Here is a 57671-nt window from a genome sequence, read left to right as displayed (position 1 = left end):
TGCTTCGGAGGAGGATGAGCTTCTTTTTCTTGACGAAGACGATATCCTGGATGAAGATCTTACGGCCGAGGAACTTTCCGGTGAACAGGTTGCTGATCTGTCTTTCGAATCGACCGATGATCTTCTTGCTTCCGATGCCGATCTTCAACCGTCGGCCTTTATGGATCAACCCGAACCCGCTGAGCCGGTAGCCGAACCGGTCGCTGAGCCGGTAGCCGAGCCGGTCGCTGAACCGGTCGCTGAACCGGTCGCCGAACCGGTAGCCGAACCGGTCGCCGAACCGGTCGCTGAACCGGTCGCTGAACCGGTCGCTGAACCGGTCGCTGAACCGGTCGCTGAACCGGTCGCTGAACCGGTAGCCGAACCGGTAGTCGAACCGGTAGTCGAACCGGTAGCCGAACCGGTAGCCGAACCGGTAGCCGAACCGGTAGCCGAACCGGTAGCCGAACCGGTAGCCGAACCGGTAGCCGAACCGGTAGCCGAACCGGTAGCCGAACCGGTAGCCGAACCGGTAGCCGAGCTGCCTAAACGTGATGGCTTGGGATTTTTTCAAAACTCCGGTTTGGTTGCGCGTTTGGCAAAACCTGCGGTTGAGCCGGTCGAGGCAGATGAGCCTGTTTTGCCTGAGCCATCCGAGGTTGCACCCTCTGTCGAGGAAGTTGCCGAAGTCTCCCCGGCACAGCTTGAACAGCGCGTTCAGGGGATTTCCGAAGAGGATCTGACCCGCATTGTCGAGAAGGTCGCCACCGGCGTGGTCGAGCGTTTGGCCGACACCATACTTGAGCGTATCGCCTGGGAGGTTGTACCGGATATGGCCGAAGCTATGATCCGCGACGAAATACGGCGTATAACCGAAAAAGTTTGATGCCGTTAGCGGTTGCTGTCTTGCCGGGGTGATAATGGCCCACGCATTTTGGACCTGGCCTGGGTTTGGCGGAGTTCGATGAAATTACCAGGCACAGGTTTCGGCAAGGGGATCAAAGGCCCGCTGTAAACCTGCACAGGCAGGGTGAATAGTTGACGTACCGAACGGGGATTGCTAAAATCCCCGTTTGTTTTTTATCGGCATGCATAGATGTCCCAGTCATGCATGTTTTGCCCAAAGGATGAACTGCCCATGGAACCGAAACTTCCCAAAGGATATGAGCCTCACGATGTCGAGGCCAAATGGTATGAATTCTGGACTGAAAATGGCTTGTTTCATGCGGATGAGAATTCTCCCAAGAACCCTTTTTCCATTGTAATCCCTCCTCCCAATGTTACCGGCGTGCTGCATATGGGGCATGCTCTTAACAATACCCTGCAGGATATTCTGGCGCGCTGGAAGCGTATGGATGGTCACGAAGTGTTGTGGCAACCCGGAACGGATCATGCCGGCATCGCCACACAGAATGTGGTGGAAAAACAATTGGCGGCGGAAGGCAGCAGCCGGCATGACTTAGGCCGGGAAGGGTTCGTCGACCGGGTATGGCAATGGCGCACCGAGTCCGGCGGGCAGATCATCAATCAGCTCAAGCGGTTGGGGGCTTCCTGTGATTGGGAGCGCGAACGGTTTACGATGGATGAGGGACTGTCCCGAGCCGTGCGGGAAGTGTTTGTCACCCTCTACGAAGAGGGGCTGATCTATCGCGACAACCGGTTGATCAACTGGTGTCCGCGCTGCCATACGGCCCTCTCCGATCTCGAAGTGGAGCATCAGGATCAGAAGGGTAACCTCTGGCACCTGCGTTACCCCGTGGTGGGCACCGATCGCCACCTGGTGGTTGCCACCACGCGTCCGGAGACCATGCTCGGCGATACCGCCGTTGCCGTGCATCCGGAAGACGAACGGTATGCCGACCTGATCGGGAAGTTCATCATGCTGCCGTTGATGGATCGCCAGATTCCCATCATCGCTGACGAATATGTCGATAAGGAATTCGGCAGCGGCGCGGTCAAGATTACGCCGGCCCACGATTTCAACGATTTTGAAATCGGTAAACGGCACGATCTTGAATTTATCAACATCTTCGACGAGTCCGGTGTCGTCAACGGCAACGGCGGTCGCTACCAGGGACTCGAACGGTTTGAAGCACGCACCCGGGTCCTTGCCGATCTGGATGCCGCCGGTTTGCTTGAACAGACCGAAGAGCATCTCAATGCCGTCGGCGAATGTTACCGCTGTAAAACCGTTATCGAGCCTTATATGAGTCTGCAATGGTATGTCAATGTGCAGCCTTTGGCGGAAAAAGCCATTGAAGCGGTACAGACCGGGCAGACCCGGATCATTCCCCAGCAATGGGAAAAAACCTATTTCGAGTGGATGTTCAATATCCGCGACTGGTGTATCAGCCGTCAGATCTGGTGGGGACACCGTATCCCCGCATGGTTCTGCGCAGCATGCAACGAAGTGACCGTTTCCCGTGAGGATCCCACCGCCTGCAGCCATTGCGGCGCGACAGAACTGCGGCAGGAAACCGATGTCCTCGATACCTGGTTCAGTTCCGCTTTATGGCCGTTCTCCACCATGGGGTGGCCGGATAAGACTGTGGCCCTGGAGAAATTCTATCCGACCTCCTGCCTGGTCACCGGCTTCGATATTCTGTTTTTCTGGGTGGCCAGGATGATGATGATGGGCCTCAAGTTCATGGGGCAGGTGCCTTTCAAGGATGTCTATATTCATGCCTTGGTGCGGGATGCCCAGGGGCAGAAGATGAGTAAGAGCAAGGGCAACGTCATCGATCCCCTGACCGTCATCGACGAATACGGTACCGATGCGTTCCGTTTTACTCTCGCGGCTTTTGCCGCACAGGGCAGAGACGTAAAACTGTCCGTCGATCGCATTGCGGGGTATCGCAACTTTGTCAATAAACTCTGGAATGCCAGCCGTTTCGCTCTCATGAATCTGGAGGATTTCGATCCTTCCGGAATCGATCTGGACGACTGCCAGTTGACCCTTGCCGAGCGCTGGATATTGACACGCTTGATCGATGTCGCCGCCGAAACCGGGAAGGCACTGGAAGAATACAAGTTCAATGAAGCCGCCAGCGTTTTGTATGCCTTTACCTGGCATGAGTTCTGCGACTGGTATATCGAACTGAGCAAGGACGATTTGTACGGCGAAGATGCGGCTCGCAAGGCGACCTCGCAGGCCGTATTGTACACCGTGCTCGAACAGCTGCTGCGCCTGCTGCATCCTCTTATGCCGTTTGTCACGGAAGAAATCTGGCAGGCTCTGCCCGGCGAACGTCCGGCCGTATCGATTATGTCGGCCGCCTTTTCCACTGTATCGGAGTTGCCCGAAGATCGACAGGGAGCGTCCCACATGGAACGGATCATGGACGTCATCAAGGGGGTGCGCAATATTCGCGGCGAGATGAACGTTCCGCCCGGCAAGCGTATTGCCGCCGTGCTCGATTGCAAAACAAGCAAGGCTGCCGAGGTGATGGCCGCCGGCGAAGGCTATATTAAAAGTCTGGCACGGATCGACGACCTTGCTTTCGGGGTGGCCGTCGAGCGTCCCGCCCAGGCAGCCACGCAGGTTGCCGGGGATATCGAGATTCTGTTGCCCCTTGCCGGTTTGATCGATCTGGACGAGGAGCAGAAGCGTCTCAACAAAGAGATCGCCAAGGTGGAGAAGGACGTACTCATGTTCAGTAAAAAACTCTCCAACGAATCGTTCCTGGCCAAAGCTCCGGCCGCAGTCCTCGAGAAAGATCGCCAGAAATTGGCCGATGCCGAGGAGAAACTGTCCATTTTGAAGCAGGGTCTGGAGAAACTCGCAGCGTTGCAATAGCAGTACGTTTTAGAGCTACATCATTTCCAAATATCGGCCGTTGTGATTTTCAACGGATTTATCAGGGAAAAGCCCGTCAGCCATCAGGTTGACGGGCTTTTCCCGTTGATGTCGATTTTTTCGGGAGTGCAAAAGCCTTGACAATTTAGCCGTGTCTCATAATCTTTAGCTAAGGACAAATGAAAAACATTAATCTTTACATGGCTTGGTCGCGAGAGCCTTAGGCAAGATGCCCTGTATCGAGGAGATAGCAACCGTGAAGTGGTCTTGGAAACGATTTTTAGGTATGGGGCTGGTGATTCTTTTTTTGAATGGCACCCTGCTGATGCTTAATCGTGGTGTCTTTCTCAAAAGCTTTACGCGTTTGGAAAATGATCGTGCCTATGAAACCCTGCATCGTGTGGTTGGCGTTTATCAGGAAAACCTGGCATTTCTTGAACGCATGACCAAGGATTGGGCCAACTGGGATGATGCTTATGCGTTTATGCAGACCCGCGATCCATCATTTATAACAAGCAATGTGGTGGACAGCACTTTTTCAACGCTGAACGTCAATGTCATTCTTTTTCTGGATGAACAAGGGCTGCCGGTTGCCGGCAAGGCTTATGACTTAATCAGGCATGGGGCTGTCCCCATGTATGTGGGGCTGCAAGATCATTTTACCACGGAGAGTTTCGCAACCCTTGTCGAACATCAACGACGGGGAGTAACGGGTTTGCTGCGTTTGCCTCAGGGACTTCTGATGCTGTCCTGGCAGCCGATACTGACCGGCGAAGGCCAGGGGCCATCGCGGGGAGCGTTGCTCATGGGGCGTTTACTGGATAGCAGGGAATTGGACAGGCTCGGTGCCAAGGCAGAACAGTCTCTGGAGTTCGGCCGGCTTCATTCCGGTCCATCGTGGCCTTCCTGGTCGGAGCAAAGCACCGCCGCCCCTGAGATCCTATTGCGGGTTGTCGATGCAACACGCATACGAGCACGGGTATTGTTCCGGGATATATTCGGCGTACCCGCGGCCGTGATTGGCACCAATCTTTCCAGGGATATCTATGCGCAGGGGCTGCAATCCATTATTTACTTTCATATCTGGTTGCTCGTGGTCAGTCTTATGGCTGGAGTCTGTATCCTGGTTATCTGGGACAGACTGGCAGGGTCCCGGCAGAGACAGCGCGATAGCGAACATCTCTTTCAGCATTTGTTTCAATTCTCGGCCGATGCCTTTTTCCTATGTGAAGAGCAGGGCCGGTTTGTCGATGTCAATCACCAGTCCTGTGCAGTTCTTGGTTTTGACCGTCAAAAACTTTTATCCCTGAGCTGGTCGGATATTACCGATGCCGCCATCGGCAACCTTCTGTCACGCACCCAGCGACTGAGTACGGCGGCCCCCGTCCCCATGGAGGCCACGTTTACAGGTAATCGTGGGCGCACCTTTGTGGGCGATGTCAGCGTTACGCATCTGGAAATCCAAGACCAGGTATTGTTTTTCGTTCTGGTGCGGGATATCACCGAACGCAAGGCAGCCGATACCATGCTGCGAAAACAAAAGGCGCGACTGAATTACCTCGCTTATCATGACGTATTAACCGGTTTGCCCAATCGACTCAAGGCCATAGAGCTTTTGCAAACCTATATCGGGCGGGCCAACCAGCGCGATACCATGGTTGCGGTGTTGATTTTCGATCTGGATCGGTTCAAGAATCTCAACGAGTCCCTGGGGCATGAGACGGGTGACGAAATTCTCATGGAGGTGGCCCGGCGAATTCAGGAAATGCTGCGTGACACGGATGTGGTGGCGCGGTTCGGCGGGGATGAGTTTCTGGTTTTGCTGGAGCATGTGGCGGATAGCACCGGCGTTAAACATGTGGCCGAAAAACTGTTGGAAGCCATTGCCCAGCCACTGCGGATCGGCGAACAGCAATTCTATCTCACCGGTAGCATCGGCATAAGCTTGTACCCCAAGCATGGCGAAAATGCGCAGACCATTCTGAAGGCGGCGGACAGTGCCATGTATTTTGCGAAAGAGCAGGGCCGTAATACCTACCGGTTTTTTATCCCTTCGATTAATGTCGAGGTGGAGGAACGGCTCTATCTGGAGACGGACCTGCGCCAGGCGCTCAACCTGGAACAGTTCATGCTGTTCTATCAACCGGAATTCAATTTGCACACTGGCAAGGTGGAATGCCTTGAAACCCTGTTGCGCTGGCAGCATCCGAAGCGGGGGATCGTGGGACCCGGTGAATTTATCCCCCTGGCCGAGGATACGGGGCTGATTGTACCTATCGGTGAGTGGGTATTGCAGGAGGCTTGCAGGCAGGTCATAGCCTGGAGAGAACAGGGCCTGCCATCGATACGCGTGGCGGTCAATATATCCGCACGCCAGTTCCGGCAATCAGGATTTATCGAAATGGTTTTCCGGGTCCTTAAGCAGTATGGTCTGGCTGCCGAGTGGCTCGAGTTGGAGATTACCGAAAGTTTCGTAATTCAGAGCGCCGAGCATGCACTTAATATGTTCAAGGTCTTGCGGCAGTCCGGGATCAGCCTGGCTGTGGACGATTTCGGGCAGGGCTATTCTTCCTTAAGTTACCTGAGAAAGTTTCCCTTCACCAAGTTAAAGATGGATCGCGCTTTTGTGAAAAACGTGGTGAACGATCCCCATGACGAAGCGATCGCCGCAGCCATTATCGCCATGGGGGATTCGCTGGGACAGGAGGTGGTTGCCGAGGGGATCGAAACCCGCGAACAACTCGATACCCTGCGCACACTCGGTTGCCCCTGCGGGCAGGGCTATTATCTGGCCTTGCCCATGGAAGGCCCCAAGATGGCGGAATTTCTGCAACGCGTCACGGGCGATAGCCCGGCGGTGCTGAGGGCCTTTCGTAAATAACGCCGCCAGTCAGAAAGAGCTGTCGGTGGTTTTAAGCAGTTTTGTCAAGCTGGCGCGAATTTCACTGCTTTCTGTCATCTCCAGCACCTGCTTTGCGACATCCTCGGCTTCGAGGCTCGATATGCGGCTGAGCATCATTTTCATGCGGGGGATAAAAGGCGCCGCCATGGAAAATTCCCTGATCCCCATGCCGATCAGCGCCAGCAGATTAAGAGGGTCGTTGGCCATTTCACCGCACAGGCACAGGCCCTTGTTCTGCCGTTTGGCAATGCTCGCGATATTATGCAGAACCTGCAACACTGCCGGATGCAGAGGATCGTAATAACGATTGACCAGGGCGTTATTCCGATCGGCTGCCAGCAGGTACTGGATCAGATCGTTGGTTCCCAGGGCGAAAAAGTCGACTTCCCGGGCCAGTCGCTCCGCCAATTGAACGGCCGCCGGAACTTCCACCATCATGCCCAGCGGTACATCGGCCTGAAAAGCTATTCCCTGGCTGCTCAGATTCTGGCGGGCTTCCTCCACAACGGCTTTGCAGGCCCGGATTTCTTCAATCCCCGAAATCATCGGAAACAGCATCTTGACCGGACCATGGCAGGCGGCCATGAGTATGGCTTCGATCTGGGTGCGGAAAATATCCCGGTTGTCCAGGGACACTCTGACGGAGCGCCAGCCCATAAACGGATTGTCTTCGTGAGGAGGCTTGAAATAGGGCAACGCCTTGTCGCCGCCGATATCGAGGGTGCGGATGGTCACCGGCAGACCGTTGAATTCCTTTACCACCCTTGAATAGAGCTGGTATTGTTCGTCTCGGCTGGGAAAGTCGGGGCGGATCATATAGGGGAATTCGGTACGATAAAGTCCAACGCCCTCGGCACCGTTGCGGCGGGCGATGTCGATGTCGCTGACAAGGCCGACATTGGCGCGAAGCACCACCTTGACCCCGTCCCGGGTCTGGGCGGGTAGGTCGCGGAATTTTTCGATCTGATGCAGTTGCCGGCCGGCATCTTCCTCAAGTCTGTGATATTCATCCGCAACCTGGGAACCGGGGCTGATGTGCAGCAGGCCCGAGTTGGCATCGAGAATCACATGTTCCTCGGGGGCCACTTTTTTCAGGATGCCGCGCACGCCGACCAGCGCCGGGATCCCCAGCGACTTTGCCATGATGACAGCGTGGGAATTGCGCTCCCCGGCCTCCGTGACAATACCGCGAATCTGTTCATGATCGAGGGCGGCCATGTCCGAAGGCAGGATTTCCCGGGCGATGAGAATGCCCGGGTGTTTTAAGTGCAGCGTGTGCGGAGATTGCCCGGCCAGGTTGGCCAGTAGGCGGCGGCCGATATCGCGCATATCGGCTGCGCGCTCTCGCAGGTAGGGATCCTCCATCCGCTCGAAGGCTTCCACGTAATTACCGATGACCTTTTCAATTGCGTAGCGCGCACCGTGTCCCTCTTCGATCTCCTCCTGGAGACGTTGCTGCATGGCCCGGTCCTCGAGAATCATCAGGTGGGTGTGAAAAATGCTGGCATCGGCCTGGGACAGTCTTTCGGCCATGCGTTTTTCCAGGTAGATGGTCTGGATGCAGGTTTTTTCGAGGGCCTCTTCAAGCAGCGCTTTTTCCTGTTCCGGTGCGAGCACCTCCTCGTCAAGAATGTCGGTCAGTCCGTGTTCTGCAGACATCACATGGGCGGGGCCGGATGCCAGGCCGGGATAGGCCACCACCCCTCGTAGTGCGCTTTCCCTGGTGGTTTCGGCGGTCTCCTCCGGCTGCGAAGGACGCGGTGCACCGGCGGCCTGCCGTAAGGCTTCGACGTAGCGGTTCGCCTGGGCCTCCTTATGCTGGATGGAGTCAAGCAGGCGGGCGTTCACCACGATGGAGGCCACCTGAAAGGCGATGGTCGACAATCCGCTGATGTCTTCGTCGCTGAACCGTCGCGGTGCGCGACTTTGAATGACGAGCACTCCGATCGGGATGTTGCGGTCGAACAGCGGAATCCCCAGAAAACTGTGATACCTCTCTTCGCCGGTTTCCTTGAAATAGCGATAACGTGGATGATTCTGCGGTTCCTGCAGGGCGACGACCTGGCGCTTTTCCACCACCAGGCCGGTCAAGCCTTCGCTGACCTTCATGGTGACGCGACCGACGGCGCGCCGGGACAAACCCTTGGTAGCGAGCAGGCGCAAGGTTTGGCGATCGTCATCCAGCAGGTAGATGGAACAGACGTCCGACAAAGTGCGGCGGGCAACGACCGATACGATATTTTGCAGGGTTTCGTGCAGGTCATGGGACTTGAGAATCAGGGTACTGATATCTTCAAGGGTGCGTAGTCCTATGTGGTTTTTGGTTTTCGGCGTCATGGCGTGAGGCCTTTCTGGGCCATTGGGAGGCGGTCAGGGCTTTGGTTCGGAGCGCCTACGGTTTACAAATTGCCGGCGTTTGATGCCGTAACGTTCCATTAAGCGGTAAAAGCTGCGTCGCGGCAAGTTAGCGCGACGCGCCGCGGCGGATACATTGCCGCATGCTTCTCGCAGATAACGTTCCAGCAGGTCCCGCTCGATCATTTCCATTTGATGGCCACGACGGGCCCGAAATCCACTGGTTGTCTCGGTGCTTGACGAGGGTGGCTCCGTTGCCGCAGGCGTCAAGGACAGATTCAGATGTTCCTGGTGCAAAACGTCTTCTTCACTCAATGCGACGGCCCGTTCGATCACCGATGCCAGTTCCCGGAGGTTGCCCGGCCAGTGGTAACGGTTTAAGGTTTCCTGGGCCAACGGGTCGATGGACACCATTTTTTTGTTGTAGCGTCGACTCGCACGTTGCAACTGTTGCCGTGCCAATTCGGGTAGGGCATCCAGACGGTTGCGCAATGGCGGTAAGGTCAGAGTGCAGAGGCTGAGACGAAAAAACAGTTCGCTGTTGAACCAACCCTCCCTGATGCCCTGTTCCAGGTCCCGGTGGCTGGTGACGATCAGACGCACATCGGCCCAAGGGGCTTTTTCCCGGTTCAACCAATCGAGCAGCGCTTGTTGCACCTCCAAACTCGCATCGCCGATTTCATCCAGTAGCAAGCTGCTACCGGCGGCGAGTTCCAGCAGGCCTTGGGGCTTTTTTGCATCCGGCCGGCCTCCGAACAATTCTTCCTTCAGTTGGCGGTTGCCAAGCGCGGTACAATTAACGGTCGCCAGTGGCTGTTCGCTTCGATGGCTGCGACGGTGGATGATGCGCGCCAGGGTTTCCTTGCCCGTGCCTGCCTCGCCGCGCAGCAGGATGGGTTTATCACCGGGGGCCAACTCCTGCGCCAGTTCCAGGATCTGGCGCATGGGAGCATCCGAACCGATCAGGGTATCGTCCGGCACGTGACGTGCCAGTTGCAGCGCGCGTTCAAGGCGTAGTTTTTCAGCCTCGAGGCGTTTGACGAAATAAGGCAGGCACATATCTTCCAGTGCCAGGTTACGGCAGACGGCGGTTGCGTGTTCCCGACAGGTGTCGTAACCGCACGCACCGCAGTTCAGTTCGTCACGCTGGGCGAATTTATCCGTGGAATGAAGAACCCGGCGGATATTTTCACCGCTGGGATGTTCCTGAAGAGGTTGTCGATTACTGAAGGTTCGTTCCAAAGACAGGCCCGAAGCCGTTCCCAGATAAGCGCCGTCGGATAGATGCTTTTGGGGCTGACGGGCAAATTCCTGCACCAGGTTGCTCCTGGCGAAGGGCGATAGCCGGCTGGCAGAATCGCAAGGGCCTGTGCAGCCGCCTCGACATAATCGCAAGTCGACCACGGACGGTCTGATACGACCTGCAGCCAGATCGCGTAATATGTCCAAAGCGTTGTGGGGGCCTTCCGCGGAAAGGACGACTCCAGTGTCGCCGGAAAAATCCGGCAGCAGTGTGGCCAGGGCGCCTCCCGTTACTGGAAACAGCCGTTTGTCAGCAGCGCCGGTACCATCGAAGGGGGCATCGCTTAACAAAGTCGGGGTAATGCCCGATTCCTCGAATAGCTCGGAAAGCTCTGAGAAGGTCAAGGCCGCATCGACGGTATCCTGAAATTGATCGTCCACGGCTTCCAGTTTTGCCGCAAAACAGGAACTTATGGTGACAACACGCAGCGGTCCTGCGTGGGCAGCGCGTAAGGCCCGGGCTGCTGCCGGCAGGGGCGAAACCTGCGGTGCCATGTTGCGCAACAATTGGGGAAAGTGGCGCTCCACCAGCGCGATGACTGCCGGGCAGTGGCTGAGGATGGTCGGTGTTTGGGGGCGGGTGGACGGTTCGATTTTTAATCTCCCGGCCAGCAGTTCCACCCCCCAGGCGCCCTCGATCACCATGCCGAAACCAAGCTGGCGCAATCCGGCGATCATCTGCCCCGGGCGCATGTCGCCAAGGTAGGCCGGAAAGGATGGCGCCAGAAGCGCCGCCATCGGCTCTCTGCGTTTAAGCAGCCGGCGGCAACGTTCCAGATCTTTGACAGCATGGCGGGCTTGCTGGGTGCAGATTTGCAGACAGCGTCCGCAACCGATGCAGCGACCGGGACTCAGATCGGTGCCCTGCCGAGTGACGCGGATGGCTTTGACGGGACAATGGCGAACGCAGGCATAGCATCTGCGGCAGCGCTGGGTATCGGTCTGGATATGGCCCATCGATGATTCCGATCGAAACGGAGGGAACTTAGGTCACGTAAAGGATAGCTGACGATGGCCAAAGTGTGCCATTGTTGCCACAGGCAAGTCAAACACTTTGTGAGAGTTGTCTCAGCCTTTTCGGGTGGGGACGCACTCCGCAAAACCGGCGATATGTTGTGTCCTAGGAATCAACTTCGGGCAGGGCAAAAACCGGTTCTTCGATCGTCTGGCTTCGACATACTGGGCATTTACCCGGTTTTTTCAGACGCGTGCGTTTGGCGAAAGTGAAACCGCACTTTTTGCAAAATGGCGGCGTGATCTGCAGGGACCGGTTTTGTCGGCGCAAACTCTGCTGCAGATGTTCCAGGTGCGGGTATACCTGTTTTTCCCCGATGCCGATGGCCATGGAAATCTCTTTGGCCGTCATAGGCTGTCGTGTCAGCAGTTCCATGATCTGCCGGCGCAGGGTAGCACCCCTCTCGGCAGGTATCGGCGGGATTTTGTCTTTCACTCGGAGTCTCTCCTTTGCCATGGGGAGATAACGGAGATTCAATCCATATAGTTTCGTCCGAACTGACGGCCCACATACAAACCGGTGGCCGAGCCAGCCACGGAAAGAAAATAGGCTGCCATGAAGCCGATTTTGATACCCAGCCCCCATCCCGCGGCACCGCCGGCGGAGATCGCAAGCAGTATCACGTATCCTTTAATCATGCTGAAATCCTTTCTTCCGAGCAGGATCGAGGCAAAATGTTTCAACCCTTGCCACGGGTTTTGGTCCTGCCGGGTTTGGTATGTTTTTCGATGAAGCGGATAATTTCATCAGCGACATCTTTGCCGGTGGCGGTTTCGATGCCTTCGAGACCTGGCGAAGAGTTGACTTCCATGACAATGGGACCGCGGTTGGATTGCAGGATGTCGACCCCCGCCACGTTCAGCCCCATGATATGGGCCGAGCGTACGGCGGTGGCTCGTTCTTCCGGGGTCAGGCGGACCACTGTGGCCTTGCCGCCGCGATGGATGTTGGAGCGGAACTCGCCTTCGGCGCCCTGACGTTTCATGGCGGCGACGACTTTGCCTCCCACCACCAGACAGCGGATGTCGGCGCCGCCGGATTCCTCGATAAACTCCTGGACCAGGATCTGTTCTTTGAGGCCTTTGAAGGCTTCGATGACGCTTTCGGCGGCTTTTTGCGTTTCGGCCAGAACGACACCGATCCCTTGCGTGCCTTCCAGCAGCTTAACGACCAGCGGAGCCCCGCCGACCTGGTTGATCAAGTCCTTGGTATATCTGGTCGAATGGGCGAAGCAGGTGTGCGGCAGGCCGATGCCTTTGCGGGACAACAACTGCAGGCTGCGCAGTTTGTCCCGCGAGCGGCTGATGGCTACCGATTCGTTGACGCTGTAGATGTTCATCATTTCGAATTGGCGCACCACGGCTGTGCCATAAAAGGTTATGGAGGCACCGATGCGCGGTATGATGGCGTCGAAGCCGGTCAACTCCTCGCCCTTGTAGTGAATGGTGGGGCGTTGCGAGGCGATGGTCATATAGCAAAGCAGCGGATCGATAATCCTGGCCTGGTGCCCGCGGATGATGGCGGCTTCATACAACTTGCGGGTGGAATAGAGTTCGGGGTTCCGCGATAAGATGCCGATTTTCATTGCCAGTCCTCCTGCTCGTAAATCTTGCCCAAACCACGGCCTCCCAGATAGGATGCAGCCGGATCGACGATCAGCCGGCCGGTCATCGCAGTTCGGCCCAGCAGCATGCGAAACAGCATACTCTCGCGGTTGGTAAGGGTGATTTCGATGGACCATTGCTGCGTTCCGAAGCAGACCATGGTTTCGATAATATAGCGCATTTCCCTATGTCCGCCGCTGTCGGAAACAAGCCGCCGGTCCTTGACGGGAGCTTCGCATGTCATCGAGATGTCGGTGCGGCGTTGCAGGGGATGCAGGCCGAAACGCACATATTTCCCGCCGTCCTTGTCAAAAGGCTCGATAAACCACGCATGCAGCGCCGAGGTGCGCGCTCCCGTGTCGACCTTGGCTTTGATGGCGGGCACGCCCAATTCGGGTAGGGCCAGCCATTCGCGCCAGCCGATTTCCATTTTCATAAAGTTGCCTCATGCGGTTGGGCCGCAGGTCGGGACGGAGTCAAAGAAAAATACCTGTATATGAAGCAAGTACATCAGATTTGCAACAGATTTGTTGGGTGCTTCAATATTTTGTAAAAGATTTGGGTTTTCTGAAGTCTCGAAACTTTAACCTTAATGTTGCCTGAACCGGTGCTGTTCGGTTGTTTTAAAGACTTTATCTCTGCATTAGTATTCCCCTGTGACGCCGCCGGAGTGGAGCGGCCGACGGGCGAAACAGACGGAAGACTGAGCGCAGCGAACCCTTCCGTCCGCCCGACGGTTGTGCAGCGTAGGGTACCCGCCGCAGGCGGGCCAGGAGTCGGGGCGCGTTTTTCTGCTTACTCTTTAGACGCGTATCAAAAGAGTAAGGCGCCGGGCGGGGGCGCAACCCCGCGGTCTTGAAGTTGCTAGCTTGGAATCTTCAATTTTAACATCAACACCACCGGCCCCGGCTGGCACCCCTGGCGAAAATGCCCTCCGCGCATCCCGCATCTTTACTAAAATCAACATTCATGTCCTCTCTGTATCGAGCATTTCAGCCAATGACTTGAACGGGCTGGGGACCGTGTTTTGCTGGCCGACCACCTCGCCATCATGGAACATCCACAGGGTGCCCGGCCGCATGTTGACCCACGGTTCGTTGTCGGTCAGAGGTTGCGTTGCGATGATCGCAACCCGATCCTCGGGAGTTGTGACCTGCCTGAAATCGATGCTGATATCCTGATCTTTGAGATGCGCCTCGGCAAAAGGTGCTCGCCGAATGATGTAGCTTAACTCGGTCGAGCAATGAGCCACCAGACAATCGCCGTTGGATAGCAGAAAGTTGAATATTCCCATGCCGGCCAGTGGCAGGCTCAGTTCGCCCAGGGCGTCAAACAGTTCCTGCCGTGATGGTGCATCTGTGCCGAAGCGTTGTCGCAGGCTTTGCAGCATCCAGCAGAAGGTTTGTTCGCTGTCGGTGTTGCCGACCGGGACATAACTGCCGTCCAGCTGCGGTTGGAAGTGAGGCAGATTGCCGTTGTGAGCGAACAGCCAGTAGCGCCCCCACAATTCACGCATGAACGGATGGGTGTTTTCCAGGCTGGTCACCCCTTGAGTGGCTTTACGGATATGGGCCACCACATTCAGGGAATGGATGGGATAGCTGCGCACCAGTTCAGCGATGGTCGATTCGGCCGAGGCTTGCGGATCGACAAATAGCCGTACGCCCTTGCCCTCGAAAAATGCGATACCCCAACCATCGGAATGCACATCGGTGGAGCCGCCGCGTTGTCGGAAACCGGTAAAGGAAAAACAGATATCGGTCGGTACATTGCAGTTCATTCCGAGTAATTGGCACATGGAGAGGGCCTTTCGGTCATCATGCGGTCGAGATTTATGGCGCGAGATCGAGGCTTCTTTTCTATCCCCTGCGGGATATCTTATCTTACCAAATCAACCCATGTGAAAACAGCATACCGGCTCGGTTCTCTTCAGAAACAAAGTATGAACGACACATGACGCTGCATGTCCATGAAAAATTAACCCCTCTGTAACCTGTCCCTAATTTCACTGCGCTAGTCTCCCCATGATTTCGATTTTCCACGGCAGGAGGCAAACGCGATGACGCAGCAAAATCAGTACGATCCTTTCGATATTCCCTGGCCCCTGGCTCAAAACCCTCTGGTCAAAAAGGTTGTGATGTCTCCGCTGGAACGTTTGCTCGGCGTGCGGCAATGCCGGGATATTTATCGGCAGTTGCCTGCCGGGGACTCTCCCGAGGATTTTTGCCGGGCGGCGCTCGAGCAACTGCAGGTAACGGGAGAGCCGGAGGGGGAGGGGCTGGAACCGGTCCCATGCCAGGGTCCGGCCATTGTCGTGGCCAATCATCCTTTCGGCGCGGTCGAGGGGTTGGTCATGCTCGAGGCGCTGCGCCGAATGCGTCCGGATACCAAGGTGCTGGCCAACAGTCTGCTGGAGCGTATTCCCCAATTGCGCGAAGCCCTCATCGGGGTCGGCATTTTGGGCGGCGCGCAAGGCACCGGTGTCAATATCGGTCCTCTGCGCCAGGCCATCCGTCATGTGCGCGATGGCGGTTTGCTGCTGATCTTTCCGGCCGGCGAAGTATCCCACTTGCAGCTGCAGCGCCGCGAAGTGGCCGATCCTCCCTGGCAGGTTTCGGTGGGGGCTTTGATTCGTCACTGCCGGGCTCCTGTGCTCCCTGTATATATTCCGGGTCGCAACGGCATGGTATTCCAGCTGGCGGGGCTGATGCATCCGCGGCTACGCACATTGCTGCTGGGGCGCATGCTGTTGGCGCATAAAGGGCGTCCCGTCCGTTTCCGCGGCGGTCGTCTCATCCCCTGGTCGCGATTGGAACAGTGCGCCGACGATCGGGAACGGATCGATTACCTGCGTCTGCGAAGCTACCTTCTGGGCGCCGCCGATTCTGTCGGGGGGCCTTTGAATCCCTCCACCGATATCGAGCCGATGACCGTTATTTCGCCTCAGCCAACAGAGCTGGTGGCCGCTGAAGTATCCCGCTTACCTCAAGGGCAGCTGCTGGTTCGGAACGGTCCCATGCAGGTGTGGCAGGCTGAAGCCGGCCAGATTCCTTATCTGTTGCTGGAGATCGGTCGTTTGCGAGAACTGACCTTCCGGGCCGTAGGGGAGGGTACGGGGCGCTCCTTTGATCTGGACCGTTTCGATCAGGATTACCTGCATCTGTTCCTGTGGCATAGCGAACGACAGGAGTTGGTCGGCGCCTACCGTGTCGGCTGCTGCGATACGCTGCTGAAACGTTTCGGCAAGCAGGGGCTCTATACCCATACCCTGTTCAAATTTCGGCGTCGCCTGTTCGATGCCATAGGTCCGGCATTGGAGCTGGGACGTTCCTTTGTGCGGCCCGAGTACCAGAAAAGCTACTCCCCCTTGTTGCTGCTGTGGAAAGGCATCGGCCGCTTTGTGGTCAAGAACCCTCAATACCGGGTGTTGTTCGGCCCGGTCAGTATCTCCCGCGATTATAGCGATTTGTCCCGGCGCCTGATTGCCGGCACCCTGCAGGCCGAGTTGCCGTTGCCGCAACTCTCACGCCTGGTAAAACCTCGGCTACCGTTTCACGCCAAGGCGCGTATTCGCGGCTGCAGCGGGGAACTGGCCCGCACCTTTTGCGGCAGCATGGATCAGGTGGCACCGCTGGTGGCCGATATCGAAGTGCAGCAAAAAGGCATACCGGTTTTGCTGCGGCATTACCTGAATCTGGGGGGCAAACTGCTTACTTTCAATCGCGACCCGCAATTCAGCGATGTGCTGGACGGATTAATCCTGGTCGATCTGTTGCAGACCGATCGGAAAACCATCCAGCGTTACATGGGACGTGAAGAGGCCGAGGCCTTCTTCACCTATCAGCGGCTGCTAAGCAGTCAACGGGAGGCGTTGTGTGCCTGATGGATATCCTTGCCATGGTGGTGAACCTGCATGTAAAGCAGAGGCTACAGGACGGCTGGCGTATGCTCGAGAGACACTGGCATGCCAGACGCACAGAGGGACGTCTGCAGCGGCTGCAGCGTCAGGTGCGACGGCTTGAACAGAGGTGTTTATCTTTGCAGAAATGAATGCCAATCCGCTTCAGGCCCCAGGATTTGAGGGGGGCGAAACGGCGTAGTTACCACCTTTGGCGGAACCAGGCAACTCGCATTGGTCTTCTTTGTTTTATTGAGATCACATCCGATCTGAACCCTGCCCTAATACGGCCCGTTTATGTTTGAGATACTAATGCGTTCGGTAGAGTGCAGAAAGGTGGTGTTATGGCATTTCTCTACGGTTTTTTGTTGTTGGCGGGTTTATGCGCGATTGGCTATGTCAATTATCGTTCGGCGCTTAAAACCGCTCGGCGATTGCAGCAGCTCTATGGGGATAACTGGTTTTCATCCGGAAACGATCCTTTTCCCCAATCTCTGCGTCAATCTTCCCACTTGCTTGTGCGGCGTAAAAACTACGCCTCCGCGCAAGAGCTCGATTTTCTTGACCTTGGGAAAAATCACTCGTTTCCCTTATGAAAACTACGCAGTGTGCATCCTGAGTTTCCGGATGCACACTAACTAGTGGTCCGTGGGGTTACTTGTTGCCGCCCGCTATGGCAAAGTGACCCTTGTTTGCAGCTTTCCCTTTCTGGTTTAACGGATGTTTGCATGTCTTTACGCGTGACCCTGATCTCCGAAACCTACATGCCGCAAATCAATGGGGTATCGCGTACCCTGGAGAGGTTGGTCGCTCATTGTCTGCAGCGCGGCGACCAGCTGCAGCTTATGGTCCCGGATTATAACGTCGAGAGTGAGGATCCTCAAGGCGTGGAGCGTCGCTCGTGGCGCGGGCTGCGACTGCCTTTTTACAAGGAGATTTGTCTGCCGCTGGTGGCGGCCCGTCGCTTGCGGCGTGCGTTGCAGGACTTTGCTCCCCATGTTGTACACATCGCCACTGAAGGTCCTCTGGGCTGGACGGCGTTACGAGTCTGCAGGCAACTCGGATTGCCGGTGGTGAGTTCCTACCACACCAACTTTCCGCAGTATCTGGACTCTTATCGGCTCGGCTGGCTTGAAGCCGTGGCCTGGCGTTATCTGCGCTGGTTTCATAACGCCACTTCCGCCACCTTGTGTCCTACGTCGACGACCCGCGACATGCTTGTTCAGCGCGGTTTTGAACGTGTCGGGGTATGGGGACGGGGAGTCGATCCCCGCTTGTTCGATACGGCCCGGCGCAGTGTTTCCGTGCGCCGCGAACTGGGGATCGGCGACAACGAAGTGGTGGCCGTTTATACCGGCCGTCTGGCCGCGGAAAAGAACCTCCCCTTGCTTATGGAAGCCTGGCGGCACCGGCCAGCCGATGGTCCCGACCGGTTGCTGTTGATTGGTGACGGGCCTTTGCGGAGCAATCTGGAGGCAAAGGCGCCGGCCGGCGTGGTGTTTGCCGGCTATCGCTGGGGCGAGGATCTCGCGCGTTGCTACGCCGCCGGTGATCTATTTGTCTTTCCATCGATAACCGATACCTTCGGTAACGTCATGTTGGAAGCCATGGCCTCCGGGTTACCCGTGATCGGTTTCGATGTTGCGGGGCCGCGTGACGTCATCCGTCACGGGGAGACCGGGCTGGTTATTCAGGATCAGACCGCCGGCGCTTTGGCAGCAGCCATGGCCCGTATGACAATCATGACGCAACAGCGGCAGCATATGAGCCGCATGGCCCGCAGCTATGCCGAAACGCAGAGCTGGCCTCATATTCTGGAGCAGGTTCGTGAGCAGTATCGGGATGTTGTGCCCCGAGTCCATAGCGGGAAAGGGCGTTCCGGATATGAAGGCCAAAATCCTGAACACTGATTAGTGGAAAAACGCCGTTTAATTTCCCTGCTACAATCCATGTTCGGCTTTAAGCCAGTGTGGTCCATTCCTGCAGTGGTGTGTACGTTTCCTGATATGCCCGGCTTTGCAGCTACGGTTTATATCTACCCGACGATTTGTCCCTGCTTTTCGCTTCAAAACACAATCCTAACAAACATCTCATAATTAAAGAATCCTACCTGCCTAGCGTTTACACCAAATACGTGGTCCGCCTCTGGATATCCCTACTTTCAGGTCAGAGAGGAGTGCTTATGTCCGGTCCCGTCGTTCACAAGAGGTTGGTTGCCGGTTACGCCCATTACGTTACGCCACTGGAAGCCGCCCTGATGCGTCGGCTGTATTGGCTGCGGGATCTTCGCTGGGTCACTGCGGCTTTCAAGCTTGTCAGTCGGCTGGGCGATGGGCCTTTGTGGGGGGGCGTCGGCGTCAGTCTGTTGCTTCTCGGTGGCCCTGCGGAGCGCTCTGCCGTGGCCGCTGCCGCTTTTGCCGCTTTGTTGGCCATCGGTGTTTTCAGTCTCTTGAAACGTCTTATCCGGCGGCCACGTCCGTTTGAAAGCTGGACCGACCTGTCCTGTCTGGTCCTGCCACCGGATCGGTTTTCCTTTCCGTCCGGCCACACACTGACCGCCTTTGCCATGTACGGCAGCCTGGGGGGGCTGCTGCCGGCTTTGGTGCCGCTGCTGTTGACTTCGGCCGTTCTGATCGGACTGTCCCGGGTTTATCTGGGGGCTCACTATCCGACGGACGTGCTGGTCGGCGGCCTGCTCGGTACGCTGTTGGGTCGTTTGGTTGCCTGGGCCTGGCTCGGCTGGTTTACCAGCGCAGCTGCGGTGTTCTGAGCCTCTTTTACGGTGCTTTGCCTGCGAGCATCGAACCCGCAAACCTTGTAAGGCAGGCGCTCATATTTCATTTTTTTGTCGGTGCTTGTTCGGATTTTCCGAAGAGACACCTGTGTATTTACGGTTGGAAAACAGGAGAGTCAAATGCAGTTAACGATTGGAAAACGTCTGGCCTGCGGATTTGTTGCCGTGATGGCTCTGGTGGGATTGATGTTCGCCATGACCTGGTGGGGAACGCGCGACCTGAACGAGGCGCATCGCCAACTCGGCGACGCTTTACGCAACGCATCCCAGGCGCAGGTCGAGGCCGCAGCCCTTGATGCCTGGGCAACGGCGCTTAAGGAAACGCGGGCCGATGTTACCGCCCGCTTGAACGGGCTGCGCGGTGCCGTTCTGAACAATGCCGAGCATGCCACGCTGTTTCCTGAAGAGCAGCCTGATGCGTTGGAGCAGTTGCTTGCCGGGGATATGCTGGCGGACATGGGGGCGTATCTGCCCGAGGCGGAAGCGGCGGTTCTGGAACTGCAACAGGCCCATGACACCTTGAAGGCGGTTGACGGGCAGATCCGTGCGCATTGGCAACCGCGTCATGAAGGCCTCGCCGAGGCCCTCGAAGGGATCAAACGCACCCAGTTATACTGGGTCCTCAAGGTTGCCAACATGCTGTTCATCAAAAGCGGCGTCAGCGAACTACTGTACGAGGAACTGACCGATACGCCACTGGAAGAATTTCGTGCCGGGCCGGTTTATCAGCGCTTTGCCGGCGAATTTCCGGTGCTGGCCGAAGCAGTCGATAAAGCGGCGCCGAGCAATGCCCGATTGTGGGATGCATCCTATGAGCTGGCCGGTTTGACCATGGAAAGTCAATGGGAAAAAGCGCGGCTGCTGTATCGCGACGTCTTTCCTACGACCGTCAAGTCCATGTCCGTCGACCTCGACCGGGTGCTTGCCGTCGAAGGGCAGATTCTGCAATCTCAGCAAACCGTTGTCGGTTTGCTCAACCATGAGGTCAAACAGGCCTCCAGGCAGGCTTTGGATGCACTTTCCCGCTTGCAGGAACAGCTTGACGGTCTGAGCACTGCCAAGGCCAAGGCTCTGACCGATTCGGCTTCTGTGCTGCTTTCCCGGGAGGAGAGCGTTTCCCGTAAACTGGTCAGCCTGCAGCGTGGTAATCTGCTCATAACCGTGATCGTCATGGTGTTGGCCGCCCTGGCCGGTTGGAGTATTACCCGCAGCATTACCCGTCCTTTACATCAAACGGTGGAGATGATCCTCGACCTTGAAAACGGTCGACTTGATCGTCGTCTGGGTTTGACGCGCCAGGACGAACTGGGGCAGATGGCCCGAGCCCTCGATACTTTTGCCGACCACATGCGCAATGAGGTGATGACGGCGTTCGACCTCCTGGCGGTTGGCGATTTCACCTTCAAGGCGCAAGGACCCATTCGCGAGCCGCTGCATCAGGCCAATGCCGCCTTAAGCGGTCTGGTCCTCCGCATGCGGCAGGCCGGCGATCAGGTCGCGGCCGGAGCCGCGGAAATAGCCCGTGCCAGTCAGGACTTATCCCATGGCAGCACCCAGCAGGCCTCTTCCCTCGAGGATATCACCGGTAACCTGGGCGACACGGCCCGGCAGGCCAGGGAAAATGCCGAACGGGCGGTTCGCTCCACCGACCTGACCGATCGTTTGGCACAGGCGGCCGGCAGCGGGCAGCAGCAGATGCACGACATGGTCACGGCCATGGAACAGATCCGTCAGGCGACTCAGGATATCGCCAGGGTCATTAAAATGATCGATGAAATCGCTTTCCAGACCAATCTGCTGGCGCTCAATGCTTCGGTTGAAGCGGCTCGGGCCGGCAGCCACGGCAAAGGTTTTGCCGTGGTGGCGGAAGAGGTGCGCAACCTGGCGGCGCGCAGCGCCAAGGCTGCAGCGGAGACAGGCAGCATGATTCAGGATACCCTGCAGAAGGTGGAGCTCGGATCCAGGGTTGTGGCCGGTACCGATCAGGCTTTGCAGGAGATCGGTCAGGGCGTAGCTCAGGTTAAGGAGCTTGCCGACGATATTGCGGATGCCTCCGATGCTCAGGCCGAGCGACTGGCCCATGTTAATAAGGAGGTCGGTTGCATTGACCGTATCATCCAGAATAATGCCGCCAGCTCCACCGAGGCTGCCGCTACAGCCGAACAGCTGGCAGGCTGGGCCGATGAACTGCACAGCATGCTCAAGAATTTTAAACTGGAGGGTGCTGGGCTGCTAACCAAAAATTTTGAAAAGCCTGGCAACATTCGCTTGCTGCTATCCGGCTCAGAGCATGGACACACCCTCGCGGGGTAAGCGGTCCGGGGTGTTCACCAAGGATTTTATGCAAAACACTAAGCCGGCTCCGAAAATATTTTTCGCGGCCGGCTTTGTGTATGGCAATGCCGTTGCCGCTTTTTACCCTGAGATCTGACATCAGGACCGCGGGGTGGCGCCCCCGCCCGGCACCTTACTCTTAAGCAGAAACACCCCGTTACTGGCCCGCCTGCGGCGGGTTCCCTGCACTGCGCAACCGACGGGCGGGCGGACAAGATTCGCTACGCTCAGTCGTTCGCCTGTTTCGCCCGTCAGCTGCTCCGTTCCGGCGGCGTCACAAGGGGATAACGCCATCACTAAAGCGGCATTCGCTTGTCCAATTCAGTAGCGACGGTTTATGCAACAGCTTACAAAAGTCTACGTATTTCATCCTCCGAAGTTCCGAACCGATTCATCCATGAAGAATTAACTCGCCTGTAACCCCTCGCTAATTTCCGCAGGGTAGAGTCCCCGGCAAGTCAAAGCGTACGCGATTTAGTTACCTGATCATATGCTCCTGGAAGGGGTGCCGATGTCCGTAGCGCAACCGTTACCGAATCTGAGGGTTATCGATGGACAGTCTTTGGTCGGATTGAATTCAGACAAGGCTGTTACGCCACCCGATCAACTGTTGGCCCGGTTGGGAATCGACAGTTCCAGTGCCGAGAGCCTGCTGGCCACCCTGCCGTTTGTCGGGGACGATGTTACCGCCGGTGCGGAAGCGGAGCTGCAGGCTGCCGTGTTCGGTTCGGGGGAGCAGGTCGATCTGCCTCGCAGTGTGAGGGAATCCGGTTTTTTCGCTCAGATGGCGCGGCGGGCCCAGTCCGGTGATGTCCCCCGGCAGCGGGGCGATGAATTGACAGCATGGCTGGAGAATAATGATAAAGGAGTTTGGGAGAACAGTTGGGTAAAGTTTCCCCGCAGTAGTCTCAACAGTCTGGCCGATGCCGTTTTTAAGCGGGACCTGCTGGTCGACAAGCGTCGCCCCGGAAGCGGTCTGCGCAGCGACCATACACGTTTCAGGGTAGCCGGATGCCAGGGCGAAGATGTCCGCGTTCCCATCAGTTACCTGGTGAAACTGGCTTTGGCCGATGCCATCGGCGGGTTGGAGCCTTTGCCCGCCCTGGTGCGTGAGATGGGTATGCGCTTGCTGGATCATTTCCTCAATGACAACACCTCTCCGGAAACCTTTTCCTTTTTCGTGGTGCCGCTGCCCGCCAAACGCGGCCTTGGGCAGGCGCTGGGTCGTGAAGCGGCCAAGCGTTTTGCGTTGACCCATTTGCTGGTGCAGTACGCCAATCGGCAATTCGAGCTTGGCAGCAACGGTCAGCGCGCCATGATCTACGCCGCTCCACAGCCTCCGCTGCGACAACGCCAACTCAACGATATGATCCCCGATGCCATGTATCGTGACCTGTTCATGAGCCCCTGCCTGTCGGGCTGGGACCGGGGCGAGGATAAGCATCGCTACATGCATCTGTGCCACGAGGTGCTTGGTCGCAGCCGGCTTAATGCCGTGGCCAAGTTGCGTGACGCCGGGGTTATCCTCAATAACCTGGTGGTGCTGCCCAATTTGTCCAACACCAGCCTCGCCAACAACGGTGTGCATATCACTCTCGGCAGCCGTCGTTTGACGGCTTTGCGTGCCGCCGGTCTGGATAATTTTGGCGCCGCCGAGGAGAAGCGACTCGGTGATCTGGTCATCAAGATCGTCGAGCATTTCATGCCGCTGTTTGTTGGCAGCTACAGTGCCGCGCCGTCTCGTCTGGGGTTTGCCGATTTTCATCCCGAAAATGCCCTCGGTTTCCTGGCGCATGAACTCGATTATACCCACCTGCGCATGTTATGGCAGCAGTGGCGCAAAAAGGCCGACCTGTCGGTTTTCGGTCGTTCGGTAACCCCCTTCGGACCGCCCTGGCTCGATGGCATGGTGGCCGGGGCCTTCCGGCTCAAGGGTGATTATGTACCCGACTTGCGCCTGATCGATTACCCTGTCTGGTTGCTGAGTACCTATCGTTATCCGGCTTTGGATGGTTCTCCTGCAAGCCAGTTGCAACTGAAGCGCGATCTGGCAGCCCAGGGGGTGTTTGATGAGCGCATGTCCCTGTATCTGGCCTGCAAACAGCGCCAGTTCGATGCCATGGGGTTCTGCGGGTTCGAAGGCCGGCAGCATAGCCTGTTCCCCGAGTTCTCCCGGGATATGGGCAAGGCCGCAAGTCTACAGACGCTGGTTGTGGCTTTGGCCTACAAATACCTGGCCCAGGGCTGTTACGATCATCGGCATATCCCGGACGACCCGGTGACCGAAAGTGAGCGGCGCCAGATGTTTTTCGGCACGGCCTTGGGCATACCGAGCTTCTACGTGCGCAAGCATACCCGCAATCGATTGCTGCGTCGTATTTTGCGATACACCGACGGCCTGCGGGCCAGTCGCCGTTATCCCGGTTACCTGAGCGTATCGGTGGATGCTTATCGGCGGGCTCTGTTGACCGTTGTCACCGAGGATGGTGCCGGGTTGGTCGAAGCTCTGGGCGTCGGGGAGGTGGTGCGCGATTTACGCCTGCGCCTGGAGTTGCCCGGTGTTTTTTCCGCTGCCGGTCGTTTGACCAACGGTATTTTGTCGGAACTGGGGGCGCTGGATCCCATGGCGGTGTCGGCGCAGGATTTCAACCGTGCCGCCGAAGACTACTATCGTGGTCCTTTGCGGCTTCATCAGTTGAAGGAAGGACTGCACGCTCTGGAAGCGGATCTTGCCCAGCTTGAATGTGTGGCTGCCCGGGATGCGACTTTGCGACAAGCCTTGCGGGGATTGCTGGGCGATGATTCCGCCAGCGGAGTTTTGCGCTCGGTGAAGAGCGACTGCCTGGCCGACAAGCTGCCTGCCGACGGATTGCGCCGGCTTATTCATCTGCTGGTTCTATCCACTCACTACGATGCTGCTCGCGCCGGGCAGCTGCTTTCCAAAGGATAAAAACGCGATGGCGGTTACTCATCAATACGTTGAACGGGAAACCGGGAATGTGCGCACCGAACAGCTGTTCGGCGATCGCCTGGTGCGATTTCTCTATCATCCGCTGCGAGAGCACGCTCACTGGCTGTTCCGCGCCTTTACCGGAGGGCGTTGTTCGGCGGCGCTGGCCCTGTTCAACTACGATTTAGCCCTCGGCTGCCGGGTACTGGGCAATCGCGGTTTTCTGCAGGAGTCCGGGCTCGATCTGAGGGAGTGTCTCGACCCGGTCGAACAGCTGGATACGGCCCGCAAAGTCTTCGAGCGCAAGATCCGCTACTGGGAGTGCCGACCTGTATCGGATGAGCCGCGTGCGGTCCTTTCCCCCGCCGATGCGCGCATGTTGGTCGGTTCATTTCGCGAGAATGGTCAGCTGTTTCTCAAAGACAAGTTTTTCGATTTCGAGGAACTGCTGGGACGCGACCGGATACGCTGGCAAAAGGTATTTGCCGGCGGCGATTACGCCATTTTTCGCCTGACGCCCGACAAGTACCACTATAACCACACGCCGGTATGTGGTCGCGTCATCGATTTTTACGAACTGGACGGCGTTTTCCATAGCTGCAATCCGCAGGCGGTGGTGCAGGCGGTGACGCCCTATTCCAAAAATCGCCGTGTGGTGACGGTGTTCGATACCGATGTGCCCGGTGGCACCGGTGTCGGCCTGGTTGCCATGATCGAGGTGGTGGCTCTGATGATCGGCGAAGTGGTGCAGTGCTACAGCGATCATGCCTACAACGATCCGATACCGGTGCGCTCCGGCCTGAGCGTGACGCGCGGACGGCCCAAAAGCCTGTTCAGGCCCGGCAGCAGCACCGACGTGCTGATCTTCGAAACCGGTCGGGTGCGGTTTGACGAAGACCTGCTGCGCAATCAAGGCCGTTGCCAGGTATCGAGTCGTTTTTCTCAGGGATTCGGGCGTTCGCTGGTGGAAACCGAAGTGCAGGTGCGCTCTCGCATCGCCATGCCGGCGGACGTTTAACTTACGAGTGGGGGAGTCGATGACGAATCTGTCTTTTCTTTCGATGCTGGCGCTGGCTACCGGCGCGGTTTTGTTCTGGGGTTTTCGTTATCTGCCGGGCCGGCACTGGCAGTTTGCCGCCACTGTGCCGCGGTTTGATGTGGTCAGTGGCGAGTGGCGGGGGCACAATCTGACCTGGTACGGCTTGCTGACCGCAACCGCGTGCCTGGCCTCGGTGATGCTGGTTCTCAGTCTGCTCGGCGGCATCGGCGTTTCCCATCAGGCGAGCCTGTTGCTGGCGGTCACCCTGCTGATCGTGTGCCTGGCGGCGGCCAAGGGCCTCGCCGCCCTGATCGAAGGCAAAGCCCACACCTTTTCCGTCGGCGCGGCGGCATGTGTAGGTTTCATGCTGGCGCCCTGGATCATCGCTACGGTCAACCGGCTATTGCCCGCAGGGGCGGGGGCGCCGTTACCGATGCTGCCCACTCTGGCGGCCCTGGCTACGGGATATGCTTTCGGGGAAGGGCTGGGGCGTCTGGCCTGCATCAGTTTCGGCTGCTGCTACGGCAAGCCGCTGGCTCAATGCCGGCCGTGGGTGCAACGCCTGTTCAGTCGCTGGCATTTTCGGTTTAGCGGCGATACCAAAAAGATCGCCTATGCCGACGGGCTGGAGAACCAGCCGGTGCTACCGGTGCAGGCTCTGACCGCCATGGTCTATTGCGGCACCGGACTGCTGACCAGCGGCCTGTTTCTGGCGGGTCATTTCGCTGCAGCATTTCTGGTCGCTGCCTTGGTGACCCAGGGCTGGCGCGCCTGGTCGGAAACCCTGCGCGCCGATTGGCGCGGCAGCGGGCGACTTTCCGTCTACCAGATCCTCAGCTTGCTGATCCTGCCTTACGCCATCGGTCTGGCCGCATGGTTCCGCTCCGCCGCTCCGCTGCCCGATATTGCCGCCGGATTGGATAGTTTATGGCATCCGGGCGTGTTGCTGGCCTTGCAGGGCTTGTGGCTGCTTGTTTTTATCTGCATGGGCCGCAGTCAGGTGACCGGCGCGCGCATGAGCTTTTTCGTTCACCATGATCGGATTTAACGCCCTGTATTTCCGTCATAAAATGATGGCCTTGCGCAATACCCTTGCGCGACTGTTGGTGCAGGGGCATTCCCGCCGTCGTCTGGCCTGGGCGCTGGCGCTGGGGATCACGCTGGGGTTGGCGCCGCTGGTGTGGGGTACCACCCTGATTTGCCTGCTGCTGGCCGTTGCGCTGCGGTTGCCTGTAGCCGCGGTGCAAGCGGGCAACTATGCCGTCTATCCCTTGCAGATGGCCCTGTTATTTCCGTTTCTCACGGCTGGGCAGTATCTGCTGGCGCCGGGACAGCCCGATGTGCTGGCCCGGTTGCGGCAAACCCTTGCGGCCGATCCGTTGCTGTGCGCCCGACTGTTCTGGCAGGTTAACCTGCGCGGAATGGCGGTGTGGCTGGTTGTGGCGCCGCTGCTGATGTGGGGAGCGTATCGTCTGGTGCATCGGCTGTTGCCGGAGGCGGTTCCTTGATTCTTTGTGGAAAGGGAGGGGAAAAGGGGGCAAGCCATTGGTGTGTAGATCATGACCCGTGCCAGTATGGCTTGGGAATGGCCATTGTTTTAGGGGGAAGGAAAGGATTGGGGATGTCTATGCGAATACGATTCGGTACATCGGTTTGCTCGAACATCTCCTTGATATGGGGGTGGTTATAGAAGAATTGATGAAAGCTTCCATCCCGGTAGGCTTTGTGAAAACCCTTTTCCAGAATTTCGGCCAGGACCGTATTTTCTCTGTTGGTGAAAAAAAACATGGCAAACGGGTAAACAAGCAAGAGTTTTTTTTCAACGGCAAGGTCGGGGTAGTTGTTTTGGCGGGACTTGACCTCCACATAGCCTTCGCTAATCCCTCTCGAGAAGTAGTCCACGCGGTCACCGGCGTCGATCATTTTGAAAATATTTGCGTATCGACTGGTGAGCTGTCGTAAGCCGGCATGTTCCAAGAGGGCAATGTCGGTCCATCCGATTCCCTGGATACCGATGAAATTTTGAAGGTCCTCCAGGCTTTTTACCGCATCGAATCGGATCTGGTCCCGCTTGTTGATGATAAAAATCCGGTACCCCAAAAGCCCCCGGTAAACCGGAAAACGAATGGGTCGCAGATCTTTTTCCAGTTCATCGGAGGTTCCCATCCAGTAAAGGTTGATTCTGCCACTTCCGGTTTTCAACTCATGGATGATGCGTGCCTGACTGTAGACTTCCGGTGCCAGGGTAATGTTGTAGTCGACGGCTGCTTTTTCGAGAAGCAGTTTCAGCATGCCGATCTGAAAATCATCCCTTTGATTATTCCGGGATGTAATGGGAAGTTTGATTTCAACGGTCGATGCTAAAGAAACTGTAGGCAATAACAACCATACGCAAAGCATGATCCTTATCCACGCCAGGAGTCTTTTATTGGCTGCATTCATCATACTCCCGGCAATTGTCGTATCTGCCATCTTCATAACTTTCGTATGGCTCATGGCTAACATTCGCCCTGATATATCCGAAAAGTGTTGCGGCCTTCATTTTTGGCTTGATACAAGGCCTTGTCGGCATTGTTCAGGACTTGCTGAAAAGAGGTGATCTTTTCATTGCATTCGGCAATGCCAAAACTGACCGTAAACCGAATTCTTTGTTCATTATCGGACAGAACAATCTTGGAAATGGCCGTTTTAAGCCTTTCGGACATTATGGCGGCCTCTTCTGAGCTGGCATGGGGCATGATGATCGCGAACTCCTCCCCGCCCAGACGCCCCAGTATGTCCGATGAGCGCACAATGGCATTCAGGTGTTCGGCCAGGGTTTTCAGGGCCTCGTCCCCCATCTCATGGCCATAGCAGTCGTTTATTTTTTTGAAATGGTCGATGTCCAACATGATGATCGAAAAATGGTGATGGTGGCGTGCAATTTGATTTTCCAACAGCAGCCCGTATTCGAAAAAGGCCCGGCGGTTACTCAAGCCTGTGAGCGGGTCAAGGCGTGCCAGGTTTTCAGCGATTTTCTTCTGCGTTTCCAGTTCTTTGGTGCGTTCGGCGATTCTGTCTTCAAGATAATCCTGATTGCTTTTCAGGGTTTGGGTCCGATTGTTGATGGCCCGGACAATCTTATCCAGTTCGTCCTCACGGTTTGGATGGTCTTTTCTGGACAGTTTTAACGGGATGAAGGATTTGTTGACGTCCAAATCGTTGGTGAAACTGGCAATGTGGAGCAAATGCCGGGTGACCTGGAAATGAAACAGGAAAAATATAAACGACGCCACCAGGAATATTTTGATTATGTTGGTGGACAGAATAACTCCCCATTTCCTAATCAGGGAATGGTAGGTTTCATCCAGACTGGCGATAACCCGGAGGGTGCCGACATCGATTTGCCTGTGGGGGGATGAATGGATCAGTTTAAAGCTTTTCTCTATGGTTTTACCATGGGGAATGGTGCCGGCCTTCCAGCCCCGGTGATTTTCAACGCTAACTTCCAGGTATTCGATTGCAGGAAGTTCCACCCACGCCTGGAGTTGGACCATAATCATCTCATCGTAAAAACTCCAGACGTTTTCAGCTAACGGCTTGAGATGCAGTTTTTCGATTTGATCGAACTGAATATGGATGTGTTCGAGGTCGTCATTGAAGTCGATATAAAGTTGAATCGCCGAAGTGAAGAGCGTGATTACGGAACTGAATAGGATAATGGCAATGAGTAGCCGTTTGCCTATTCTGCCCGCTTTTATAGTTTTCCCGCGTTTCGATTGTTTCATTGTCAGGTAAATTTATGCTTAATTCTTAAGGCGTTAGGCTGAACCTTGCCTTGTGGCAAGGAACGTATGGCCCTGGGGCCGTTTCTCGGAATTTTTTGCTCATCGAGGAAGTCTCAGCAAAAAGGCAGACAGCGAATCACAGGCTATTTGCTCCAAGGGTGAAGGCACTTTTTCCCGCTTTTTTTGAGTCATACAGCGCCATATCCGCTTTTTTGAACAATTCTCCGAAGTCCCCATCATCGACATCCATGGCAATCCCGATACTGACAGAAATTTTGGTATGCGGGAACTTCCGGGCAACTTTATCTCCAAATCCTGTCAGCAGTTGCTCGGCGCACTGTTCCGGCCTGTCCGCACCTTTCACCTGAGGAATAATGATGGCAAACTCATCGCCGCCAAGCCGAAAGAGATTTTCAGCGGGAAACAGCTGCTGCAGCAAGTCGGAAAAGGCGATCAGCACTCTGTCTCCTTCGTCGTGACCATGCTCATCATTGACTTCCTTGAAGTTATCGAGATCCACGAGCAACAGTGCCGTACCCGGTTGACAAGGGGTTTTCCGCATAAAATCCTGAAGACTGCGCCTGTTATTCAATTTGGTCAAATAATCGGTGTGGGCATCGATTAGCAGTTTGTTTTTGTATTGGTGCTCAAGAGTAATATCCACAAAAAGGTACACATGACCGGCCAGTACGCCAAAAGTATCCAGTAGCTTTTCATCATGGATTTTCAGAACTTTATTCTTTGAAAGGAGCAACGTCCCTTCTTTTTCTTTTTCGATAATCCATTTTTTACTGCGAGTGAATGATTTGGATTCATCGATCAAAAAATCGACTTTTTCGCCGACAAACTCGGTGCGATCAAGAGAGAAGATGTCGATACATTTTTGGTTGACACTCGTAATATTCCTGTCTTTGTCGGTCACCATGACGGCAAAAGGCAGCCCCTCAATCAAAATATTCAACTCGATCAGCAAGTTCTGCAGGTCGGTCACATCGTGGGCGAACCCAACCGTGCCGATAACCTCGCCATCGGTGTCAAAGATCGGTGATTTATAGGTTTTGAACTTTCGAAGTTCATCGCCGCATTTCACCGTTTCATCAAACAGGCAGGTTTCCTTCTTGTTGAGGACAATCTCTTCAGACTCCAGGCAAATATATTCCCCCTGGGCGTATTCATCAGGTTCAAGATCCCAGATGTAATAATGCCCGCGGCCTTCTATCTGAGCCTTGGTCTTATTGACGGTACGGCAGAAACTGTCGTTGACTTTCAGGTGGGCCCCCCGTGCATCTTTGAACCAAATCAGATCGGGCAGACTGTCTATCAGGGTATCCAGATATTTTTGGCCAAGGATGGTCTCGTCCCGTTCTTTGAGATGCCTTAAAATCCCGGCGAAGGAGGCCTGGACTTTATCTTCGGCAAAAGGCTTGACCCAGACCTGGTCAAAGAGGTGGTAATTCTCTGCCAGAACAGGAAAGCTATCGGAAGTAAAGCAACCTATCACGACAACCCGGTCTGCTTTGATTGACTTAATAGGCTCCAGGGATTCTGCTGCAACGGTTTGAAAATCGAGGACAATGATCGCATAGTCGTTCAAGTCGGTTTCATCAATATTGGGTGAGCAAAGAAACCGATGGGAAAACCTTTCCTCGGGTTGCACCCCTTGGAGAAGCGTTTCAATTTGAGAATCCTGTGAAACAATAAAGATATTGAGTAACCGATGATACATGGTTAATTCCTCGGTAATTTAAGCGAAAGGACAGCTTTGGCGCGTCAGCAAGACAAAATACAACATGCAAAAGATCTCGGATTTGAATAACGCAACAGTTATGCCGAAAACATTATGTCAGTTGTTCCAATTCACCTGTTAAGTGATGTTTTAGCAGCCTGTTTATGTTTATTTCCTGAGCAGAATGATAGGTGTGTGAAAATTCCCAAAAAATAATGCTAGATAGCAAGCCTGCTTATTTAGGGGCGTTGGCGTGAAAAGAATCCGGATGGTAACTTCTGATAAAAGGCCTCGTTAGGACTCGTACACAAACTGTGGCATCAGATGAAAATCATGTCCCGCTTGTGGGGCATGCCACATGTCGGCTATTTTTCGCAACAGAAGGAATAGGGAAAGGGGCAAGTCTTGGCTTGACTTATGTAGAGGAATGGAATGGATGTGTTTTACGGGATGGCTGTTTTCGAAGGGAGCGTAGTCGGGCCAAGTTAAACTTTAAATTTTTGCAGTCAATGAGCTTTCTTTTTATTTTTGGGTTTGGCTTTACTTCTCTATCGGCAAAAAAAGAGGCCCCTGATGAATGGCAGGGAAGGCAGAACGGGGCAAGGATTTTCGTTAATATGGGCCTCGTTACCGTTCTCGCAGTAGATTCATGCCTGAGTTCGACGGTTCTCTAAATATTCCATAATCGCCGCCGCAGACTGTTTCGAGAAGCTCACCGCCTCGGCAACGGTTTTTGCGCCGGTTACCACATCGCCGGACGCGAAAATGCCTTCGCGCGTGGTACGGCCCACCTCGTCGGTAATCACCAGCCCGCTTTTGCCGATTTCGATGCCCTTGAGATTACTTCTGGGGGCCTGACTCACCGCAATAATGACGGAATCGGCTTGAACAAACAGTTCCGACCCTTCGATGGTACGAAGGCTCGTTTTGCCATCTTCGGTTTCCACAAGCTCGGTTCGCACGCACCGCACGCCGTTGTCGGTAATCTCCACGGGGGCATGGAAAAAGGAAAACGCAACGCCTTCAATGCGGGCGTAGTCGTAATCATGCCGCGTGGCGGACATGGCTTCCTCTCCGCGACGATAAAGTATGCTCACCTCGGTCGCTCCGTTGCGCAGGGCGGTTCGGGCGGCATCCATGGCGACGTTGCCTGCGCCGATGACGGCGACCTTTTTTCCGAGTTCATAGGCTTCGGGGCTTTTGAGGTAGTTGATGGCGTAGTGCACATGGCCGAGGGTTTCGCCTTTAATGCGCAACGGGCGAGGGTTCCACACTCCGGTGCCGATAAATACGGCGGCGTAGGCATCATTGAGCAGGTCGTCAAGGGTGATGATGGGGCCGACAAGCATATTGGGGCGAAACTTGACGCCCAGGGCCAGCAACCGTTTCTTCAATTTATCCAGCAGATCCTTGGGCAGACGAAAATCGGGGATGCCGTATCGGAGGACACCGCCGATTTTGTCCTTGGATTCAAAAATCGTCACCTCGTAGCCGTTGGCTGCAAGGATAAAGGCGACGGTGAGACCGGATGGGCCGGAACCGATAATGGCTATGCGTCCGTCACGGCGAAGGGCCGGTTTCTCCGGCACATACTGGTCCAGGTAGTAGCTGGAGATGTAGTGCTCGATGTCACTGATTTGCACGGGGGCGCCATTACGGCCAAGCACACAATGCCCTTCGCAAAAATTCTCGTGCGGACAGATGCTGGAACAGATGACCGACAGCGGGTTGTTCTCAAACAGCATCTTGCCGGCTTCTTTCATCTTTCCGTCGAGAAACAGGCGGACCATGTCGCTAATGGCGGTTTGGTTTGGGCACCCTTTTGTACAAAGAGGCTTTTTACATTGCAGACAGCGCCTTGCCTCTTCGATGATATGCTTTCCCATACTGACGTACTCCCAACATATGGCAGCCTTTGCGGCTCCACGGGTGATGAACAGGGCACAGGGGGATGGTGCCCCCGCCATGGTTTCACGTCGTTTTCGTTTGCAGGACGAACCACCAGTATTCCACAGAATCGCCGGGCAAGTCTACACACAGGCGTTGAATCGCCCCTCCTCCGTACTTTGGGGGCCTACGAGATGCGCTGCGCTCAGTATTCCGCTTGTTTCGTCTGCCGGCCGGGTCGGCGAAGTTAAGGCCTTTGCTTTCGTTCAAGACTGCGGGGGCGTCCCCGCCCGGTGAAGGTCGAATCCGATATGGGAAGGTTTGACAAAAGCCTTTGTTTGCTTGTACTTATTAGTTGAATCTTGGATCGTTGTCAGGCCCCGCACGGTTGCTGAAATTATGATATTACCCACTTGGGCGATGACTTCAAAGCGCCGCTCACCAAATGAATCAGAGATATAGGTATGCCGAAACAGGTCTTCTTGTTTTTAACGCATTTGACGGATAGGCAAAGTAATGCCGAGCTTTCCAGAATAAAGAAAGCGGTCCCCGAAGGTAGCGAGGTGTTCATGCTGTTTCATTGTCATGGGCACAAGCAGCCATCGTTCACCGGCAATATTCACAAGTTTACGGACCGGGATCTTGAAGAAATCGGTTTTCCGATGCTCAGCGAAACCATCGTTCCCGGCAGTGGCCATTTTCCGGTCATGGCTTTCAGACGCCAATATCCCGAGTACGCTTTCTATTGGGTCATTGAATACGATGTGCGTTTTCGCGGCAACTGGGAAAAGTTTTTCACATACTATCAAGCGAGCCAGGCCGACCTTTTGACCTGCCATATCCGTAACTATCATGAAGAGCCGGACTGGTGTTGGTGGAAACTGCGGCATCCGGACAAAGAGATCCCTTTGCAGCAGAGGTATCGGAGCTTCAATCCTATCTATCGCATCTCAGCTAACGCTTTGGATTTTATCGATCGCATGCATCGGGAGCAGTGGACCGGACATTATGAAGAGCTGGTGCCCACCCTGCTTTTTCATAACGGTTACCAGTTGCAGGATATCGGGGGAACGGGCTCTTTTGTGAAAAAAGGCGATAGGAACAGGTTTTATATCGATAGCCCGGAGAGTCGTCGAGGTCGGTTGAAAAAAGGAACCATGCGATTCCGGCCATCCTTCACCAGACCGGGCTGGAGATGGAATAAACTGTACCATCCCGTCAAACGACCAGCGGACAGCAGCTGAGTGTAAATGTCCGCATCCATGCTTTTCCCCAAATTTGGAGCTCGAGTTTTTTGACCGAGTGGGTTGGGGAGGTTGTACCTTTCTTGTCGTGGCCACATACAAAGAAAGCTCAGAGAATGCTGAAAATCTTTCATCATCAATTCACCGTGCCCGAAGAGGCTCTTGACGAAAATGGCCACGTCAACAACGTGGTCTATGTCCAGTGGATGCAAGACGTCGCGCTTGAGCATTCCAACGCTCTGGGATGCAACAGCGACCTGTACCGGAAACTCGGCACCCTCTGGGTCGCCCGCTCTCACTATATCGAGTATCGCAGTCCGGCCTTCGCCGGCGATCGGATCGATTTGCTCACCTGGGTTTCTGACCTCAAACGGTCCAGTTCATTGCGCAAATACAAGTGGTTGCGCACGCGCGATCAGAAGGTTTTAGCCCAGGCGGAAACGAAATGGGTGTACGTGAGCGCCAAAACGGGACGACCCTGCACGATTCATGATGAGGTGATGAACTTGTTTTCTATTGTGTCGGTTGACGATGAACCGTAACGTTCAACTGAAAAGGTTCAGCGCCGAGGCTTTTCGGTCACACCTCTGATGCGGTGCACCGAAACTCCGGCCAGGTACGGTTCACTCAGCGATGTTTCGACAGAGGATATGACATCGATAGCGATCGCCAATGGCTGTTTCGAGAGTCTTCTCGAGTTTCGGAGCACTGGTTCTTTTCAGTTTCGAAAAAGCGAAAAGTACATGACGTTATCCTATTTTAAAGCTTTCCTCGAAAGGGGGCTGAAGGTCGGAACATGACAGGTAATATATTTGATGCATTACCGGCAGAGGTTTCAAACGAAATATTCGAGGACATCGTGCGCACCTCCCATGTGCGGATCGAAAGGATCATTTCCCAAGGTCATTCTTCCCCCGAGGTCGGCTGGTACGATCAGGATGAAAATGAATGGGTGGTGGTGCTTGAGGGGGCCGGTTCGATCCTGTTTGAGGACGGCAGGCAGGTCGTCCTGAACAAAGGCGATTACCTCGATATCCCTGCACATTGCAAACACAAGGTATTGTGGACCGAGAAGGAAGGGGTAACGATCTGGTTGGCCGTTTTTTATGGCCACCAGCATAGTCCGGCAGACTCCTAGGGGAATCGGCGCCGGCGTTGTCTATGTGTTTTGTCGTAACGGGGAGGGGAGACAGGCTGAAATTTAGCTTGTCCGTTGCGGGGTTGCCGAGAAAAAACTATATTTAAACAAAGTCGGAATGCCGGCTGCTTTCTGAATGCCGTCAACACAAAACATCGAAGCTGGCGTTCTGGCGGATCTGCCTTGGTGGTTTGGCGGGTTGCCCGGCCATGTTGCCAAAGCTGTTTCGATTTGCCTGCCTGTCCTCTATGGCTGTAGACCGGGGCTGAGAGTGGAGCGGATCGTTGCGATTTTGCGCACGGTGAGACACGGGGGGGCGGCGCTTTCAGAATCCTGACCAGAGACATACCAGGATGTCGCCGGGGATCCGTGACCGCCTGCCTGCATGGGGGTTCCATGTGAATAAAGGTTCTTGGCCTGAACCTTGAATGCGGTTCTACTGAGTTGGAGATTTTATTCAGATAAGGGTGGCCATGCCGTTGATACGTTTTTCCGTAGCCCAAAAAATTGCAGCTGGATATCTGCTGGTTGTGGTTTTCTGCCTGGCGGCTATTGTTTATGCACTTACAGCGCTTAATAGTCTGACGCAACGTTCCGAGAGTCTGGTTGTCCATGAATTCCGGGCGGTGGTCCTGGCGCGGGATTTTGCCCGAAGTCTGCTGGATGATGAGCGCCTGGAAAAGCAAACCCTCATCCTGCGGGATGCAGCCATGCTGCCGCTGTTGGATGCACGGCAGGAGGAGCTTGATTCAATCTTCAGACGCTTGGCGGCTATTCCGTTGCAGGGGCGTTTCGATGAGGTCGAGCATGTGTATACTGCCTTGACGGGGCCCCGGGTTGAAGAGCGGGCTTTGCTGGAGGAGCATGCCTGGGATAAGGCCGAGCAGCTTTCCTCCAAGATTATCTCGCCGTTGCGCGAGCAATTGTTCCAAAAGCTTCAGCAGTTTCGGTTGCGGCAGGAAGATCTCATGGATCAAACCCTGCATACCTTCTCCGAGAAGAGCAGCAACGCTTTCCGTCTTACTCTGGCTCTGGCCTTCGCCGGGATCGGCTTGGCCGCTTCGGTGGCAGCAGCTATTATTGTCAAGTTTCATCGCTCCATCGCCAGATTGACCGAGGCGACCCGGGCTGTCGCATCCGGGAGTTTCAACCATCCCGTGGGGTTGAACGACGAGGACGAATTCGGGCGGTTGGCTCTGGATTTCGCCGAAATGGAGAAGAAACTCAACGAACTGCAGACGTTTAACCTGGATGCCAATCCGCTTACCCGTCTTCCCGGCAATCTCACCATCGAACGGGAGTTGGAGGGCCGGATTGCCAGTGGCCGTCCGTTTGCCCACATCTACGTGGATCTCGATTATTTCAAAGCCTATAATGACCGCTATGGTTACCACGCGGGCAGCGATATTATCGCCAAGGTCGGCATCATGGTCAAAGCCGTGGCAGCCCGTCTCGGTAACGATCAGGACTTGATCGGCCATGTCGGCGGCGATGATTACGTGATTTTGAGTACCCCCGACCGGGCTGAACCGCTCGCCGCGGAGATGATCAAGCAATTTGACATGATGGTGCCCGGGTTCTATACCGAGGAGGACCGTAAAGTCGGTTATTTCAAAGGACAGGATCGCTACGGGGTGGAACGGGAGTTTCCCCTGCTGTCCATGTCCGTGGCCATTGTCTGCTCGGATAATCTGCGCAATCCTTCCGCCGAGGCCATCGGCCGCGAATGCGCCAAGATGAAAGAGTATCTCAAAAAGCTGCCGGGCAGCAATTACCTCATCGACCGCCGAGAGAAACGTTGAACATGCGCTTTTTATTCTATCTTTTTCTCATCTTTTTCCTCTGCGGGTGCGCATCCCGGCCCTTGCCCGCTTTTTTAACTCCTGACGACCAACAACTCTTTGTTCAGGGGATGACCGACCTGGACCTCCAGGGGGATCCGCCTGCCGCTTTCGCCAGCCTGCAGCAAAGCCATCCCGAGAGTCCCTGGACCAACCAGGCCCGGACTGTCAGCGAACTGCTGGAGACCACTCACAAGCAGCAGAAGAGCATCGACCGATTGAAGCGGGCCAAAAATTTCTATCGCCGCGAGAATAAAGTCCTGCATCGAAAAATAGACTCGCTGGAAGCCGATCGTCAAAAACTCAAGCAGCTCCTGATCGATTTGGAACGGCGCGGGGGGTGATCTGAACGATTCTGCGAGGGGCGCGAACCGAAGGCCCTGTCAGGGGGATTCGGGATCTTGTGTCCTTTGTGACAGATTATTGTATGGTCGGTGTATGACTTGACGGCCTTGAGCGAATGGAGACCATGATGAATCAGGATGAACAGCATCTGGATTTACTTTCAGTTTTTCACTATGTGGTCGGTGGCTTGACAGCGCTTTTTTCATGCGTGTTTCTGATGCATGTCGCCATGGGGGTTGCCATGCTTTGCGGTGCCTTCGACGGTGACGATGCGCCGCCACGATTTATGGCCTGGATGTTTATCCTGCTGCCGTCCATTGTGGTTCTTGCCGGATGGACCCTTGCCGGTTTCATTGTCGCCACGGGGCGCAAACTGAAAAAACGCACCTCCTACACCTTTTGTCTTGTGGTGGCCGGTATCGAGTGTATCGTTATGCCGTTTGGCACCGTGCTCGGAGTTTTTACCCTGGTGGTTCTGTCGAGGGAATCGGTGAAGGCATTGTTCTCCCGTCATCAGACCGGAGTGCTGAACTCCGATACGTTAAGCTGATCCGGCCGCTTTGCCTGGGCTCGTTTTTTTTGTCCGGTGTCCGGGTGTGGGCCTTTGGCCAGGGAGCAGATTGCAAAAAGCCGGGTGGCATTGCGCAGGCATTAACCCGTAGGATACGCCAGGCTTGTCGCCCCCATCATGCATGATTTACCGTTTAAAGAGGTCTTATGAAGGATTCAATTAAGAAAACGAATGCCGAACAGCAGGATCGCATGGTGGCCGAAATGCGCCGGGAACAGCAGGAGCGCCAAGCGGGGTACAGAGAACAGGCGCTGAAACTTTTTCCGCCGGTATGTGGTCGCTGCGGTCGTGAATTCGAGGGCAAAAAGCTGCGCGAGCTTACGGTTCACCACAAAGATCACAACCACGACAATAACCCGCCCGACGGCAGCAACTGGGAGTTGCTCTGTATTTACTGCCACGATCACGAGCATACCCGGGGCGTGCAGGAAACCCGCTGCGAAGAAGCCCCGTCCGCTGCTGCGAGCCGTCCATCCCTGGCACATTCCCCCTTTGCAGCGCTTGGATCCCGAATGAAAAAGTCCAGATGATGCCTTTGTAAAACCGGCCGGCGCGTGGGATGGGCCGCTTGAAAAGCCTGCCGTTCCGGACCATAAGCACGGAAGTTTCTGCGATATGACGACCCCAGTAGGTCACGAGACGGGAGGGGATGCAATGCTCGGTACAGTTCAGGCCTATCTAAAAGATAACCATGACCGCTTGGTGGAGGAATTGACAAGCTGGTTGCGGATTCCGAGTGTCAGCAGCTATGCCGAACGGGCCGAGGATGTGCGGCGGGCCGCGGTGTGGGCGCACCAGAAACTGGCGGACATCGGTTTTCCCAAGGTCGAGACGATTTCGACCGACGGCCATCCTCTGGTTTATGCCGAATGGCTTGCCCACCCCGATCAACCGACCCTGCTGGTCTATGGGCACTATGATGTGCAACCGGCCGAGCCGCTGGAAGAATGGCAAAGCCCGCCTTTTGAGCCCACCGTCCGCAACGGCAATCTCTATGCCCGCGGGGTTGTGGATGACAAGGGGCAGGTCATGTTGGTGCTGGCTGCGCTGGAGGCCTGGGCGCGGGCGGGCGGCGGCCTGCCGGTCAATGTAAAACTCCTTCTGGAGGGTGAGGAAGAAGCCAGCGGTGAGTCCATCGATGCCTATGTGCGAGCCAACCCGGAGCGCCTCGAGGCCGACGCCGCGCTGATCTGCGATACCTCTATGATCAGCGAAACGCAGCCGTCGCTGATCACCGGTCTGCGCGGGCTTGTGTACGCCGAGATTGCCATGTACGGTGCGCGGCGGGATCTGCACTCCGGCAGCTTTGGCGGCGTCGCCCCCAATCCTATCCACGCTCTGTGCCTTTTGCTCAGCCGTCTCAAAGGCGAGGACGGGGTGATCCGCATCCCCGAACTTGAGGCGGCAACGCCGTCGCCCCCTGCCGTTGAAAAACGCTTCTGGGATACAGATCCGCTGAATCTGGCCGGGCTGTTGCGCCATGAAATGGGGGTGGATGCGCTGGTCGGAGAAGCGGCCTTCCCGCCGCTGGAGCGGCTCGGCGCGCGACCGACCCTGGAGGTGCATGGCATCCGCGGCGGTTTTACCGGCGAGGGGGCCAAGACTGTCATCCCAGCCGAGGCGGTGGCCAAAGTCAGCCTGCGGCTGCCGGCGGGTTTGAAGCCGGATCAGGTATTTGATTGGTTGGAACGAGCCGTGCACCGTAATACTCCGGACGGGCATCGCGTCGAGGTCCGTCACCTGGGCGGTGGAGAGGGCATGGTGGTGGCGCCGGATAATCTTTTTATTAGGGCGGCTACCTCGGCGCTGCAAGCCACCTATGGGGTTACGCCCGTATTCATGCGGGAGGGTGGATCGATTCCGGTGGCTGCGTTGCTGGATCAGGTGCTCAACGTACCGGTGGTGTTGATGGGTTTCGGTCTGCCGGACGATGCCCTGCATGCGCCGAATGAAAAATTCAGTCTGGCCCAGTTTGACCGGGGCATGGCCACGGTGGCCGATTTCCTGGGGCGGATCAGACGTTAATGCCCGAGGCTATCGACTGCGGATGGAGAGGCCTGCCGAGATTGACGCGGGGCTACCGGCAAGACAATGGATTATACGAAAAGGCAGCCCGCGGGCTGCCTTTTCGTTTATGGCAGGAACGGTACGGAAACCGATGGGATGGCGCAAAGGGATTATTCCAGCAGGGCGTCGGTCTTGGCCGCCATGATCAAATCGTTGCGGTGCAGTCCCTTGATCTTGTGCGTCCACCACTGCACCGTTACCTCACCCCATGCGGTGACAATCGCCGGGTGATGTCCCTCAGTTTCCGCCAGCGCGCCGACCCGGTTGGTAAACTCCAGGGCCTCGGCAAAATTGCGGAAGCGGTAGGTTCGGCTTAGGCGCTGGACGCCATCGATGGTCAGGATCTGCCAGTCGGGAATCTGCGAGCGGAAACCTGCGATTTCCTCCGCCGTTGCCAACGGCGCGCCAACGCGACAGATCTCGCAGGTTTGTTCCGATAATCGTTCCATGCTTGGCTCCTTTGGTTTCTGGATTCGCGAACGGTGATAGTTCAACTATAGAAAACCATGTTGGATACACAACCTGCAAGATGAAGATATGTCAACGAGTCGTGTCTAAGCCATTGCCCTGTTCTTTCAAAAGAGGTAGATTTTACCGATGCGAGCCTCCGCTCGAAAATGAGCCCGGGCTTTGTCTCTGCGTATATGGTGGTAACTCGTACTGTCTGCAAGGGGGATGTGAGGTGACTTGTCAGGTTAAATCCATGTTGACCGATAACGTTCTCGTCTTTGATCTCGACGGCACGATCAGTGACCCGGCTTTCGGTATCTTGCGCTCCCTGAACCATGCCCTTCAAAGCTTTGGATATCCCCCTGTTTCCCATGAACAGGTAGGTCAATATATCGGGCCGCCTCTCGATGAAGTGTTCAGGACTATCGTCGGCACGTCAAACCGGGCACACATCGCCGCCCTGGTGGCCAGGTACCGTGAACGCTATGCCGGAGCCGGATACGGGGAGAACCGCCTCTACTCCGGCATACTGGAGGCGCTGGTCGAACTGTCGAACCGGGGATTCGGTATCGGTCTCTGTACCTCGAAACGCGCCGATTTTGCGCAGAAGATTCTTGAGAATTTCGGTATCCGTCGATATTTTGGCTTCATCAGTGGCGGCGATGTCGGCGTGAAAAAGGAGCAACAACTAGCCGAGCTGCTTGCCGCAGGTACGATACCGCGCTCCGCTGCGATGATCGGAGATCGTGCTGTCGATGTCCATGCCGCTCGGGCTAACGGTTTGCTGTCGGTGGCTGTTCTCTGGGGTTACGGTTCGCGTGAAGAACTCATCGCTGCGTGTCCGGATTTTTTACTGGAAACCCCAGCTGACTTGCGTTTTCCCGGCCCGCTGGCGTGATCGTTTGCTCGGTAAAGCAGCATGGCTGGGCTTTCCCGATCCGTTTTACTCTCTGCACGTTTGTTTTTTAATATTCCGCTCAACAAGGAGGATGGCATGAAAGCAAGCGAAGTTGCCGACGGTATTTTCCGTCTTTCCGCCAATATCGGTTCCGATATGCTTTTCGAGGGGATCTGGCCGTTGCCGCACGGCGCCTCGATGAATTCCTATCTGGTCAAGGGGCGGGATGTGGCCATTATCGACGGCGTTGGTGCCTGGGACGGGGTGCCCGAAACTCTGTATGCCCAGTTTGCTCAGGTCGGGGTCAAGGTGGAGGATATCCGCTACGTCGTCATCAATCATACAGAGCCGGACCACACCGGTTGGCTTCGGTCCTTCGCGGCCATGACCCGCGATTTCGAGGTGCTCATCACGGCCAAGGGGCTGGAATTGGCCAAAGCTTTCTACCCTCTGGATGTGCCTTACCGGGTGGTCAAGTCAGGCGATAGCGTCGATCTTGGCGATGGCAAGCAACTGGTATTCGAAGAGACCCCCAACGTTCACTGGCCGGATACGATGGTCACTTTAGAGCCGACCACCGGCTGCCTTTTCTGCTGCGATGCTTTCGGCACTTTCGGCGCGGTGGATGAATCGTCTTACGACGATCAGCTCGATGCGTCGCAGTTGGCGTTCTACGAGCGGGAGGCGTTGCGTTATTACGCCAATATCGTGGGGCGTTTTTCCATGGCGGTGAACAAGGCGATTGCCAAGGTCCGAAACCTGGATGTGCGCATCATCGCTCCAGGTCACGGGCCGGTCTGGCGACAGGATCCGGAGCGGGTTATCCGCCTTTACGAGCGTCTTGCAGCCTATGCCAAGGGACCGGCCAAGCCTTTGGTGACGGTGCTTTGGGGCAGTATGTACGGCAATACGGAAAAGATCGTGACGCCGCTGCTCGAAGGGATCGCCGACGAAGGCGTCGAGTCGGTGGTTTATCAGGTACCGCAGAGTCACATCGGCGATATCCTGGCCTCGGCGTGGGAGTCGACGGGCATCGCTTTGGCCATGCCTACCTACGAATTCCAGATGTTCCCTCCCATGGCCGCCATTTTGGACGAACTCGGCCGTAAACAGGTCAAAGGCAAACTGGCATTGCGAACGGGTAGTTTCGGCTGGTCCGGAGGTGCGCAGCGGGAGCTGGACGAAATCGTTGCGCGTCAGAAGATGGGCTGGAATTTTCTGGAACCGGTGGAGTTTCGGGGGGCACCCGGTGCAGAGGATCTGAAGCTCATTCGTCAACGCGGTGGAGAACTGGCGAGACAGGTTCGGGAAACCGCCTTGGCGGATGTCTGATCCCCGATCCTGAGGGCGTGGGCAACGGGGGATGTCGAATCGTTTACGGATGTGGCTCTGGGCGGCGTCCGGTTTTGTCAGAGCGTCACAGGGACGACGGCGTGGCATTTTTGCTGATGAATCCATGACGTTGGGGCATGCAGGGGGTTGTCGCCTTCGACGTTTGGGGTTAGAATAACCCCCTTTTTACCCATAAACGAGGTTCTCTCATGGAAGATAAAATGGTGCTGGTCACCATGACCGGTCCGGATCAGGCCGGTATCATTTCAGCCGTGGCCGGATGTATTGCCGAAGCGGGTGCGCGCATTCGCGATATCGAGCAGAGTGTGGCGCATACCATGGTTTCTCTGTCGGTGCTTATCGATTTGCCCGACGGCATGCGCGACCAGAAGCCGTTGCTCAAGGAGTTGCTGTTTCGCGCCAAGGAACTCGGGCTCGATCTCGACTTCGAACCGGTCGACCCGGAATCCTATCGTTTGCGCGAGCCCGGTTGCATGTATGTCCTGACCATGCTCGGCTCGGAGGTCAACGCCGAAGTGCTGACCCGCATCGGTGCCACCCTGGCCGCTGCGCAGGTCAACATCCAGCGTATCAACAAGTTGACCCGTGGACAATTGCGCTGTGTCGAACTTGTCATCAATGTGCCCCCGAGCCTCGACATCAAGGAGCTGACGAGCGAGTTGCTCAACGCCGGCGTCGGTCTCGGCATCGATATCGCCCTGCAGAAGGAAAACCTGCACCGCCGTGCCAAGCGGCTGGTGGTGCTCGATATGGATTCGACCCTGATTCAGGTCGAAGTAATCGACGAGTTGGCGCGGCTGGCCGGCATCGGTGAGCAGGTGGCGGATATCACCCATCGGGCCATGAATGGCGAACTCGATTTTCAGCAGGCTCTGCGCGAACGGGTGGGGCTGCTCAAAGGGCTTTCGAGTGAGGCCCTGGAGGAAGTCTATCGCGCCTTGCCCTTTACCCCCGGAGCCAAAAATCTGATCCGCGTTTTGCGCCAGCTCGGTTTTAAGACCGCGGTGATTTCCGGCGGTTTCAGCTTCTTTACCGACCGCCTCAAAGAGGAACTCGGTCTCGACTATGCCTACGCCAACGACCTTGCCATCGAAAACGGTCAGGTGACCGGTGAGGTGCGTGGAACCATCGTCGATGGACAACGCAAGGCCGAACTGCTGGAGGAGATCGCCCGGCGCGAGGGGATTGCCCTGAGTCAGGTCATCGCCATCGGCGATGGCGCCAACGACCTGCCCATGATCGGCAAGGCCGGTTTGGGCGTGGCTTTCAATGCCAAGGCCCGGGTGCGGGAGCAGGCCCAGTATCGGATCAATCAGCCGAGTCTCGATTCGATTCTCTATCTGCTCGGTATCGCCGAGTGGGAAATGGCGGAGCTGGAGGCGTGAAGCTCCCCGCGCCGCTGATCGAGGGGCGACTGGTGCGCCGCTACAAGCGCTTTCTGGCCGATGTGGAACTGGCCGATGGATCGCTGGTGACGGCGCATACACCCAATACCGGCAGTATGTTGCAGTGTGCCGTGCCCGGGCATCGGGTGTTGATCTCGCGCAGCGACAACCCCAAACGCAAGCTGGCCTACACCCTGGAACTCATTGAAGTGGCGGGGTTCTGGGTCGACACCCATACCCATCGCACCAACCGGGTAGCCGAGGAGGCGCTGCGCGGCGGAGCGGTCCTGGAATTCACCGGCTGGCAGGTGACGCCGGAGCATACTTACGGTGACAGTCGGATCGATTTTTTGCTGCAGCAAAACGATCGTCAGGCCCTGGTGGAGGTCAAAAACGTTACCCTGTTGTGCGATGGACAATGCGCTTGTTTTCCAGATGCGGTCACCACGCGCGGTCAGAAGCATCTCCGCACTTTGATGGACGCTCGTCGGGCGGGGATGCGCGCGGCGATACTTTTCGTTGTGCAGCGCGGCGAGGCGACCGCCTTCAGGCCTGCCGACACGATCGATCCCGAATACGGACGCTTGCTGCGCCAGGCGGTATCCGAGGGGGTAGAAGCTTTGGCCTATCGCACCCGTATCTCACCGACGCAAACCTTCATCGACCGCCGCCTGCCGGTATGGCTCGATTGAGGTTTAAGTGCGGGTAGAGAGTTTTTACCGCAGAGCCCACAGAGAACGCGGAGATATTCATAAAGTTTTGCATTAAACAATTTGATTTTCTCTGCGGTCTCTGCGTGCTCCGCTGTTCATGCTTTATTGGCTCTCCATGAGTTGTCTTCTGCTTCAACTGCATCCCAAAGAAACCTTGCAACAAGGGTAAGTTAGCACCTGGTTCTTTTTAGTACTCACCCTTCAGAATCTTAAGGAGCCCCGCCATGCGCGCGGTCGGCCTGATCACCGAATACAATCCCTTTCACAACGGTCATCTGCATCATCTGCGCGCCAGCCGCGAGGCTGCTGGGGCCGAGGTGGCAGTGGCGGTCATGAGCGGGCACTTCCTGCAGCGCGGTGAGCCGGCCTTGCTCGACAAATGGCGGCGCGCTGAAATGGCGTTGCGCTGTGGCGTCGATGTGGTTGTCGAACTGCCATTTCCTTTCGCGTGTGCCAGCGCACCTCATTTTGCCCGTGGAGCTGTCCAGTGTCTCGATGCCCTCGGTGTCGACAGTCTTTGTTTCGGCAGCGAATCAGGCGACCTGGGGGCTTTGCAACGTTGCGCCCAGTTGCTTGAAGAATGCGGGGAACAAGTAGCTGAACGAACCGCGACACTGCTGCGCCGGGGGATGCATTATGCCGCGGCCCGCAGTCAGGTCTGCGCCGAACTGTCCGGTTGCGACGCCGCCACTCTGCCTTTGCACCAACCCAACAATATCCTCGGTATCGAGTATCTGCGTGCCCTTCGAGCTACCGGCAGCGCCATGCAACCTTTCACCATTTCGCGTCTGGGTGCCGGTTATCACGACGATGCGGTGGGGCCCGGCAACATCGCCAGCGCCAGCGGTATCCGAAAACGACTGGCTATGGGCGAGACCGTGGATGAGCTGCTGCCGGCACCGGCTGTAGATGTGGTGGCGGGGGCCCGTGCCGACCGGCTTTTCCCCGATGAGGATTTGCTGCACCGATTGTTGCTGGCGCAGATCTTTCGCGGCCGCGACTATCTGCAGAGCCTTTACCAGGTCGAAAGCGGCATCGATGCGCGTCTGACCGATGCTGCCGCCACCAGCCGCGACTGGCAGGCATTGGTGGATGCGGTGAAGGTACGTCAGTTCACCCGCACCCGCATTCAGCGGACCCTGATGTACATTCTTAACGATGTACGTGGCGACCTGATGGCCAGCCTGCTGGCTGCCGGTCCGCTTTACCTGCGACTGCTCGGCAGCAGCCCGCGCGGGCGGGCGTTTCTTGGCGCGGCCCGCAAGCGTCGTCGCCTGCCCATGGTCACCAACCTGTCACGGATCTACTCCCAGCTCAAACGCACCTACGGCCCCCGGTCCGAAGACTACCGCCTGGCTTTGGCCATGCTCGAACTCGACCTGCGCGCCACCCGCAACTACTCCCTGCTGCTGCCCGGCTGGTCCGGCGTCAGCCGTGAGCGCGATTTTTTTGAAGCCCCCCTCGATATCCATTCCGCCATCTGAAATTCTGCCGCTTTCCAACCCCGCTTTCCCCCCCCCTGTAGGATGTGCTGAGGAACGAAGCGCATCGATCTTAAACACTGCCGATTTCCAACCCCGCTTTCCCACTCTGCCGGATGTGCTGAGGAACGAAGCGCATCGATCCAGCTCCCTGCTTGAACCTTGTTATACTTACAGCCGGTGTTTGTCCCGTCGGCGATGTCTGCAAAGGGGGAGTGGGGATGATTATTCTGGCCTATGACGGTTCATTGAACGGCGACTGGGTTTCGCGGTACGCCATGCGTTTTGCGGCGCATGTCGGCACCTCCTTGTCCGTGTTGCACGTCAGCGATGGGAGTCAGAACCCCGACCAGCTGTTCGTCAAACTGCAACGTCTGGAGCGCGAAAGTCAGGCCCTTGGGGTCGAAGTGTTCACCGAAATCCTGCCTGAGGAAAAAAGTGTTTACTTTACGTTATTGAAACACCTGCCCACCGGCCCCGGGAATATTGTGGTATGCGGCACCCGCGTACGCTCCCGTCAGCGTCGTTTTCTGTCGGGGACGATCGCGGAGAAGCTGTTGCGCACCGGGCACTTCCCCGTGTTGGCCCTGCGGGTGGTGCAGCCCGGTCTGCTCGGCACGCCGCGGGACTTGTTGCTGCCGCTGGCCGGTCATCCGCGCGGATTCGCGGCGGCCTGGCCGTTTTTCCGATTGTTGCTGCCGGAGGTCGATCAACTCTTTCTGCTGCGCTGTATGCAGGTCAGTCCTTTGCGCCTGTCAAATCTGAGTATGGTGCGTCGGGAGGCCATGCGTCAGGCCGGAGAACGTTACCTGTCCGGGGTTGCCGAGGAGATTCTGCATCGGCGCGGGGACAGCTCGTTCCGCCTCGACTGGCGGATTTCGATCTGCGACGACTGGGTGCGTCATGTTCTGATTCACGCCAGCCGGCTTAAGGTACGCATGCTGTTGTTGGGGGCTACCGAACGCCCCTTGGGGCATCGGTTGCTTCATGGCAATGCCCTGGAGCGGATTCTGCGTGGGACCCCCTGCGATGTGGGGATTTATCGAAGCCTATGAGCGATACGCGGCAGATACAGCAATTATCCCCTGAGGAAGTCTTCGGATTTTTGGGCAGTCGGCAAGAAGGCCTTAGTCCGGGCGAGGTCGAGGAGCGCGTGCGGGAGGTCGGGCGCAATACCGTCGAGGTGCGCGATCGTTGGAAATGGCCCCGTACCCTGGCCCGGCAATTCAGTAATTTCTTCACCATCCTGTTGTTTGTTTCCGCCTGTATCTGTTTCGTGGCCGACCGGATTCAACCGGGCGAAGGCATGAACGTGCTGGGTTGGGCCCTGGCCGGCGTGGCGTTGCTCAATGCTCTGTTCAGTTTTATCCAGGAATACCGGGCCGAACGGGCCATGCAGGCCCTTCAGCAGTTCCTGCCGCAACGTGTGCAGGTGGTTCGAGATGGCGCGACACGGGAGATCCTGGCCGAGGAACTGGTGCCCGGCGATGTCCTGGTCATCGGCGAGGGGGATCGCATCCCGGCCGACGCCCGACTGGTGGAGTGCCAGGACCTGGTGGTCAATAATGCTCCGCTGACGGGAGAGGCCAAGCCGGTGGCCCTGACGGCGGTGGTTGAGGATGCCCGACTCATCGAAAGTCGCAATATCGCCTTCGCCGGTTGTTCGGTGTTCAAGGGACAGGCCGTGGGGGTCGTGTTCGCCACCGGCATCCGCACCGAGTTCGGCAAACTGGCGCATTTGTCCCAGGTCATCCGCCGCAACCCATCCTCTCTGGAGCGGGAAACGGCGCACATGGTCAGGGTTCTTACCGTCATTGCCGTGGCCATGGGGCTGGCCTTTTTTACCTATGGGGTGGTCAGCGGTCGATCGTTGTGGGTCAACTTGGTGTTTATGATGGGCATCATCGCCGCCAACGTACCCGAGGGCCTGTTGCCCACCTTTACGCTGTCTCTGGCCATGGGCAGTCTGCGCATGGCGCACAAAAACGTGCTGGTCAAGGGCCTTAATGCCGTGGAGGCACTTGGGGCGGTGCATGTGATCTGTACCGACAAGACAGGCACCCTGACGTGTAATCAGCTGCGCATCACCAGCCTGTCTTCGCCTTTGGACGCCACCCTGTCGGAGGATCCGCAGGCCCAGCAACGGTTGCTGGAACTGGCTCTTGGCGCATCCTCGGTGCGTCGCAGCGAAAAGGGGCTCAGCGGCGATCCCCTCGATGTGGCGATCGCCCTGGCCTATCAAACACGCCAAGGGGACCTGTCCGAGGTGCGCGAGACGCTGCACAAGGGGTTTGCTTTCGATGCCGGGAAACGTCGCTCGGGCGGGGTTTTTACCTGGCGCGGACGCCAGGTGTTTTCGGTCAAAGGTGCCTGGGAGGCCCTGCGGCCCCTGCTGACCCATATGGAGTCGGGGGATGGAGGCCAGCCCGTGATTGCCGACGAAGCCGCTCTGAACCAGGCCGAAGACCATATGCGGCGGCTGGCCGGAGCCGGTTTGCGGGTCATCGCCGTGGCCTGGCGGGAACTGCCCGAGGATACGGATCTGACGACAGTCAGCCAGGGTCAGTTGGAACAGGGGCTGATTCTGGGCGGTTTTCTCGGCATCGAAGACCCGGTGCGCCCGGAAGTTCCTGCGGCGGTGCGTACCTGTCACGAGGCCGGTATCGAGGTGCTGATGATTACCGGCGATCATCCCGATACCGCTCTGGCCGTAGCCCGTAAAAGCGCCATTGTATCCGAACATAACGATGGTGCCCGGATCCTCACCGGCGATGTGCTGGAGCAACTCACAGAGCGTGAGCTGATGATCCGGCTGACGGACGGCGTACGCATTTTCGCCCGCACTACCCCGGAGCAGAAGATGAAAATCGTTGCCGCGCTGCAGGCCATGGACAAGCTGGTGGCCATGACTGGCGACGGCGTCAACGATGCGCCGGCCCTCAAGGCCGCCGATGTCGGTATCGCCATGGGGCGCAGCGGCACCGACGTGGCCCGGGCCTCGGCCCAGATCATTCTGCTGGACGACAATTTCGCCTCCATTGTCGCCGGGGTGGCGGAAGGCCGTACGGTGTTCGCCAACATCAAGAAATTCACCAACTATGTGCTGGTCAGCAACGGTCCGGAGATTCTGCCCTATCTTATCTATATCCTGCTGCCGGTACCCCTGGCGTTGACCGTTATCCAGATCCTGTCCATCGATCTTGGCACCGACATCATCCCTTCCATGGCGTTGGGCCAGGAGGCGCCCGATCCGGAAGAGATGCAGCATGGGCCGCGTCGCCGCGATCAGGGCCTTTTGACTCCGGCTCTGATCTGTCACAGTTATATGTTCCTCGGGTTGCTCGAGGCGTTGTGGTCGTTGGGGCTGTTTTTTCTGGTGCTGGTACAGGGCGGTTGGCACTACGGGCAGGATCTGGGGGCAGCCGATCCCCTCTATCGCTCGGCGACGGGAATCGCCCTGTCGACCATTTTGCTGATGCAGATCGGTAACCTCATCGGCAGGCGTTTTGCGAGGCGATCCGGCCTGGATCGGGGGCTGTGGGTTAACCGTCTGCTGCTGGCCGGTATCCTTGTTCAAATCCTGTTCAGCTGGGCGCTGCTGTACACCGCTCCGTTACAGAAGGTGCTCGGCACCGGTCCGGTGTCCTGGCGGATGTTTGCGCTGGCCTGGTTGGGGATTCCGCTTATTTTCGGTCTCGATTATGTGCGCAAGCGGTTGCTGGGGGAGCGGGCGATGCGGTAGGCGAGCGGGAAACAGCCTCCCCCGTTTGACCGGGGGAGGCGTGGGGTATTATTCCAGAATCAGGTTGGGCAATTCGTCCGTGTCATCGTCCTTCACCGGGAAATGTTCCGCCAACATTTCACCGCATTTGCCGATAGCCTGGCATAAGGCATCGCAGGCGCGTCCTTCGTGGATGCCGGCGGTGATCTCCGCAATCAGGCCGTCCCAGGTGTGGGGCGGTACGGCGTCGTTGATGCCGCGATCGGCGAGAATCTGTACGCGATGCTCGAACAGGCAGATGAGGATCAGGATACCGGTATTGTCGCGGGTGTGATGCAGTTGCCGTTCGACAAAGGAAACCAGGGCCTTTTCCGCGACCTCGTCAGTCATTTCCTGCGAGGTGATGAGGGATCGTTTGAGGGGCGGGCAAAACCGGATCAGCCATTTGCAGGGCAGGTAAAGCAATAAAAATGCGGCCAGAAAAACCCACAGCGACTCGCCGAAAAAACCCCAACTGAGGGTGGTGGCCGCTGCCAGGGCGAAAAAACCGCCGCCGATGATTTCAGCGCGGGGGTAGTCGTAGGCGCAGGGCGCGAGCATCGGCACGATTTCACCGCTGGTGTGTTTTTCAGCGGCCTGCACGGCCTGCTCGATGCGTTGCTGCTGCTCCGCTGAGAAAAAATTGTCGGTTGTATATTTCATCGGATTCCTCCTACCAGCTGCCCGAGGAGCCACCGCCGCCAAAGCCGCCGCCTCCGCCGGAAAAACCGCCTCCGCCACCACTGAAGCCACCGCCGCCTCCGAAACCGCCTCCGCCGTACCAGATGCCGCTGCGGCGGTGCGAGCGGCGCCGCGGACCGGCCAACAGCAGCCATGGGCCCAAAAACAGCAGCAAGGTCCAGAACCCGCTGGGTCGCCGTTTCTTGGCCGGTTTGCCCTGGTAAGCACCGCGCACCGCCTGGGCCATGGCGTTCATACCGGCGACGATACCGGCATCATAGTCCCCTTTACGGAAGCGCGGCGTGATCTCCTGATCGATGATGCGTCCGGTCAGCAAATCGGTGAGACGATCTTCCAGACCGTACCCGACCTCGATGCGGATTTTGCGATCATCGCGGGCGATGAGCAGCAACGCGCCATTGTCTTTGCCCCGCTGGCCGATGCCCCAACTTTCGGCGACTCTGAGGCTGTAATCCTCCAATACCTCTCCCTCCAAGGAAGGGATGGTCAGTACCACCAGTTGTGTCGAGTCGCTACGCTCGAAATCGCGTAGGCTCTGGTCCAGTTGCCGCTTGGTGGTAGATGACAGCAACCCGGCCCGGTCGTTGACATAGCCCGATGGTGGCGGCACCTCCAGAGCTTGCAGGGGCATGGCAGTTGCCAGCAACAGTCCTAAAAGGAGAAAGATCCGTTTGCCCATATCAGAAATTCACCCTGGGCGCCTGGCTGGCACCGGTCTCGGCCTGGAAGGGGGTCTTGCGCTCCAGGTGCAGCATGTACTTGTTGGTCAGGTTGTTGGGAAAGGTACGGATGGAACTGTTGAAAATCTGTACCGCCCGGTTGTAGCGCTGCCGGGCAACGTTGATACGGTTCTCCGTTCCTTCGAGTTGATGTTGCAGGTCGATGAAGTTTTGATTGGCTTTAAGGTCCGGGTAGCGTTCGGCTACCACCAGCAGCCGCGACAGAGCACCGCTCATCTGTGACTGGGCTTGCTGAAAACCGGCCAGAGCTTGGGGATCATCCAATTTGTCCGCACTTATTTTAACCTGGCCGACCTGTGCGCGTGCTTCGGTTACAGCCTGCAAGGTCTCTTTTTCGTGAGCCGCATAGGCCTTGACCGTGGATACCAGATTGGGAATCAGGTCGGCGCGGCGCTGATAGGTCGCTTCCACGTCCGCCCAGGCGGCGATTACCGCTTCTTCATTTTCCTGCATCCGGTTGTAACCGCAGCCGGACAGATTAAGGGCCATGGGCAGTAAAACCAGGAAGAAAATCAGATGCTTCATTACGTGTTCTCCTGTAAAATGAAAAAAGTTTTGTGAACGCTTATAAATGCATGACTCATCAATGGTAAATAAGGGACAGGTTTTTGTAAAGGCATACTCGGTCTTCCAAGAGGTCTTTGCGTGGAATTTGACATGCCGGCAATTGTTTCTATGCTGAATATCAGGAGGTGTGCTCATGAAACAACATCTGGTTCTGGTGGGAGGCGGCCATGCCCACATGACCATTATGCAACGCCTATCCGATTATGTCAGTCGCGGACACCGCGTCACGCTGATCAGTCCCGGCGCTTATCACTATTATTCGGGCATGGGGCCGGGGATGCTGGGTGGCACCTATCATCCCCGGCAGATCAGATTTCATGTGCGTCGCATGGTCGAGGATCGCGGTGGCGAGTTCATCGAGGCTGAAGTCGTGAGGATCGAAGCCGACCGGCGTGTGCTGTCGCTCGATACCGGACAACAGGTTTCCTATTCCGTGGCCTCATTCAATACCGGCAGCGGTGTGCCGCTGGAGCGGATCGGTGCGACCCGTACCGATGTGCTGCCGGTCAAGCCTATCCACAATCTGCTGGCGGTTCGCCAGGAGCTGCTTGAGCGGTTGCCCCGGCAGGCTCTCAAGGTGCTGGTGGTCGGCGGAGGCGCAGCGGGTGTTGAAGTCGCCGGTAATTTATGGCGTCTGGCCGATCAAGCGGGGGGACGGCTCGATATATCCCTGATCGCTGGTAAACGGTTATTGGGGCGGTTTTCCGATAAAGTGCGATCTCTGGCCCTGGCTTCCCTGACCCGGCGGGGCATCGACGTGCGGGAGGGGACGCACGTCCTTTCAGCCGGGGACGGCCGTGCCGTGCTGGACGATCATAGCGAAGTGACCTTCGATCTGGCTTTGAGCGCATCGGGGGTGCAGCCATCAGGGATCTTCCAAGCTTCGCAATTGCCTGTCGGCCCGGATGGCGGTCTGCTGGTGAATGAATCCCTCCAGTCCGTCGCCTATCCCGAATTGTTTGGCGGTGGCGACTGTATCAGCTTTCAGGAACGGCCTTTGGACAAGGTCGGCGTCTATGCGGTACGAGAAAATCCGATACTCTACCGCAACCTGATGGCGGCGTTGGAAGACCAGCCCCTGATGCGTTTTTCGCCGCAGAAGAGTTATCTTCTGATTCTCAACATGGGGGATGGGCGCGGCATTTTCGCCAAAGGTTCGCTGGCTTTGGATGGGCGCTGGGCGTTTCGTTTCAAGGATTGGATCGACCGCCGCTTCATGAACCGTTTCCAGTTGTCGGGGGAATTGGACGATAAGGCTAACCTATTCGACGCATGATGGCGACAGGAGGAAAAGGTATGAGCATTCTGAACTATTTCAAACCGGTTTCAACCTGGTCGGTGCAGCAGGTACGCGATTTTCTGCAGAGGAAATCGGCCAAGGATTACAATCTGGTGGATGTTCGTCAGCCGGGAGAATACGAAGCCGGCCACCTGCCGGGGGCCATTCTGATTCCCGTGCGCCAGATCGAGGAACGTTTCAAGGAACTCGACCCGGAGAAGCCGACCATCACCTATTGTGCGGCCGGGGTGCGTAGCCGCGCCGCTGCGGCGGCCCTGAAGAACGTGGGCTTCAAGGAGGTCTACAGCATGTCCGGCGGCATCAATGCCTGGGAGGGGCTGGTGGCGGTGAACGAGCCGGAGCTGGGGGCCGTATGGTTTGACCCTGCGCATACCCCCGAAGACCACATCGCCATGGCCTGGCTGCTGGAGGACGGCACCCGACAGTTTTACGCAACCCTGGCCGATACGCGCCACCAGGCCGGCGAAAGCGAATTTTTCGGTCGTATGGCGGCGGTCGAGGAACAGCACAAACAAAGTCTGATGAATCTCTTTTCCGGGATTCGCGGCAGTCATGAGGATTTGCCCGCAGCGGTGTTGAAGGAACGCGGAGAACAGACGGTGCTGGAGGGCGGCGTGACTCTGGACCAGGCGTTGAAGTTTGTACAGGGCAAGCCCGTTCAGGAGGTTCTGGAACTGGCCATCAGTTTCGAGTCCAATGCCCTGGATCGCTATATGCTGCTGTATGCCCATATGTCCGATCCGAAAAGCCGAGAGGTGTTTTTACGCCTGGCCGATCAGGAACGGCAGCATTTGCGCCAGCTCAGCGATCGCCTTGACCAGGTTCTGGCGGGGCTCTGACCCAAGTATATTGGTATGCAAGGTCAAAGCGGGGCAGAGGTCTTACTGCCCCGCTTTTAATATGGTGGACAGATTCCCTCGTTGTTGTTTTAGTGGAGAGAGATGCTTATTTTGAACAAATGGATTCTATTCATCGATGGAAGCGTGCATCCGCAATCCGGGATCGGATACGGGGCATACCTCGCTGTGAAAGAAAGCGACCTTTCGTTGGATGCGTTGAGCGCGCGCGTAAAGGTGTTGCGGTTTTATCCCACATCCTCCACAAGATTGGAATTGCAGACTTTTTTATGGGCATTGGGGGAGCTGCCTTCATCGGCGCGGCATGTGACTGTGTATACCGATTCCCAAAACATTATCGGCTTACATGGAAGACGTGAGCGTATTGAGAAAAATAATTATCGCTCCCGGAACAAAAGGCTTCTTAATAATGCCGATCTGTATGAGGGGCTTTTCCGAAAAGCTGATCAATTTAACTGTTCTTTTGTTAAAGTGTGCGGCCATCAGCTGTCACGCGAAAAAGATGCTCTCGATAGGCTTTTTACGCTGGTGGATAGAGCTTCCAGAAGCGCTTTGCGAAAAGAGGTTCGGTGGAAAACCTGTTGCTGATGGGGTTGATTCGATACTTTGACTCCAGGCGTTTGTTTCGTGGCGCAGCCAAACAGCGCCACCGTTTTTTTAACGATTAGAAGGGGCTTTTTGTGGCATTAAAACCGACCATATATAAATTCCGTATTCATTTGTCAGACCTGGATCGTAACTATTATGACACGCTCAATTTGACACTTGCCAAACACCCCTCCGAAACCCTGGAGCGCATGATGGCGCGTATGCTGGCGTTTTGTATTAACGCCCAAGAGCATCTGGCTTTTACTAGAGGTATTAGTGTCGTGGAAGAGCCTGACATCTGGACGCGAACTCTGGATGATAAAATCGCATTGTGGATCGATATCGGAGAACCCGCCGTCGATCGCATCAAAAAAGCGACGCGCATTGCGTCGGCAGTTAAAGTTTACAGTTTCAATTCCAAAGCGGATGTCTGGTGGGAAAAAGGACGACAGGATTTTAACGCGTTGAAGGTATCTATTTTTCAGTTTCAGTGGGGATGCATTCAGGCGTTGGCGAAGCTGGTGCAGCGGACCATGGATATTTCCGTTACCATTACGGATGATTCTGCCTATGTTGCCGCTGGAGCAGGGGAGTGCGAGGTGGCCTGGTCGCTGTTGCAGGCTTCATGACTTAGCGCTCAAGGGGGATGCGACCCTCAGGGGAGCTATTGCTTAATTGAAAATCAAAAGCGGGGCAGTGGTTTCACTGCCCCGCTTTTGGTTGTCTGCAAAGAAAACCATACGCACATTTGTCGGTACGGACCACGATGTTTTCGGTTCGGGCTGTGACGACGCCCCATATCAATATTCGCATTCACTCTAATTAAATATTGTAATCTCATTATGATGATGGTATTTGTAACCAATTGTCTCGATTATGTTTATGTGTCAGCTGTCTTAGCGGTCTTGTTTGTCTGAGACCTTTGCGGCAAGGGACTGCATGGCAATATTGTAGCGGGGATTGAACAACTTGTGGCTTTTTGCGTGGCGAGGGATAACCTGCATCGCGCAAAAACATTGAATTTTATTTTCCCAGATGGAAGGAAACTAAAACCGTGAAACAGATGCGTATTGCCCTGGCGACCCTGGTCGCCGTGGCTATGGCTTTGCCTGCCATGGCCATCAATGTCGAATGGCACGGCGACCTCAACAACCGTTTTTCTTACAGCACCCAGGCCGATACCTCGGTTCGCATCAGCAAGGACAACGAGAAATACCTTGGCTCTCTCTCTGTCTCACTGATTCCTGGCTTTGCCCCTATCAAAGAAGTCGCTGCCCAAAAGGCTGTTTCGTTACCGAACACCAAGAAACAGAAAAACGACAGTGATTTTTTCGGTGAAATCAAGTACCGCATGCATATGGTCGTTTCCGATGACGACAAAAAGGTCAAAGGCGTGGTCGGTTTCGAATTCGGCTCCGCCAAGTTCGGTGGCAGCGGTGCCGATTTTGGCGGTGACGATAACGTGTTTGAGTTGCGTTGGGCTTATACCGACATCGAACTGCCTTTCGATCCCGCGTCGCGTCTGACCGTTGGCTTGCAGCCGGTTGGCTACAACTATTTACTGTGGTCCGACAACGCCGGTGGCGTCAAGTGGACCCGCAAAGATGGCCACTGGGGTTACTCCCTCGGTTGGTTCCGCAACGACTGGAGCGACGATAATAGCGACAAGGTGGCCGATGATAAAAGCACGTATGATGACGCTTACGCCGCCGACTTGACTTACGTTTTTGACAATGGTAACAGCCTCAACGCTTTTGTCATCTACATGGATCAAGGTCAGGAACCCTACGGCGTAACACTTATTCTCCCGGACGAATTCCCTATCCCGGGCGGTTCCACTTTTTTTGTGGAAGCCCCTTTCACCATTCAGGATGAAGAAATCTGGATTGGCCTGTCCGGCAAGGGCAAATGGAACAACCTGTCCGGCCTGTTTACCGGCATCTTCCTGACCGGTGAGGTCGATTACGATGGCATGGGATCCGAGGATCGCCGTGCGTTTATGTTCCATGGTCAAATCGATTACACGTTTGGCAAAAATACCTTTATCCTGGGGGGGCTGTATGCTTCAGGCGACGACGACCCCACTGATGATAAACTTGAAAACTTCGACGTCATCGACATCTCCACCTCGATTTTCGGTTCGGTGATTATCTTTGACAACTTCTGCGATGACAACTCTTTCAGCCAGGCTCCCTATGTTTTCGATCAGGGTTACAAGATGATCTATGCCGGGGTTGATCATAAGCTGAACGCCAAGACCAAAGTCTGGGCCAAATACTTCTGGCATAACACGGCCGAAGACAATTTGCTTGGCGATGACGAT

47 protein-coding genes (1 of these 47 running past the window's edge) are annotated in these 57671 nt (G+C 56.3%); 32 read left to right on the top strand and 15 right to left on the bottom strand.

Annotation, left to right across the window (positions count from 1 at the left end):
• Nucleotides 1-1117 precede the first annotated feature (1117 nt).
• Nucleotides 1118-3775 (top strand): valine--tRNA ligase, encoded by a 2658-nt coding sequence (locus PCAR_RS12635; RefSeq protein WP_011342074.1) that lies wholly within the window; start codon nt 1118-1120, stop codon nt 3773-3775.
• 256 nt (nt 3776-4031) lie between these two features.
• The gene (locus PCAR_RS17985; protein ID WP_011342073.1) at nt 4032-6656 is read left to right on the top strand and encodes a bifunctional diguanylate cyclase/phosphodiesterase; all 2625 of its coding nucleotides are present in this window, start codon (nt 4032-4034) and stop codon (nt 6654-6656) included.
• A 9-nt stretch (nt 6657-6665) separates the two neighbouring features.
• Here PCAR_RS17985 and ptsP read toward each other — a convergent pair whose 3' ends face one another.
• The 7 genes from ptsP to PCAR_RS12600 form a co-directional block, all read right to left on the bottom strand.
• Entirely contained in the window at nt 6666-9014 is a 2349-nt protein-coding gene (gene ptsP / locus PCAR_RS12625; RefSeq protein WP_011342072.1) for a phosphoenolpyruvate--protein phosphotransferase, read from the bottom strand.
• Nucleotides 9015-9047: 33 nt separating this feature from the next.
• Entirely contained in the window at nt 9048-11291 is a 2244-nt protein-coding gene (locus PCAR_RS12620; protein WP_011342071.1) for a [Fe-Fe] hydrogenase large subunit C-terminal domain-containing protein, read from the bottom strand.
• Nucleotides 11292-11454: 163 nt separating this feature from the next.
• Nucleotides 11455-11784 carry a transcriptional regulator gene (locus PCAR_RS12615; protein ID WP_011342070.1) on the bottom strand — a complete coding sequence of 110 codons (330 nt, stop codon included), beginning with the start codon at nt 11782-11784 and terminating at the stop codon, nt 11455-11457.
• Nucleotides 11785-11822: 38 nt separating this feature from the next.
• Nucleotides 11823-11987 carry a hypothetical protein gene (locus PCAR_RS18810; RefSeq protein WP_158447427.1) on the bottom strand — a complete coding sequence of 55 codons (165 nt, stop codon included), beginning with the start codon at nt 11985-11987 and terminating at the stop codon, nt 11823-11825.
• A gap of 41 nt (nt 11988-12028) precedes the next feature.
• The gene (rimK, locus tag PCAR_RS12610; RefSeq protein WP_011342069.1) at nt 12029-12934 is read right to left on the bottom strand and encodes a 30S ribosomal protein S6--L-glutamate ligase; all 906 of its coding nucleotides are present in this window, start codon (nt 12932-12934) and stop codon (nt 12029-12031) included.
• Nucleotides 12931-13389, bottom strand: a complete 459-nt coding sequence (locus PCAR_RS12605) for an ATP-dependent zinc protease family protein (RefSeq protein WP_011342068.1) — start codon at nt 13387-13389, stop codon at nt 12931-12933. The genes rimK and PCAR_RS12605 overlap by 4 nt, the downstream gene beginning before the upstream one ends.
• Nucleotides 13390-13920: 531 nt before the next feature.
• A complete protein-coding gene (locus tag PCAR_RS12600) occupies nt 13921-14751 on the bottom strand; it encodes a class II glutamine amidotransferase (RefSeq protein ID WP_011342067.1) in 831 nt (276 codons plus the stop codon).
• Between the two features lie 261 nt (nt 14752-15012).
• On the opposite strand from PCAR_RS12600, the gene PCAR_RS12595 reads away from it, so the two are divergent.
• From PCAR_RS12595 to PCAR_RS17975, 10 genes are all read left to right on the top strand, one after another.
• Nucleotides 15013-16836, top strand: a complete 1824-nt coding sequence (locus PCAR_RS12595; protein WP_011342066.1) for a lysophospholipid acyltransferase family protein — start codon at nt 15013-15015, stop codon at nt 16834-16836.
• The gene (locus PCAR_RS18805) at nt 16827-17003 is read left to right on the top strand and encodes a hypothetical protein (RefSeq protein ID WP_158447426.1); all 177 of its coding nucleotides are present in this window, start codon (nt 16827-16829) and stop codon (nt 17001-17003) included. The genes PCAR_RS12595 and PCAR_RS18805 overlap by 10 nt, the downstream gene beginning before the upstream one ends.
• A gap of 192 nt (nt 17004-17195) precedes the next feature.
• Nucleotides 17196-17447, top strand: coding sequence for a hypothetical protein (locus tag PCAR_RS12590; protein ID WP_041531377.1), 252 nt, complete (start codon nt 17196-17198; stop codon nt 17445-17447).
• 132 nt (nt 17448-17579) lie between these two features.
• On the top strand, nt 17580-18761 hold the full coding sequence (locus PCAR_RS12585; protein WP_011342063.1) for a glycosyltransferase family 4 protein: 1182 nt from the start codon (nt 17580-17582) through the stop codon (nt 18759-18761).
• A gap of 272 nt (nt 18762-19033) precedes the next feature.
• Nucleotides 19034-19621 carry a phosphatase PAP2 family protein gene (locus PCAR_RS12580; protein ID WP_011342062.1) on the top strand — a complete coding sequence of 196 codons (588 nt, stop codon included), beginning with the start codon at nt 19034-19036 and terminating at the stop codon, nt 19619-19621.
• Nucleotides 19622-20887: 1266 nt separating this feature from the next.
• Nucleotides 20888-21958 (top strand): methyl-accepting chemotaxis protein, encoded by a 1071-nt coding sequence (locus tag PCAR_RS19280; protein WP_425358614.1) that lies wholly within the window; start codon nt 20888-20890, stop codon nt 21956-21958.
• A 532-nt stretch (nt 21959-22490) separates the two neighbouring features.
• Nucleotides 22491-24929, top strand: a complete 2439-nt coding sequence (locus tag PCAR_RS12570; RefSeq protein ID WP_011342060.1) for a hypothetical protein — start codon at nt 22491-22493, stop codon at nt 24927-24929.
• Nucleotides 24930-24936: 7 nt separating this feature from the next.
• Nucleotides 24937-25947, top strand: coding sequence for a phosphatidylserine decarboxylase (locus tag PCAR_RS12565; protein ID WP_011342059.1), 1011 nt, complete (start codon nt 24937-24939; stop codon nt 25945-25947).
• Nucleotides 25948-25966: 19 nt separating this feature from the next.
• Complete coding sequence (locus PCAR_RS12560) at nt 25967-27016, top strand: prolipoprotein diacylglyceryl transferase family protein (RefSeq protein ID WP_011342058.1); 1050 nt, start codon at nt 25967-25969, stop codon at nt 27014-27016.
• Nucleotides 27003-27476 (top strand): DUF2062 domain-containing protein, encoded by a 474-nt coding sequence (locus PCAR_RS17975; protein WP_011342057.1) that lies wholly within the window; start codon nt 27003-27005, stop codon nt 27474-27476. The genes PCAR_RS12560 and PCAR_RS17975 overlap by 14 nt, the downstream gene beginning before the upstream one ends.
• Before the next feature lie 49 nt (nt 27477-27525).
• On the opposite strand, the gene PCAR_RS12550 is transcribed toward PCAR_RS17975, so the two are convergent.
• From PCAR_RS12550 to PCAR_RS12535, 4 genes are all read right to left on the bottom strand, one after another.
• Entirely contained in the window at nt 27526-28473 is a 948-nt protein-coding gene (locus PCAR_RS12550) for a hypothetical protein (protein ID WP_148204344.1), read from the bottom strand.
• Nucleotides 28467-29735, bottom strand: a complete 1269-nt coding sequence (locus PCAR_RS17970) for a sensor domain-containing diguanylate cyclase (RefSeq protein WP_011342055.1) — start codon at nt 29733-29735, stop codon at nt 28467-28469. The genes PCAR_RS12550 and PCAR_RS17970 overlap by 7 nt, the downstream gene beginning before the upstream one ends.
• Before the next feature lie 136 nt (nt 29736-29871).
• Nucleotides 29872-31461, bottom strand: coding sequence for a sensor domain-containing diguanylate cyclase (locus PCAR_RS12540; RefSeq protein ID WP_011342054.1), 1590 nt, complete (start codon nt 31459-31461; stop codon nt 29872-29874).
• Nucleotides 31462-32108: 647 nt separating this feature from the next.
• Nucleotides 32109-33347, bottom strand: coding sequence for an NAD(P)-dependent oxidoreductase (locus tag PCAR_RS12535; RefSeq protein WP_011342053.1), 1239 nt, complete (start codon nt 33345-33347; stop codon nt 32109-32111).
• Between the two features lie 570 nt (nt 33348-33917).
• Between PCAR_RS12535 and PCAR_RS17965 the strand changes: the two genes are divergently transcribed.
• The 8 genes from PCAR_RS17965 to PCAR_RS12490 all read left to right on the top strand — a co-directional run bounded on the left by PCAR_RS17965 (nt 33918) and on the right by PCAR_RS12490 (nt 40512).
• Nucleotides 33918-34592, top strand: a complete 675-nt coding sequence (locus PCAR_RS17965; RefSeq protein ID WP_158447425.1) for a DUF3405 domain-containing protein — start codon at nt 33918-33920, stop codon at nt 34590-34592.
• A 116-nt stretch (nt 34593-34708) separates the two neighbouring features.
• A complete protein-coding gene (locus PCAR_RS12525; protein ID WP_011342051.1) occupies nt 34709-35134 on the top strand; it encodes an acyl-CoA thioesterase in 426 nt (141 codons plus the stop codon).
• Nucleotides 35135-35388: 254 nt separating this feature from the next.
• Nucleotides 35389-35730, top strand: coding sequence for a cupin domain-containing protein (locus tag PCAR_RS12520; protein WP_011342050.1), 342 nt, complete (start codon nt 35389-35391; stop codon nt 35728-35730).
• A 473-nt stretch (nt 35731-36203) separates the two neighbouring features.
• Nucleotides 36204-37532 (top strand): diguanylate cyclase, encoded by a 1329-nt coding sequence (locus tag PCAR_RS12510; protein WP_011342048.1) that lies wholly within the window; start codon nt 36204-36206, stop codon nt 37530-37532.
• 2 nt (nt 37533-37534) lie between these two features.
• Nucleotides 37535-37915, top strand: a complete 381-nt coding sequence (locus PCAR_RS12505) for a hypothetical protein (RefSeq protein ID WP_011342047.1) — start codon at nt 37535-37537, stop codon at nt 37913-37915.
• 128 nt (nt 37916-38043) lie between these two features.
• Nucleotides 38044-38466, top strand: a complete 423-nt coding sequence (locus tag PCAR_RS12500; protein WP_011342046.1) for a hypothetical protein — start codon at nt 38044-38046, stop codon at nt 38464-38466.
• A 167-nt stretch (nt 38467-38633) separates the two neighbouring features.
• Nucleotides 38634-39017 (top strand): YajD family HNH nuclease, encoded by a 384-nt coding sequence (locus PCAR_RS12495; RefSeq protein WP_011342045.1) that lies wholly within the window; start codon nt 38634-38636, stop codon nt 39015-39017.
• A 124-nt stretch (nt 39018-39141) separates the two neighbouring features.
• On the top strand, nt 39142-40512 hold the full coding sequence (locus PCAR_RS12490) for a dipeptidase (RefSeq protein WP_011342044.1): 1371 nt from the start codon (nt 39142-39144) through the stop codon (nt 40510-40512).
• Between the two features lie 152 nt (nt 40513-40664).
• On the opposite strand, the gene PCAR_RS12485 is transcribed toward PCAR_RS12490, so the two are convergent.
• Nucleotides 40665-41003, bottom strand: a complete 339-nt coding sequence (locus tag PCAR_RS12485) for a 4a-hydroxytetrahydrobiopterin dehydratase (RefSeq protein WP_011342043.1) — start codon at nt 41001-41003, stop codon at nt 40665-40667.
• 254 nt (nt 41004-41257) lie between these two features.
• On the opposite strand from PCAR_RS12485, the gene PCAR_RS12480 reads away from it, so the two are divergent.
• The 7 genes from PCAR_RS12480 (at nt 41258) to PCAR_RS12450 (ending at nt 50576) form a co-directional block, all read left to right on the top strand.
• Nucleotides 41258-41902, top strand: coding sequence for an HAD family hydrolase (locus tag PCAR_RS12480; protein ID WP_041531374.1), 645 nt, complete (start codon nt 41258-41260; stop codon nt 41900-41902).
• Nucleotides 41903-41998: 96 nt separating this feature from the next.
• The gene (locus PCAR_RS12475) at nt 41999-43234 is read left to right on the top strand and encodes an FprA family A-type flavoprotein (protein WP_011342041.1); all 1236 of its coding nucleotides are present in this window, start codon (nt 41999-42001) and stop codon (nt 43232-43234) included.
• 209 nt (nt 43235-43443) lie between these two features.
• Nucleotides 43444-44640 (top strand): phosphoserine phosphatase SerB, encoded by a 1197-nt coding sequence (serB, locus tag PCAR_RS12470; RefSeq protein WP_011342040.1) that lies wholly within the window; start codon nt 43444-43446, stop codon nt 44638-44640.
• Nucleotides 44637-45332: a DNA/RNA nuclease SfsA gene (sfsA, locus tag PCAR_RS12465; RefSeq protein ID WP_011342039.1), complete on the top strand. Its 696-nt coding sequence runs from the start codon at nt 44637-44639 to the stop codon at nt 45330-45332. The genes serB and sfsA overlap by 4 nt, the downstream gene beginning before the upstream one ends.
• 245 nt (nt 45333-45577) lie before the next feature.
• Nucleotides 45578-46837 carry a nucleotidyltransferase gene (locus tag PCAR_RS12460; protein ID WP_011342038.1) on the top strand — a complete coding sequence of 420 codons (1260 nt, stop codon included), beginning with the start codon at nt 45578-45580 and terminating at the stop codon, nt 46835-46837.
• Nucleotides 46838-47055: 218 nt separating this feature from the next.
• Entirely contained in the window at nt 47056-47889 is an 834-nt protein-coding gene (locus PCAR_RS12455) for a universal stress protein (protein WP_011342037.1), read from the top strand.
• Nucleotides 47886-50576, top strand: coding sequence for a cation-translocating P-type ATPase (locus PCAR_RS12450; protein WP_011342036.1), 2691 nt, complete (start codon nt 47886-47888; stop codon nt 50574-50576). The genes PCAR_RS12455 and PCAR_RS12450 overlap by 4 nt, the downstream gene beginning before the upstream one ends.
• 48 nt (nt 50577-50624) lie before the next feature.
• On the opposite strand, the gene PCAR_RS12445 is transcribed toward PCAR_RS12450, so the two are convergent.
• From PCAR_RS12445 to PCAR_RS12435, 3 genes are read right to left on the bottom strand one after another with little or no spacing between them, the layout of a single operon-like run.
• Nucleotides 50625-51257 carry a TPM domain-containing protein gene (locus PCAR_RS12445; RefSeq protein WP_011342035.1) on the bottom strand — a complete coding sequence of 211 codons (633 nt, stop codon included), beginning with the start codon at nt 51255-51257 and terminating at the stop codon, nt 50625-50627.
• A gap of 10 nt (nt 51258-51267) precedes the next feature.
• Nucleotides 51268-51975 (bottom strand): TPM domain-containing protein, encoded by a 708-nt coding sequence (locus tag PCAR_RS12440; protein ID WP_011342034.1) that lies wholly within the window; start codon nt 51973-51975, stop codon nt 51268-51270.
• 1 nt (nt 51976) lies between these two features.
• Nucleotides 51977-52561, bottom strand: a complete 585-nt coding sequence (locus tag PCAR_RS12435; protein WP_011342033.1) for a LemA family protein — start codon at nt 52559-52561, stop codon at nt 51977-51979.
• Between the two features lie 175 nt (nt 52562-52736).
• Here PCAR_RS12435 and PCAR_RS12430 point away from each other — a divergent pair, with 175 nt between their 5' ends.
• The 5 genes from PCAR_RS12430 to PCAR_RS12410 all read left to right on the top strand — a co-directional run.
• Entirely contained in the window at nt 52737-53879 is a 1143-nt protein-coding gene (locus PCAR_RS12430; RefSeq protein WP_011342032.1) for an NAD(P)/FAD-dependent oxidoreductase, read from the top strand.
• A gap of 20 nt (nt 53880-53899) precedes the next feature.
• Nucleotides 53900-54742: a rhodanese-like domain-containing protein gene (locus PCAR_RS12425; protein ID WP_011342031.1), complete on the top strand. Its 843-nt coding sequence runs from the start codon at nt 53900-53902 to the stop codon at nt 54740-54742.
• A gap of 102 nt (nt 54743-54844) precedes the next feature.
• Nucleotides 54845-55348 (top strand): ribonuclease HI, encoded by a 504-nt coding sequence (locus PCAR_RS12420; protein WP_011342030.1) that lies wholly within the window; start codon nt 54845-54847, stop codon nt 55346-55348.
• A gap of 92 nt (nt 55349-55440) precedes the next feature.
• Nucleotides 55441-55977: a YaeQ family protein gene (locus PCAR_RS12415; protein ID WP_011342029.1), complete on the top strand. Its 537-nt coding sequence runs from the start codon at nt 55441-55443 to the stop codon at nt 55975-55977.
• 434 nt (nt 55978-56411) lie between these two features.
• Nucleotides 56412-57671, top strand: partial view of a histidine kinase gene (locus PCAR_RS12410; RefSeq protein ID WP_011342028.1) — the 5' portion only. It continues 162 nt past the right edge of the window; only the first 1260 of its 1422 coding nucleotides appear in the window; it begins with the start codon at nt 56412-56414; the stop codon falls past the right edge of the window.

Origin of the sequence: Syntrophotalea carbinolica DSM 2380 (assembly GCF_000012885.1) — a bacterium.
GTDB lineage: Bacteria > Desulfobacterota > Desulfuromonadia > Desulfuromonadales > Syntrophotaleaceae > Syntrophotalea > Syntrophotalea carbinolica.
This window is presented reverse-complemented; position numbering and strand designations above follow the sequence as displayed.

Coding starts and splice junctions, on each gene's coding strand:
- PCAR_RS12435 (WP_011342033.1), bottom strand. CDS start 52,561: ATGAAGCATCTGATTTTCTTCCTGGTTTTACTGCCCATGGCCCTTAAT.
- PCAR_RS12585 (WP_011342063.1), top strand. CDS start 17,580: ATGTCTTTACGCGTGACCCTGATCTCCGAAACCTACATGCCGCAAATC.
- PCAR_RS12520 (WP_011342050.1), top strand. CDS start 35,389: ATGACAGGTAATATATTTGATGCATTACCGGCAGAGGTTTCAAACGAA.
- PCAR_RS12460 (WP_011342038.1), top strand. CDS start 45,578: ATGCGCGCGGTCGGCCTGATCACCGAATACAATCCCTTTCACAACGGT.
- PCAR_RS12440 (WP_011342034.1), bottom strand. CDS start 51,975: ATGGGCAAACGGATCTTTCTCCTTTTAGGACTGTTGCTGGCAACTGCC.
- PCAR_RS12450 (WP_011342036.1), top strand. CDS start 47,886: ATGAGCGATACGCGGCAGATACAGCAATTATCCCCTGAGGAAGTCTTC.
- PCAR_RS12495 (WP_011342045.1), top strand. CDS start 38,634: ATGAAGGATTCAATTAAGAAAACGAATGCCGAACAGCAGGATCGCATG.
- PCAR_RS17970 (WP_011342055.1), bottom strand. CDS start 29,735: ATGAAACAATCGAAACGCGGGAAAACTATAAAAGCGGGCAGAATAGGC.
- PCAR_RS12455 (WP_011342037.1), top strand. CDS start 47,056: ATGATTATTCTGGCCTATGACGGTTCATTGAACGGCGACTGGGTTTCG.
- PCAR_RS12490 (WP_011342044.1), top strand. CDS start 39,142: ATGCTCGGTACAGTTCAGGCCTATCTAAAAGATAACCATGACCGCTTG.
- PCAR_RS12500 (WP_011342046.1), top strand. CDS start 38,044: ATGAATCAGGATGAACAGCATCTGGATTTACTTTCAGTTTTTCACTAT.
- PCAR_RS12510 (WP_011342048.1), top strand. CDS start 36,204: ATGCCGTTGATACGTTTTTCCGTAGCCCAAAAAATTGCAGCTGGATAT.
- PCAR_RS12535 (WP_011342053.1), bottom strand. CDS start 33,347: ATGGGAAAGCATATCATCGAAGAGGCAAGGCGCTGTCTGCAATGTAAA.
- PCAR_RS12565 (WP_011342059.1), top strand. CDS start 24,937: ATGGCGGTTACTCATCAATACGTTGAACGGGAAACCGGGAATGTGCGC.
- PCAR_RS12505 (WP_011342047.1), top strand. CDS start 37,535: ATGCGCTTTTTATTCTATCTTTTTCTCATCTTTTTCCTCTGCGGGTGC.
- PCAR_RS12580 (WP_011342062.1), top strand. CDS start 19,034: ATGTCCGGTCCCGTCGTTCACAAGAGGTTGGTTGCCGGTTACGCCCAT.
- PCAR_RS12540 (WP_011342054.1), bottom strand. CDS start 31,461: ATGTATCATCGGTTACTCAATATCTTTATTGTTTCACAGGATTCTCAA.
- PCAR_RS17975 (WP_011342057.1), top strand. CDS start 27,003: ATGATCGGATTTAACGCCCTGTATTTCCGTCATAAAATGATGGCCTTG.
- PCAR_RS12420 (WP_011342030.1), top strand. CDS start 54,845: ATGCTTATTTTGAACAAATGGATTCTATTCATCGATGGAAGCGTGCAT.
- PCAR_RS12430 (WP_011342032.1), top strand. CDS start 52,737: ATGAAACAACATCTGGTTCTGGTGGGAGGCGGCCATGCCCACATGACC.
- PCAR_RS12475 (WP_011342041.1), top strand. CDS start 41,999: ATGAAAGCAAGCGAAGTTGCCGACGGTATTTTCCGTCTTTCCGCCAAT.
- serB (WP_011342040.1), top strand. CDS start 43,444: ATGGAAGATAAAATGGTGCTGGTCACCATGACCGGTCCGGATCAGGCC.
- PCAR_RS12590 (WP_041531377.1), top strand. CDS start 17,196: ATGGCATTTCTCTACGGTTTTTTGTTGTTGGCGGGTTTATGCGCGATT.
- PCAR_RS12525 (WP_011342051.1), top strand. CDS start 34,709: ATGCTGAAAATCTTTCATCATCAATTCACCGTGCCCGAAGAGGCTCTT.
- PCAR_RS12445 (WP_011342035.1), bottom strand. CDS start 51,257: ATGAAATATACAACCGACAATTTTTTCTCAGCGGAGCAGCAGCAACGC.
- PCAR_RS12635 (WP_011342074.1), top strand. CDS start 1,118: ATGGAACCGAAACTTCCCAAAGGATATGAGCCTCACGATGTCGAGGCC.
- PCAR_RS12595 (WP_011342066.1), top strand. CDS start 15,013: ATGACGCAGCAAAATCAGTACGATCCTTTCGATATTCCCTGGCCCCTG.
- ptsP (WP_011342072.1), bottom strand. CDS start 9,014: ATGACGCCGAAAACCAAAAACCACATAGGACTACGCACCCTTGAAGAT.
- PCAR_RS12480 (WP_041531374.1), top strand. CDS start 41,258: ATGTTGACCGATAACGTTCTCGTCTTTGATCTCGACGGCACGATCAGT.
- PCAR_RS12550 (WP_148204344.1), bottom strand. CDS start 28,473: ATGTTAGCCATGAGCCATACGAAAGTTATGAAGATGGCAGATACGACA.
- rimK (WP_011342069.1), bottom strand. CDS start 12,934: ATGAAAATCGGCATCTTATCGCGGAACCCCGAACTCTATTCCACCCGC.
- PCAR_RS19280 (WP_425358614.1), top strand. CDS start 20,888: ATGATCCTCGACCTTGAAAACGGTCGACTTGATCGTCGTCTGGGTTTG.
- PCAR_RS12570 (WP_011342060.1), top strand. CDS start 22,491: ATGTCCGTAGCGCAACCGTTACCGAATCTGAGGGTTATCGATGGACAG.
- PCAR_RS12605 (WP_011342068.1), bottom strand. CDS start 13,389: ATGAAAATGGAAATCGGCTGGCGCGAATGGCTGGCCCTACCCGAATTG.
- PCAR_RS12425 (WP_011342031.1), top strand. CDS start 53,900: ATGAGCATTCTGAACTATTTCAAACCGGTTTCAACCTGGTCGGTGCAG.
- PCAR_RS12620 (WP_011342071.1), bottom strand. CDS start 11,291: ATGGGCCATATCCAGACCGATACCCAGCGCTGCCGCAGATGCTATGCC.
- PCAR_RS12485 (WP_011342043.1), bottom strand. CDS start 41,003: ATGGAACGATTATCGGAACAAACCTGCGAGATCTGTCGCGTTGGCGCG.
- PCAR_RS12600 (WP_011342067.1), bottom strand. CDS start 14,751: ATGTGCCAATTACTCGGAATGAACTGCAATGTACCGACCGATATCTGT.
- PCAR_RS18810 (WP_158447427.1), bottom strand. CDS start 11,987: ATGATTAAAGGATACGTGATACTGCTTGCGATCTCCGCCGGCGGTGCC.
- PCAR_RS17965 (WP_158447425.1), top strand. CDS start 33,918: ATGCTGTTTCATTGTCATGGGCACAAGCAGCCATCGTTCACCGGCAAT.
- PCAR_RS12560 (WP_011342058.1), top strand. CDS start 25,967: ATGACGAATCTGTCTTTTCTTTCGATGCTGGCGCTGGCTACCGGCGCG.